Origin of the sequence: Hydrogenophaga electricum (assembly GCF_030160815.1) — a bacterium.
GTDB lineage: Bacteria > Pseudomonadota > Gammaproteobacteria > Burkholderiales > Burkholderiaceae_C > Hydrogenophaga > Hydrogenophaga electricum.
Genome location: NZ_BSPB01000030.1, coordinates 1 through 44,008, shown reverse-complemented (window position 1 = coordinate 44,008; position 44,008 = coordinate 1). Strand labels below are relative to the sequence as shown.

General features: G+C 68.5%; 39 protein-coding genes and 2 pseudogenes. 24 read left to right on the top strand and 17 right to left on the bottom strand.

Going from position 1 to position 44,008, the window contains the following annotated elements:
• The coding region (locus QQK43_RS15880; protein WP_348533542.1) for a PhaM family polyhydroxyalkanoate granule multifunctional regulatory protein at positions 1-512 on the bottom strand (512 nt) is incomplete at its 3' end.
• 99 nt (positions 513-611) lie between these two features.
• Entirely contained in the window at positions 612-1,442 is an 831-nt protein-coding gene (locus QQK43_RS15875; protein ID WP_234264527.1) for an enoyl-CoA hydratase/isomerase family protein, read from the bottom strand.
• Positions 1,443-1,651: 209 nt separating this feature from the next.
• Here QQK43_RS15875 and QQK43_RS15870 point away from each other — a divergent pair, with 209 nt between their 5' ends.
• Positions 1,652-2,038, top strand: a complete 387-nt coding sequence (locus tag QQK43_RS15870) for a TraR/DksA family transcriptional regulator (RefSeq protein ID WP_234264411.1) — start codon at positions 1,652-1,654, stop codon at positions 2,036-2,038.
• Positions 2,039-2,109: 71 nt separating this feature from the next.
• Positions 2,110-2,544 (top strand): VOC family protein, encoded by a 435-nt coding sequence (locus QQK43_RS15865; protein WP_234264410.1) that lies wholly within the window; start codon positions 2,110-2,112, stop codon positions 2,542-2,544.
• 80 nt (positions 2,545-2,624) lie between these two features.
• On the opposite strand, the gene QQK43_RS15860 is transcribed toward QQK43_RS15865, so the two are convergent.
• Complete coding sequence (locus tag QQK43_RS15860) at positions 2,625-3,635, bottom strand: fumarylacetoacetate hydrolase family protein (protein WP_234264409.1); 1,011 nt, start codon at positions 3,633-3,635, stop codon at positions 2,625-2,627.
• A gap of 151 nt (positions 3,636-3,786) precedes the next feature.
• Between QQK43_RS15860 and QQK43_RS15855 the strand changes: the two genes are divergently transcribed.
• The 3 genes from QQK43_RS15855 (at position 3,787) to QQK43_RS15845 (ending at position 6,440) form a co-directional block, all read left to right on the top strand.
• Positions 3,787-4,674 (top strand): IclR family transcriptional regulator, encoded by an 888-nt coding sequence (locus QQK43_RS15855; protein WP_234264408.1) that lies wholly within the window; start codon positions 3,787-3,789, stop codon positions 4,672-4,674.
• 536 nt (positions 4,675-5,210) lie between these two features.
• Entirely contained in the window at positions 5,211-5,966 is a 756-nt protein-coding gene (locus QQK43_RS15850) for a DUF3108 domain-containing protein (RefSeq protein ID WP_234264407.1), read from the top strand.
• A gap of 192 nt (positions 5,967-6,158) precedes the next feature.
• Positions 6,159-6,440: a BTH_I0359 family protein gene (locus tag QQK43_RS15845; protein WP_234264406.1), complete on the top strand. Its 282-nt coding sequence runs from the start codon at positions 6,159-6,161 to the stop codon at positions 6,438-6,440.
• A gap of 121 nt (positions 6,441-6,561) precedes the next feature.
• On the opposite strand, the gene QQK43_RS15840 is transcribed toward QQK43_RS15845, so the two are convergent.
• Positions 6,562-7,623 (bottom strand): AbrB family transcriptional regulator, encoded by a 1,062-nt coding sequence (locus tag QQK43_RS15840; RefSeq protein ID WP_284308510.1) that lies wholly within the window; start codon positions 7,621-7,623, stop codon positions 6,562-6,564.
• Between the two features lie 99 nt (positions 7,624-7,722).
• On the opposite strand from QQK43_RS15840, the gene QQK43_RS15835 reads away from it, so the two are divergent.
• Entirely contained in the window at positions 7,723-8,553 is an 831-nt protein-coding gene (locus QQK43_RS15835) for a ChaN family lipoprotein (RefSeq protein ID WP_284308508.1), read from the top strand.
• A 4-nt stretch (positions 8,554-8,557) separates the two neighbouring features.
• Here the strand turns inward: QQK43_RS15835 and QQK43_RS15830 are convergent, their stop codons facing one another.
• Together QQK43_RS15830 and QQK43_RS15825 are read right to left on the bottom strand one after the other, a co-directional pair.
• Positions 8,558-9,625 (bottom strand): zinc ribbon domain-containing protein, encoded by a 1,068-nt coding sequence (locus tag QQK43_RS15830; protein WP_234264404.1) that lies wholly within the window; start codon positions 9,623-9,625, stop codon positions 8,558-8,560.
• A gap of 55 nt (positions 9,626-9,680) precedes the next feature.
• Positions 9,681-10,754: an SPFH and helix-turn-helix domain-containing protein gene (locus tag QQK43_RS15825; RefSeq protein WP_234264403.1), complete on the bottom strand. Its 1,074-nt coding sequence runs from the start codon at positions 10,752-10,754 to the stop codon at positions 9,681-9,683.
• Positions 10,755-11,197: 443 nt separating this feature from the next.
• On the opposite strand from QQK43_RS15825, the pseudogene QQK43_RS23475 reads away from it, so the two are divergent.
• From QQK43_RS23475 to QQK43_RS15815, 3 genes and pseudogenes are all read left to right on the top strand, one after another.
• A pseudogene (locus tag QQK43_RS23475) lies at positions 11,198-11,416 on the top strand (sigma factor); the annotation flags it as partial.
• Between the two features lie 51 nt (positions 11,417-11,467).
• A complete protein-coding gene (gene purU / locus QQK43_RS15820; RefSeq protein WP_234264402.1) occupies positions 11,468-12,316 on the top strand; it encodes a formyltetrahydrofolate deformylase in 849 nt (282 codons plus the stop codon).
• A gap of 100 nt (positions 12,317-12,416) precedes the next feature.
• Positions 12,417-13,286 (top strand): LysR substrate-binding domain-containing protein, encoded by an 870-nt coding sequence (locus QQK43_RS15815; RefSeq protein ID WP_234264401.1) that lies wholly within the window; start codon positions 12,417-12,419, stop codon positions 13,284-13,286.
• Between the two features lie 18 nt (positions 13,287-13,304).
• On the opposite strand, the gene QQK43_RS15810 is transcribed toward QQK43_RS15815, so the two are convergent.
• Positions 13,305-13,733, bottom strand: coding sequence for an Hsp20/alpha crystallin family protein (locus tag QQK43_RS15810; protein WP_234264400.1), 429 nt, complete (start codon positions 13,731-13,733; stop codon positions 13,305-13,307).
• Between the two features lie 182 nt (positions 13,734-13,915).
• On the opposite strand from QQK43_RS15810, the gene QQK43_RS15805 reads away from it, so the two are divergent.
• From QQK43_RS15805 to QQK43_RS15795, 3 genes are read left to right on the top strand one after another with little or no spacing between them, the layout of a single operon-like run.
• Positions 13,916-15,418, top strand: coding sequence for an FAD-linked oxidase C-terminal domain-containing protein (locus tag QQK43_RS15805; protein ID WP_284308505.1), 1,503 nt, complete (start codon positions 13,916-13,918; stop codon positions 15,416-15,418).
• A gap of 49 nt (positions 15,419-15,467) precedes the next feature.
• Positions 15,468-19,274, top strand: a complete 3,807-nt coding sequence (locus tag QQK43_RS15800) for a PAS domain-containing sensor histidine kinase (RefSeq protein WP_284308504.1) — start codon at positions 15,468-15,470, stop codon at positions 19,272-19,274.
• A gap of 2 nt (positions 19,275-19,276) precedes the next feature.
• Positions 19,277-19,762 (top strand): response regulator, encoded by a 486-nt coding sequence (locus tag QQK43_RS15795; protein WP_234264397.1) that lies wholly within the window; start codon positions 19,277-19,279, stop codon positions 19,760-19,762.
• Between the two features lie 24 nt (positions 19,763-19,786).
• Here the strand turns inward: QQK43_RS15795 and QQK43_RS15790 are convergent, their stop codons facing one another.
• On the bottom strand, positions 19,787-22,909 hold the full coding sequence (locus tag QQK43_RS15790; protein WP_284308503.1) for an L-glutamate gamma-semialdehyde dehydrogenase: 3,123 nt from the start codon (positions 22,907-22,909) through the stop codon (positions 19,787-19,789).
• A gap of 105 nt (positions 22,910-23,014) precedes the next feature.
• Between QQK43_RS15790 and QQK43_RS15785 the strand changes: the two genes are divergently transcribed.
• Positions 23,015-23,488, top strand: a complete 474-nt coding sequence (locus QQK43_RS15785; RefSeq protein ID WP_284308502.1) for an Lrp/AsnC ligand binding domain-containing protein — start codon at positions 23,015-23,017, stop codon at positions 23,486-23,488.
• A gap of 81 nt (positions 23,489-23,569) precedes the next feature.
• On the top strand, positions 23,570-24,118 hold the full coding sequence (locus tag QQK43_RS15780) for a DUF3617 domain-containing protein (RefSeq protein ID WP_284308501.1): 549 nt from the start codon (positions 23,570-23,572) through the stop codon (positions 24,116-24,118).
• A gap of 23 nt (positions 24,119-24,141) precedes the next feature.
• On the opposite strand, the gene QQK43_RS15775 is transcribed toward QQK43_RS15780, so the two are convergent.
• Positions 24,142-24,852 (bottom strand): YggS family pyridoxal phosphate-dependent enzyme, encoded by a 711-nt coding sequence (locus tag QQK43_RS15775; protein WP_284308500.1) that lies wholly within the window; start codon positions 24,850-24,852, stop codon positions 24,142-24,144.
• 38 nt (positions 24,853-24,890) lie between these two features.
• On the opposite strand from QQK43_RS15775, the gene QQK43_RS15770 reads away from it, so the two are divergent.
• The 3 genes from QQK43_RS15770 (at position 24,891) to QQK43_RS15760 (ending at position 28,178) form a co-directional block, all read left to right on the top strand.
• Entirely contained in the window at positions 24,891-25,934 is a 1,044-nt protein-coding gene (locus QQK43_RS15770; protein WP_234264392.1) for a type IV pilus twitching motility protein PilT, read from the top strand.
• Between the two features lie 86 nt (positions 25,935-26,020).
• Entirely contained in the window at positions 26,021-27,157 is a 1,137-nt protein-coding gene (locus QQK43_RS15765; RefSeq protein WP_284308499.1) for a PilT/PilU family type 4a pilus ATPase, read from the top strand.
• A 118-nt stretch (positions 27,158-27,275) separates the two neighbouring features.
• Entirely contained in the window at positions 27,276-28,178 is a 903-nt protein-coding gene (locus tag QQK43_RS15760; protein ID WP_284308498.1) for an NAD(P)-dependent oxidoreductase, read from the top strand.
• Positions 28,179-28,214: 36 nt separating this feature from the next.
• Here the strand turns inward: QQK43_RS15760 and QQK43_RS15755 are convergent, their stop codons facing one another.
• From QQK43_RS15755 to QQK43_RS15745, 3 genes are read right to left on the bottom strand one after another with little or no spacing between them, the layout of a single operon-like run.
• Positions 28,215-28,856, bottom strand: coding sequence for a BON domain-containing protein (locus QQK43_RS15755; protein ID WP_284308497.1), 642 nt, complete (start codon positions 28,854-28,856; stop codon positions 28,215-28,217).
• Complete coding sequence (locus QQK43_RS15750; RefSeq protein WP_284308496.1) at positions 28,853-29,473, bottom strand: SIS domain-containing protein; 621 nt, start codon at positions 29,471-29,473, stop codon at positions 28,853-28,855. Before QQK43_RS15750 ends, QQK43_RS15755 begins: the two co-directional genes overlap by 4 nt.
• A 28-nt stretch (positions 29,474-29,501) precedes the next feature.
• A complete protein-coding gene (locus QQK43_RS15745) occupies positions 29,502-29,915 on the bottom strand; it encodes a YraN family protein (RefSeq protein WP_234264387.1) in 414 nt (137 codons plus the stop codon).
• Between QQK43_RS15745 and rsmI the strand changes: the two genes are divergently transcribed.
• Positions 29,915-30,832 carry a 16S rRNA (cytidine(1402)-2'-O)-methyltransferase gene (gene rsmI, locus QQK43_RS15740; RefSeq protein ID WP_370465292.1) on the top strand — a complete coding sequence of 306 codons (918 nt, stop codon included), beginning with the start codon at positions 29,915-29,917 and terminating at the stop codon, positions 30,830-30,832. The genes QQK43_RS15745 and rsmI overlap by 1 nt on opposite strands.
• A 12-nt stretch (positions 30,833-30,844) precedes the next feature.
• Here the strand turns inward: rsmI and QQK43_RS15735 are convergent, their stop codons facing one another.
• Entirely contained in the window at positions 30,845-31,165 is a 321-nt protein-coding gene (locus QQK43_RS15735; RefSeq protein WP_284308495.1) for a hypothetical protein, read from the bottom strand.
• Positions 31,166-31,304: 139 nt separating this feature from the next.
• On the opposite strand from QQK43_RS15735, the gene QQK43_RS15730 reads away from it, so the two are divergent.
• From QQK43_RS15730 to QQK43_RS15715, 4 genes are read left to right on the top strand one after another with little or no spacing between them, the layout of a single operon-like run.
• Positions 31,305-31,949: a DUF502 domain-containing protein gene (locus tag QQK43_RS15730; RefSeq protein WP_284308494.1), complete on the top strand. Its 645-nt coding sequence runs from the start codon at positions 31,305-31,307 to the stop codon at positions 31,947-31,949.
• Positions 31,946-34,603 carry a bifunctional acetate--CoA ligase family protein/GNAT family N-acetyltransferase gene (locus QQK43_RS15725; protein WP_284308493.1) on the top strand — a complete coding sequence of 886 codons (2,658 nt, stop codon included), beginning with the start codon at positions 31,946-31,948 and terminating at the stop codon, positions 34,601-34,603. The genes QQK43_RS15730 and QQK43_RS15725 overlap by 4 nt, the downstream gene beginning before the upstream one ends.
• A 54-nt stretch (positions 34,604-34,657) precedes the next feature.
• Positions 34,658-35,326, top strand: a complete 669-nt coding sequence (locus QQK43_RS15720) for a dioxygenase family protein (protein ID WP_284308492.1) — start codon at positions 34,658-34,660, stop codon at positions 35,324-35,326.
• Positions 35,327-35,373: 47 nt separating this feature from the next.
• On the top strand, positions 35,374-36,381 hold the full coding sequence (locus QQK43_RS15715; protein ID WP_284308491.1) for a metal-dependent hydrolase: 1,008 nt from the start codon (positions 35,374-35,376) through the stop codon (positions 36,379-36,381).
• Between the two features lie 27 nt (positions 36,382-36,408).
• Here the strand turns inward: QQK43_RS15715 and QQK43_RS15710 are convergent, their stop codons facing one another.
• Both QQK43_RS15710 and dinG read right to left on the bottom strand, forming a co-directional pair.
• A complete protein-coding gene (locus QQK43_RS15710) occupies positions 36,409-36,879 on the bottom strand; it encodes a CopD family protein (protein ID WP_284308490.1) in 471 nt (156 codons plus the stop codon).
• An 8-nt stretch (positions 36,880-36,887) separates the two neighbouring features.
• Positions 36,888-39,194: an ATP-dependent DNA helicase DinG gene (gene dinG / locus QQK43_RS15705; protein WP_284308489.1), complete on the bottom strand. Its 2,307-nt coding sequence runs from the start codon at positions 39,192-39,194 to the stop codon at positions 36,888-36,890.
• Positions 39,195-39,309: 115 nt separating this feature from the next.
• Here dinG and QQK43_RS15700 point away from each other — a divergent pair, with 115 nt between their 5' ends.
• Complete coding sequence (locus tag QQK43_RS15700) at positions 39,310-40,416, top strand: patatin-like phospholipase family protein (RefSeq protein ID WP_284308488.1); 1,107 nt, start codon at positions 39,310-39,312, stop codon at positions 40,414-40,416.
• Positions 40,417-40,421: 5 nt separating this feature from the next.
• Here QQK43_RS15700 and QQK43_RS15695 read toward each other — a convergent pair whose 3' ends face one another.
• Both QQK43_RS15695 and QQK43_RS15690 read right to left on the bottom strand, forming a co-directional pair.
• Positions 40,422-41,114 (bottom strand): MarC family protein, encoded by a 693-nt coding sequence (locus tag QQK43_RS15695; protein ID WP_234264377.1) that lies wholly within the window; start codon positions 41,112-41,114, stop codon positions 40,422-40,424.
• Positions 41,115-41,280: 166 nt separating this feature from the next.
• Complete coding sequence (locus QQK43_RS15690) at positions 41,281-43,422, bottom strand: ATP-binding protein (protein ID WP_284308487.1); 2,142 nt, start codon at positions 43,420-43,422, stop codon at positions 41,281-41,283.
• Between the two features lie 157 nt (positions 43,423-43,579).
• Here QQK43_RS15690 and QQK43_RS15685 point away from each other — a divergent pair.
• Positions 43,580-44,008 (top strand): annotated as a pseudogene (locus tag QQK43_RS15685) (bifunctional Delta(1)-pyrroline-2-carboxylate/Delta(1)-piperideine-2-carboxylate reductase); the annotation flags it as partial.

Here is a 44,008-nt window from a genome sequence, read left to right as displayed (position 1 = left end):
GGCTGGGCGGCCGCAGCAGCGCGCCGGTGCCGGGGCTCTGCAGGCGCTTCGGGTGCGGGTGCCGGCGGCATGGCCGGAGGTTCGACCGGCGCGGCGCCGTAGGTGCGTGGCGGCACTTCGAGGCCGGCAAACGGGGTGTACCCGGCGCTGCCGGAAGCCCCCGCCGAGGGCGACGCCGACGCGGCGGCCGGCATCTTGAGCGCATCCGCCACGTCGCCCAGGCTGAAATTCATGCTCTTGAGCGTGGCCAGCGTCATCTTCTGCACCTCCAGCGCCTGGATGGTGGCCGACAGCGCCTTGGTGTTCTGGTCGAGCCAGAAGTGCACCGCCTTGAGCTCCTCGATGCGCTTTTCCAGCTCTTCCACATTGAAGGTGGGCGCCACCCAGCTGGAGAGCTTGGGCATGCCGCCGCCCCCCAGCCCTTGTGCCACACCGCTGGCGGCCTGGCCAGCCAGGTTCTGGAGGAATTCGAAGCCCGGCACGAAGGCGCCAAAACCGCGGGTATCGCTCATGGTCGGCCTCCGTCACACCGCATCAGGAAGACCGGCATCCCCACAGGGTGCCGCGAACAGGAAGGAGCGTGGGGGGCCATGTCGTCTCCTGGAAGGGTGTCAGGTATCGGCACCATAACGCGGCGCACGACGCTCGCGCAAGGATGCCACACCTTCGCGCACATCCGGCCCGGCAAACCCCATGAATTCGAGCGCCAGCGAGGTGTCGAACGCCGGACCCGCCTGGCGCAACCAGTTGTTGAGCGAGTACTTGGTCCAGCGGATGGCGGTCTGGCTGCCTGCGGCCAGCCGGTCGGCCACGTCGTAGGCCTTGTCCAGCAGGGTGTCGTCATCGACAGCCAACGACACCAGGCCAATGCGCTCGGCCTCCTCGCCGCTGATCGGGTCGCACAGCATCAGGTAGTACTTGGCCTTGGCCATGCCGCACAGCAACGGCCAGACGATGGCGGCGTGGTCGCCCGCCGCCACGCCCAGGCGGGTGTGGCCGTCGACGATCTTCGCGCTTTTCGCCGCAATGGAAATGTCGGCCAGCAGGCCCGCCACCAGGCCCGCACCGACCGCGGGGCCGTGCATGGCGCTGACGATGGGCTTGTCGCAGTTGATGACGTTGTAGACCAGATCCCGCGCCTCCTTCCAGACGCGGGTGCGGACCTCGAAATCGGTCGCCATGTCCTGCACCAGCGCCAGATCGCCGCCGCCGGAAAAGCCCATCCCGCTGCCGCGCAGCACGGCGCAGCGCACGCTGTCGTCGCGCCCCACGTCGCGCCAGATCTCGCTCAGCTCCCAGTGGCCGTCGTGGCCGGCGGTGGGCAGCTTGCCGTTGCCACCGGGGCCGTCGGCTTTCATGCGGATGTCGAGCACCGAGGGCACACCGTCCACGGTCGGGCCGCGGCGGGTGATGTCGAGGGTCTGGTAGCGGCTGTAATCGATGGCGGGCACCGTTGTCTCTCCTTGTTTTTGCGGGACGAAAGCAACGATTCTGCGCCGAAACGCCCGCTTTTTCGCCGAGGGTTTTCTTCTCGCCAGGCGCATGGGCGTCACCCGCTTGACGCCGATCAATGCCCGGCCCAGGGTGCGGGCGCAAGATAAAACCCGTGCCCGCCTGCCGGCGGCACCCGATGCGAACCCGAGGAGAAACCATGAGCACCCCGATTTCCGACACCTACCGCCATCAACTGCAGGCCATGCGCACCGAAGTGCTGGCGCAGTTGCGTGCACAGCGCGGCGGCAAGATCGGCCGCGCCGAAGCGGCCGCGAATGCCCGCGAGACGGAAAGCGACGACTGGGCACAGGCCGACGCCGAACGCGACCTGGCCTTCGCCCTGGAGGAGCGCGAATCGGCCGAACTGATCGCCATCGACGCGGCCCTGCAACGCGTGGCCGATGGCAGCTACGGACTGTGCGTGGACTGCGGCACCTCGATCGCCACCGCGCGCCTGCACGCCAACCCGGTCGCCTTGCGTTGCGTGGCCTGCCAGGACAAGATCGAGCAGGCCAGCCGCAGCGCGCCCACGCCCGGCTACTGAGGCCCAGTGGCCGAGCCGGGCTTTTCCGCCAGGGACGAAAAACGCCCGCCCCGCGCTGATATCCTGCGCGCATGCCCGACACCCTGCTGACCACCCGAAGCCTGTTTCATTTCGCCTTCCACGTCACCGACCTGGACGAGGCCCGCCACTTTTACGGTGGCGTACTGGGCTGCACCGAAGGCCGCAGCACCGATACCTGGGTCGATTTCGACTTCTTCAGTCACCAGATCTCGCTGCACCTGGGCGAGCCTTTCAAGACCACCCGCACTGGCAAGGTCGGTGACCACATGGTGCCGATGCCGCACTTTGGCCTGGTGCTGCTGCTGACCGAGTGGCGCGCGCTGGCCGACCGCCTGACCGCCGCCGGTGTCGACTTCGTGCTGCCGCCGCAGGTGCGCTTCGAGGGCCAGCCGGGCGAGCAGTGGACCATGTTCTTCTGCGACCCTTTCGGCAACCCGATCGAGGTCAAGGGCTTCGCTTCGCTGGCGGACCTCTACGCCAGTTGAGGAGGACGGGGCGCTCGCGCCGGCAAAGAGCCGCCCCGCCGGATCGCCCCTCCTGGGAGGCAGCGGCGGAGCGTGGCGGCTTATGCCGCCAGCGGGGCGATCTTCTGGTCGATGGCGCCGAAGATGCTCTGCCCGTCCGGGCCCTTCATCTCGATGCGGATGGTGTCGCCGAACTTCATGAAGCCGGTGGACGGCTTGCCGTCGAGAATGGTTTCGATGGCGCGCTTCTCGGCGATGCACGAATAGCCCTTCGGCCAGTCCTTCTTGCCGTTGACCTCGACGCCCCGGTTGCTCACCGTGCCCGAACCCACGATGGAGCCCGCGCGCACGTTACGCGTCTTGCCAATGTGGGCGATCAGCTGGCCAAAGTGGAAGGTCATGTCGGGGCCGGCGTCGCACATGCCGACCTTGCGGCCGTTCCAGGTGCTCTGCAGCGTCAGGTTGACGCGGCCGCCCTGCCAGGCATCGCCCAGCTCATCGGGCGTGACCGCCACCGGGCTGAAGGCCGTGGCCGGTTTGCTCTGGAAGAAGCCGAAACCCTTGGCCAGCTCGGCCGGGATCAGGTTGCGCAGCGACACATCGTTGGCCAGCATCAGCAGACGCACACCGTCGATCGCCTGCTCAGGCGTGGCGCACATCGGCACGTCGCCGGTGATGACCGCAATCTCGGCCTCGAAATCGATGCCGTAGTCCTCGCTGGGCACCACCACGTCATCGTTCGGGCCGATGAAGTCGTCGCTGCCGCCCTGGTACATGAGCGGGTCTTCGTAGAAGCTGTGCGGCACTTCGCTGTTGCGCGCGGCGCGCACCAGCTCGACGTGGTTGATGTAGGCCGAGCCGTCGGCCCACTGGTAGGCACGGGGCAGCGGCGCCATGCATTGCTTCGGATCGAACGGAAACGCGTGGCGCGCCTTGCCGTTGTTCAGGGTGACGTACAGGTCTTGCAACTGGGGGGCGATGAAGTTCCAGTCGTCCAGGGCCTGCTGCAGCTTCTGGGCAATGCCCGTCGCATAATGTGCCGTGCTCAGATCGCGCGAGACCACCACCAGTTGTCCGTCGCGAGAGCCATCCTTGTAGGTGGCGAGTTTCATGCCTGTCTCCTGTTGCCGCTGAGGAAGAAACGAAAACGACGCCCGCGCATGTGACCGAGGCGCCCGTAGACCGAATCACGCATAAATGAAATTACGAATAGTGAAATCGGTTAACCTATCCGTAAGAATTGCATTCTAGTTCAAAGCCCTGATGCCTGCCAGCCCGTCTTCAACAACCCGCGCCCGCGCCAGGGCATCCGCGTCCGGTGAACAGGCTGACGACACCGAACACCTGCGGGCAGGCATCCAGTCGGTGGAGGTGGGCTTCGAGTTGCTGCGCGCCCTTTCGGACGCGCCGGGCGCCCTCATGCTGCGCGACCTGGCCGCCAGCGCCGGCATGAGTTCGGCCAAGGCCCACCGCTATCTGGTGAGTTTCCAGCGCATGGGCCTGGTGATGCAGGATCCGGTGAGCACGCGCTACGACCTCGGCCCGGCCGCGCTGCGCCTGGGCCTGGCCAGCCTGTCGCGCATCGATGCCGTCAAGCTGGCGCGCGAGCGCGTGCCGGCGTTGCTGGCCGAAACCGGCCACACGCTGGCCATCGCCGTCTGGGGCAACCAGGGGCCGACCATGGTGCATTGGGCCGAAGCCCCCCAAACCGTGCCCGTGACCCTGCGCCTGGGCGATGTGATGCCGCTGCTGACTTCGGCCACGGGGCGCTGTTTTGCCGCCTTCATGAAGCATGAGGGGCGCGATGGCGAGCGCATTCCGCCCATGATTCGCGACGAACTGGCGCGCCTCAAGAAGCTCCCGGTCAACGACTACCTGACCGATGTGCCCCGCTCCCAGGCCGATGTCCAGGCCCTGATGGACGAAACCCGCCAGCACGGCCTGTCGCGCGTGGTCAACAGCCTGCTCCAAGGCGTGGGCGGCTTCTGTGCCCCGGTGTTCGACGCACAGGGCCGTCTGGCGATGGGCATCGTGGTGCTTGGATCGGTGACCACGCTCGACACCCGCTGGGACGGTGGGCCGGCGCAGGCCTTGCTGCGCGCCACGGCCCAGTTGAGCGCCGACCTGGGGTACCGCGGCCCGGGGGCATGACCAGAGTCGGGCCATCCGCCGTGCCAGCGAGCCGCTCCCCGCTCCCGTCTCTGGCGCCCGGCCCGGGCGCTCGCACGCTGGCGCTGCTGGGCGGCGGTGTCCTGCTGGCCCATTTGTGGGGACTGGCCGGGGCACCGCTGTGGAGCTTTTCCAGCCGGAACAGCCCCAACGCCCAGGACGCCCTGCCTGCGCGCAGCGATCAGGCGAACACCCCCACCCCCGCCGCCGGCACGCCCACCACGGTGCCCACGCTCGCCCCCCTGCCTGTCGAGCGAAGCACGGTGCGCTGGATCGTGCTGCCAGAACCGCGGCCCGAACCACCGCCTCCCCCAGCGCCAGCGCCAGCGCCGCGCAAGGCCCCACCGCCACCACCGCCCGCGCCCGCCGTGGTCGAAGCCCCTGCAACCATCCCTGAACCGGAGCCGCTTCCAGAGCCCGCCGTGGCCGACGCGCCAGCGCCTCCCCCGCCCCCCGCTGTGGCCGAAGCACCGGCACCCACCCCTTCCCCGGAACCACAGACCGCCCCGCCGGCCCCCGTGGCAACGCCTTCACCCACGGCCAGCCTGCGCGCAGACAGCGCTCCCGACGCCCACAACCTGCTGCCCTCGGCGGGCAATCTGGCGAACCAGTTGGCCGGCAGCACCGAGCTGCGCTACACCGTCAGCGGCCAGAGCAAGGGCTTCCAATACCACGCTGGCAGCGTGCTGGCGTGGCAGCACGACGGCGGCAGCTACACCGCGCGCACGGAAATCAGCGCCTTTCTGGTGGGCAGCCGCCAGCAGGAAAGCACGGGCCGTATCGGCCCTGCGGGGCTGGAACCCGAACGCTTCGCCGACCGCCGCCGCAGCGAGACTGCGGCCCATTTCGACCGCACCGCAGGCCGCATCCGCTACAGCCGCAACACCCCGGACGCCCCCCTGCTGCCCGGCGCGCAGGACCGCGTGTCGGTCATTCTGCAGTTGGGCCTGCTTCTCAACGCGCGGCCCGACGCGCTGGGAACCGGGCAGATCGTGCGCCTGCCGGTGACCGACACCACATCGTCCGAAGTCTGGCAATTCGAAGTCGGGCCCGAAGAAGACCTGGCGCTGCCGGCCGGCACCGTTCGGGCCCGCAAGCTGTTGCGCAGCCCCCGCAAGGAATTCGATCAGCGCGTGGAAATCTGGCTGGCCCCGAGCCTGCGCCACCTGCCGGTGCGCATCCGGCTCACCAGCCGCAACGGCGATGTGGCGGACCAGCAGCTCACCGAACTGCCCCCGATCGCGGTCCAGCCCGAACCGCCGGCACAGCGTTGAGGCGCGGGCCACTGGTGATGGCGCAGCCCCCTGTTGGCACCGCCAAGCCCGGAAATGTGCCGAAAAACACACGCATCTTGAATCTTTGGGCGGTGGAACCATCTAAAACCCATCGGGCCTGCAGAAGGTGGGCCGTTTGCCGATATAAAAAGTACAGAGCCGCTCAGGCTCTCTTTGAAGGATTTTTCAGCCATGCACATGCTCTACGACTCAGAAGCCTTTGCCGTGGTCCATATCCTGGCCAATGCCCCGGCCGAAGGCGAGACCGCACCTGCAGGCCCGCAGATGCCACGCCACGGTTTTGAAATCGTGGACAAGCGCTCGGGCAAAGAGGTCTACCTCGATGGCTCGTGGGCCGAGCTGTTCCAGCAGCAGATCAATGCCTGGCAAAACGACATGCCGTCGCAGGAAGAGGTGGAAGACACACTCGAAGGTTATGCCACCCTGGCCCAGATGCCGGTGGTCATGCACTGAAGACGCTCCCGCGTTGCGAGCCCCTGTGCCGCCCGCAGGTGGTCAGCCACCGCCCTTTCGGCAACGGCCTCCATCGCCTTTCTTGAATGCCCGGCCCTGCCGGGCTTCGTTTTTGGGCCCCTCAGCCGGCCGATCTCGCGCACCACCACCGGTACACCGGTTCGACCAGCACCAGCACCGCCACCAGCCGGCACACCTGGAACGCCGTCACCACCGGCACGCCCAGTTGCAGCACCTTGGCGGTGATCGCCATTTCGGCAATACCACCGGGCGAGGTGCCCAGCACCAGCGTGGCCGGATGCAGGCCGGTCAGCCTCGCCAGCAGCAGCCCGAACCCCGCACACAGCAGCATCATGGCGACGGTGGCCAGCGCCACCGAGCCCAACCAGCGCGGCGCCGTGTGCACGAACGCCGGCGTGAACCGCACCCCCAGGCTCACACCGATGACCAGTTGCGCCCCCGCCGTGAGCCAGCCGGGCAGCGCCGAAAGCGTGACGCCCGTCAGCGTCACGCCCATGGTGACCACCAGCGCCCCCATGAACCAGGGGTTGGCCCGCCCGGCCCGCTGCATGGCCCAGCCCCCGACAAGCGCCAGGCCGCCCAGCCCCAGCAGGCCGGGCCAGAGCACGTCGCGCGCGGACGGCAGAGACAAGTCCAGACCGTGCACCCCCCAGGCCTGCATGGCGAAAGGCACGGCCAGCGTCACCAGCAGCACCCGCAGGCTGTGGGCCGAGGCCACCAGGTCGGTACGGGCGCCATGCCGCTCCGCCAGCAAGGTCATTTCGGAAGCCCCGCCGATCGCGCCCGCGAAATAGGTGGTGGAAAAACGCTGCGACGGACTGAGCGCGGCCATGCGCGGACCGTTCACACGCCGTAACCATGCGCCAAAACCCAGCCCCAGGGCCAGGGCCCAGACGATGCCCAGACCGATGGCCCACCACAGGCCGACCACCAGCGCCCCCACCGCCGGGGTGAAATACAGACCCAGTGCCGCGCCGATGACCCCTTGGCCGGCATTGCGCAGCGGCACCCAGCTCGTGGTCGGCAGGCCGATCACGGAGAGCACCGAGGTCGCGACCAGCGGCCCGATCATCCAGGGAATGGGGGTCTGCCACCAGACGCACAGGCGCGCCGCCGCGTACGCCAGAACCAGCGTCAGCAGCACGCGAACCAGAAAGGGCATGCCCCAGGGGCGGTGGGGCACAGGGGCGGAAGCGGTCAAGATCGGAAGGCGGCCCACGGCCTGTTCGGGCGCGGCGTGGTTGGCCGTAGTATTCCGCGCATGAATACGCGAAAAGTGCTGATGTTACTGGCCTGCGTGGCCGCGCTGGGCAGCGGCTGTGCCTCGGCACCCGATCCGTTGGCCGACGCCGGCCGCCTGGGCGGCCTGATGCCCACGCCGGTGCTGCTGCTGGGCGAACAGCACGACGCGCCCGAGCATCAGGCTCTGCAGCGCCAGACCGTCGAACGGCTGGCCCAACAGGGCGTGCTCGCGGCGGTGGTGCTGGAAATGCTGGAGCAGGGCCGGCAGACCACCGGCCTGCCCCGGGACGCCGACGAAGCCCGGGTACGCCAGGCGCTGGGCTGGGCCGACGAGGCCAACAGCGGCCACTGGCGTTGGGCGGTCTATGGCCCGGTGGTGATGGCGGCGGTGCGCGCCGACGTGCCGGTGCTGGGCGGCAACCTGCCCCGCGAACGCATGCGCCCGGCGATGAGCGACACCACGCTCGACAGCACCCTCGACCCTGCGGCCCTGCAGCAGCAGCGCGACGCCCTCCGCGAAGGCCATTGCGGCCTGTTGCCCGAGGCGCAGGTCGCGCCCATGGCCCGCATCCAGATCGCCCGCGACCGCACCATGGCCGACACGGCCCGGGGCGCCCAGCGCGCGGGAGCCACCGTGCTGCTGGTGGCGGGCAACGGCCATGTCCGGCGCGACCTGGGCGTGCCCCGGCACCTGCCGCCGGACAGCCCGTACCGGGTGATTGTTTCGCTGGCTCAGACCGACCAACCGCTCACCACTCCGGAAGCGCAGGCCGCAGACCGCGTCTGGCGCACGCCGCCGCAACCGCCCCGCGACCACTGCGCCGAGCTGCGCCAGCAAATGCGCCGCTGAGGCCTCAGCGCCCTTCGAGCGCGAAGACGATCCCCAGCACGATCAGGCCGGCCAGCACCGCGAGTGCGATCTTGACCCAGCTCTTGGGGTATTCACCGGCCACCTGGCCGGTGGCGCCGTTGACCACCACCTGGTAGTCCTTGCTGCCGTAGCGGTAGCCCACCAGCCACACCGGCAGCAACACGTGCTTGAAGGTTTGCCGGTCGAAGTGGGCGTTCACGCGCAGATTGCGGTGCGTATCAGCCCGGATGTCCTGCCCGCACAGGCGGCGGACTGCCTCCATCATGCGCTCGCGCCCCCGTTGCGCCGCAGCCACCAGGTCGAGTTGGTAGCGCTCCACCGTCCAGCCGCTGAGGTAGCCGGGGTCGTAGGCCTTGAGCCGCTCGGAAGCCGTGGGAAACGGCTCCACCGCCTGGATCAGCCGCGGATGCACCCCGCGCGAGGCGCAGACCAGTGTGTCGTCGAAAAAATGCTGCACCCGGCCCGCCACGGGAAACCAGCGCACCTGGCGCTTGCCTTCGCGGTCCTGGTAATAGGTGCCGCCTTCGGCGGTGTAGTCGGCGCTGACGTCGGCGTCGAAGGTCCAGTAAGGCAGGTAGACCCCGTGCAAGGTGTCGGTCAGCGCCTTGCTGCCCAGGTTGTTGGGGGCCCAGAACCGCGAACCGTACCACTGGCGCAGCCGGTCGCGTGCGCGCGGCTGGTCGATGTCGAACGGCAGCAGGCTCTCGGGCCGGATGACATCGTCCCCCTCCTCGAACGGCACCAGCGCCGTGGAGCCGCAGAAGTCGCACGCCTTGCCCTGCTGCGCCGACGAAAACACGCTGATGGCCTGGCAGTGCTGGCAGCGCACCGAGCGCCGCTCGTCCTGCCAACCCCGGGCGCTGGCCGGGATCGCCTGCAGCGCCGCCACCAGGTCGTGCTCGACGATCTCGCCGTCGGCGCGGATTTCGTAAGGCGACTCGGTGCCGCAATAGGCGCACACCAGAGCCTTCTTGGCCGGGCTCCACTGGGCTTCACCGCCACAGGCGGGACAGGCCAGCTTTTCCCGCGCCGAGATCTCACTCAACTGCATGCATCACCCATCACGGTCTGACGCGCCACCGCTGTGCCGAAACAGCGCCTGAGACTCACTGCAGAAACTGGTCCAGCGCGGCCTGGGTCACGCGCCACTGGGTGCCGATCTTGCGCCCCTTGAGGTTGCCGGCCTCCAGCTCCTGCAACACGTCGCTGGGCGCCACGCCCAGCACCTCGGCCACCTGCTCCGGCGTCAGCAGGGCCGGCGTGGCAGCGGCCACGGGCGCCGCCGCTGCCGCCCCCGGCACAAACCCGGGTTGGGACGGTGCCTGGGCCGCGCCCATGCCGCCCTGCAGCATGGCCTGCCCCATGGCCAGGCCGGCCGCCAGTTCGGCCCCCACACCCGCCGCCCCGGCCTTGCCTTCGGCCAGCGCGTTGCCCATGTTGTATTTGACGTAGTCGTTGAGGTCGCCGATGGCGGTCATGGCGCCCCGCTTGTCGATGGCCTGTTCCAGCTCCGGCGGCACCGAAACGTTCTCGACCACGAAAGCCGTCAGTTCCAGCCCGTACAGGTCGCGCATGGCCACGTTCAGCGGTTCCAGCAGCGCCGCGCCCAGTTCACCATAGCGGGTGGCCACGTCCAGCGCCGGCACCTTGGCCTTGGCCAGGGTTTCGCTGAAGATGCTGACGATGCGCGAACGCATCACGTCGTTGAATTCGTCCAGCCGGAAATGGTGGTCGGTGCCCGCCACTTCCTTGAGGAACTTGACCGGGTCGACGATCTTGAAGTCGTAGGTGCCGAAAGCCCGCACCCGCACCACGCCGAAATCGGCGTCGCGCATCATCACCGGGTTGGACGTGCCCCACTTGTTGCCCGTGAACACCCGGGTGATGACGTAGTAGACGTCGGCCTTGAACGGTGTCTGGAACTTGTACTTCCAGCCCAGCAGGTCGCTCAGGATCGGGATGTTCTCGGTCTTGAGCGTGTGGCGCCCGGGCCCCAGCGTGTCGGCGAACTGGCCCACATAGACAAACTGCGCCACCTGGCTCTCGCGCACGATGAGCTGGGCTTCGTTCTTGATCTGTTTGTCGTCATCCGGGAAGCGGTATGACAGGGTGTCGCGCGAGTCGTCGACCCACTCGATGACGTCGATGAACTGGCGGTTCAGAAAATCCATGAGGGCCATGTCAGGTCTCCAGAGCTGAGCACACACACACAAGACGGCGGGCGCGACCGTTCCGGTCCGTCGCCGGTAAGCAGGCCATGGTACCAACTTGCCGCCGCCCCCCGGGGGCCACAGCAGCCGTTGACGCCCTCCCGAAAAAATAGTCTCGCACGACTGCATCCAAAACGCCCAGGCCGATGACAAAGCGGGCGACGGCAGCGGCGGCGTCTGGCACATCATCCGCCCGGTCGCCCCCACAGCCTCGACCGCCCAGACCACCCACGCGTACTGAAGAAGCGCCGGTCTGGCTGCCCAAGCCGGCTTTTGCGGGCCACGAGCAATCTACGCCAAATTGCGCCCAGCGGTCTGCTGGCCCGCCCAGCCTCTGACAGGCCCGCCTGTCTCTCATCCATCCGGCATTTCATGGAAACACATCAAGAGGTCGAGGCCCTGGTCGCGCCCGCTTGGATCTGGGCAATCGCGCCGCCTTCAAAACGCTCCAAGGGCTCACGGCGGGCGTTCTGCTGGCCACCGTTGCGCAGGTACTGCAGGACCGCTCTGCCGCAGAAGATGTGGTGCAGGGCGTGTTTGCCCAGCTGTGGCAGACGGCCTCCGGAACCACCGCACCGCCGGCCAGAACGTTGGCGTGGCTGTGCGTGGTGACGCGCAACCGCGCGCCGGACCACTTGCATCGGGCGCCAGCCGCCGGGCGGTGCTGCGACAATTGCCCCACCATGAACCCATCCTACGTTCTCACCCTGTCCTGCCAGGACCGCACCGGCATCGTGCATGCGGTCTCGGGCTTCCTGCTGGAACGCGGCGGCAATATCGAGGAAGCTGCCCAGTACAACGACCACGCCACCGGGCTGTTCTTCATGCGCGTGCAGTTCACCTGCGCCCAGCTCACGCCCGACGATCTGCGCCTGCAGCTCCAGCTGTTCGCCGAGCCTTTCGGCATGCAGTGGGGCCTGCACCCGCTGGCCGCGCCGATGAAGACCGTGATCTTCGTCAGCAAGGAAGGCCACTGCCTCAACGACCTGCTGTTCCGCTGGAAGAGTGGTCTGCTGCGCCTGGACATCCGCGCCATCGTCAGCAACCACCGCGACTTCTACCAGCTCGCGGCCAGCTACAACGTGCCCTTCCACCACATCGCCGTGGGCAAGGACAGCAAGGCCCAGGCCGAAGAGCGGCAACTGGAGATCATCCGCAGCGAAGGCGCCGATCTGGTGGTGCTGGCGCGCTACATGCAGATCCTGAGCGACCGGCTGTGCCGCGAACTCTCGGGCAAGGCGATCAATATCCACCACAGCTTCCTGCCGAGCTTCAAGGGCGCCAAACCCTACTACCAGGCGCACGACCGCGGCGTGAAGCTGATCGGTGCCACCGCCCACTACGTGACGGCCGACCTGGACGAGGGCCCGATCATCGAGCAGGACGTGGCCCGCGTGGACCACACCGACACTGTGGAAGACCTGACCTCTGTGGGCCGCGACACCGAAAGCCAGGTGCTGGCCCGCGCCGTGAAGTGGCACAGCGAGCACCGCGTGCTGCTCAACGGCCACAAAACCGTGGTGTTCAAGTGAACCACACGCCCCCCGACGCGGCCCTGGCAGCGGCTTCCCGCCGAGCGGGAGGGCTGGCCGATTTCGGGGCGGGCCGGCACGCCGCACCTGAGGCGCTGCCGTGACGATCCGGATTCCGCCGATCCAGTGCCTGCTGACCTTCGAGGCGCTGGCGCGCCTGCGCAGCGTGACCCAGACCGCCGAAGAGCTGTGTGTCACCCCCAGCGCCGTCAGCCACCGCATCCGCCAGCTGGAACAGATCCTGGGCACCAAGCTCTTCGGCCGTGCGGACTTTTCCCTCACCACCGAGGGCATCGAGTACCTGGCCCATGTGCGCGAAGGCCTGGCCATCCTGCAGAAATTTCCCAGCGGAGCGGCCTCGCCGGGCCGGCGCAAGCTGCGCCTGGCGGTGACGCCGACCTTTGCCCGCTCGGTGCTGCTGCCGCGCCTGCGCCAATTCACCGATGCCTACCCGGAAATCGACCTCACGCTGCAGGTGAGCATCCCGCTGCTGGACGTGGTGGCCGAAGACGCCGACCTCACCGTGCGCTTTGGCACCGGGCGCTACGCCGACGTGGAACACCTGTGCCTGATGAAGGACGAGGTCACGCCCCTGGCATCACCGGTGTTCGCGCGCGAGCAGGGCCCGTTTGACGACGCCACCGACCTCGAAGGCCTGCCGCTGCTGCGCAGCCCGCTGGAGCCCTGGCGCACCTGGTTCGCCGCGCACGACCTGGACTGGCCAGAACCCGTCGACGGTTCGCAGTTCAACGACATCGGCCTGATGTGCGACGCCGCCGCCGCCGGGATGGGCGTGGCGCTGGTGCGCCTCAAGCTGGCCCAGCCCTGGCTGGAGAACGGCACGCTGGTGCCGCTCTATCCCCGGCACGTCCCCAGCCCGCATGCCCATTACCTGTGCTGGCGCGCCGGCACGATGGACCGCTGGGAGTGCGCCGCCTTTGCCGAGTGGCTCAAAAATTCTCTGAGCTGAAGCCTCGCGGCGCGGGGGTTATTCGATGCTGAGGCGCTGGCCGGCCAGTGCCACCTTCTTCGGCAGCGTCAGCGCCAGCACACCGTTCTCGTACTTCGCCTTTGCCCGCTCATTGTCGATGTCGGTCGCCAGCTGGAAGCTGCGGGCGACGGCGCCGTAATAGCGTTCGGTGCGCAGCACCTTCTCGTCCTGGGCCTGGCTGTCCTGCTGCTTGACTTCGGCACGCAGTGTCACCACGCTGCCTTCGACCGTGACATGGATGTCTTCCTTGGCCACGCCCGGCACCTCCGCCACCACGGTGTAGGCAGACGGGGTTTCCTTGACGTCGATCTTGATCTGCGACGGCGAGGGCAGCGAATCGCCATGCAGCGGGCGGACATAAAAGCCGGGGGCGACGTCCTTGAAGAAGTCGTCGAAGAGGCCGGAACGGGCAATCAGAGGGTTCATGTTGGACTCCTGAAAACGGTGGGTGGGTTTGGGGGCTGGTTCGGTCCCGCCCCGTGCTCTCCAGATAGCAACCGACAGCGGTTTTTCAAGACCCGGCAGGCACCCGCGCGCACAACCGCGTTCAAACGACGCTGCAAGTTTCTTCAATGCGCCCACCGGCTTCCGCCCGTACACTGCCGCGCATGAACGCTGCCGCCGCCCCTGCCGAAGTCACCCGCGCCGAGCGCGCCGCCCGCCAGGCCGAGGTGGTGCGCGCGCTCCAGGCCGTGCTGCCCGCCCACGCGCTGCTCTGGCAACCCGAGGACACCGTGCCCTACGAGTGCGACGGCCTGACCGCCTACCGCGAACGGCCGCTGGTGGTGGCCCTTCCGGAAACCGAAAACCAGGTCGCGGCCGTGCTCCGGACCTGCCACGCGCTGGCCGTGCCGGTGGTGGCCCGGGGCGCCGGTACCGGCCTGTCGGGCGGCGCCATGCCGCACGCGCTGGGCGTGACGATGTCGCTGGCCAAATTCAACCGGATCCTGTCGATCGATCCCCGTTCGCGCACCGCTGTCGTGCAAGCCGGCGTGCGCAATCTGGCCATCAGCGAGGCGGCCGCGCCGCACGGCCTGTACTACGCACCCGACCCCAGCAGCCAGATCGCCTGCACCATCGGCGGCAACGTGGCCGAAAACTCCGGTGGCGTGCACTGCCTGAAGTACGGCCTGACCGTGCACAACGTGCTGCAGGTGCGCGGCTTCACCGTGGAGGGCGAGCCCGTGACCTTCGGCGGCACCGCGCTCGACACGCCTGGCCTGGACCTGCTGTCGCTGGTGATCGGCAGCGAAGGCATGCTGGCGGTGACCACCGAAGTCACCGTCAAGCTGGTGCCCAAGCCCCTGCTGGCGCGCTGCATCATGGCCAGCTTCGACGACATCCAGAAGGCGGGCGACGCGGTGGCTTCGGTCATCGCGGCCGGCATCATCCCGGCAGGTCTGGAGATGATGGACAAGCCCATGACCGCCGCGGTCGAAGACTTCGTCAAGGCCGGCTACGACCTGAACGCGGAGGCCATCCTGCTGTGCGAAAGCGACGGCACGCCCGAAGAGGTGGAAGAGGAAATCGGCCGCATGAGCGCGGTGCTGCGCGGCTGCGGCGCCACCGCCATCGCGGTGAGCAAGGACGAGGCCGAGCGCCTGCGCTTCTGGAGCGGCCGCAAGAACGCCTTCCCGGCGTCGGGCCGCATCAGCCCCGACTACATGTGCATGGACTCGACCATTCCGCGCAAACGCCTGGCCGACATCCTGATCGCCATCGGCCAGATGGAACAGAAGTACGGCCTGCGCTGCGCCAACGTCTTCCACGCCGGCGACGGCAACCTGCACCCGCTGATCCTGTTCGATGCCAACGATCCCGACCAGCTCCACCGCTGCGAACTGTTCGGCGCCGACATCCTGGAAACCAGCGTCGCCATGGGCGGTACCGTCACGGGTGAACACGGCGTCGGCGTGGAAAAGCTCAACAGCATGTGCGTGCAGTTCAGCGCCGAAGAAAACCGGCTGATGTTCGCCGTCAAGCACGCCTTTGATACCAAAGAACTACTCAACCCTGGCAAGGTGATTCCGACCACGCACCGCTGCGCCGAATACGGCAAGATGCTCGTGCGCGGCGGGCAGTTGGCGTTTCCAGAACTGCCCCGTTTCTGACGGCTAAATCCGAGAGACCCCGTTCCGACGCTGGGGTACAGTTGGCGCGATGAGCGCGCTGTACCCTCTCTACGGTGGCCCTGCCGCCAAGGCCGGAGACGTTCCTGCGTCCGCCCGGGAGGCTGCGCTCCTGCAGGAAATCGAAGCCCTGCGGCACGAAAACCAGTTGCTGCGCCAGCAGTACGCCCGCCAGCTCGCCCCCGAAACACCCGATGCCGACCTGCCGGTCGTGGGCCTGGGCGTCAAGCCGGCCTCGCAGGCACAGCTGGAGTACGAAGCCCTGTTTTCGGCCCTGGCCAGCGTCTTTCCCATCGGGGTTTTCCGCACCGACGCGGTCGGCATGCTCACGCACGTGGACGAATCCCTGTGCCGCATCTTCGCGCTGGAGGCCACCGATTTCCCCAATTTCGGCTGGTTCGCCCGCCTGCACCCCGACGACGTGGACCAGGTGCGGGCGCACTGGGCCAAGGGCATTGGCCAGGGCGAAAGCCTGAATGTGGAGTTCCGGATCCAGCGGCCGGACAACGACATCGGCCACGTGCTGGTGCGCAACGTACCGCAGCGCGACGCCCGGGGACAGCTGTTTGGCCACCTGGGCTTCGTGCAGGACGTTTCGCGGCTGCGCACGCTGGAGGCCGACGCCCAGATCAAGGACCAGCTCAACCGGCAGATCATCGCCAGCAGCCCCGACTGCACCAAGGTGCTGGATCTGGATGCGCGCTTGCTCCAGATGACCCAGCAGGGCTGCAAACTGGTCGAGGTCGACGATTTTGAACAGGTCCGCGGATCCGACTGGACCACCTGGTGGCCCGACGATGGCCACGACGTCGCCCTGGATGCGGTGAAACGCGCCCGCCGCGGCGAACATGCGCGGTTCTTCGGCTTCGCGCCCACGTTCAAGGGGCGCGGCAAATGGTGGGACACGCTGATTTCCCCCATCCTCGATGCCAACGGTTCGCCGGTCATGCTGCTGGCCGTCTCGCGCGACGTGACCGAGCAGCACGAGCGCCAGGACGAGGTGCGCCGCCTCAATGCCGAACTGGAACAGCGCGTCAAGGAGCGGACCGAAGAGTTGGCCCTCGCCAACGAACGCCTGCAGACCACCCTGTCGGAAGCCCGCGCACTCTACGACCACGCACCCTGCGGCTACTACTCGCTGGACATGCACGGCGTGGTTCAGATGATGAACCAGACCGCACTGAACTGGCTCGGGCGCACCCGGGAAGAGGTGGAGGGCAAACTCTGTGCGCACGATCTGGTGCAGCCGGAATACCTGGCACAGCAAGAGGCGCGGCGCGAACAGCTGATGCGCACGGGCCGGCTCGACCCCGAAGAAGTCAGCCTCAAACTGCCGGATGGACGCCCGTTCGTGGCCCTGGCTTCCAGCACCGCCGTTTACGATGAGAACGGCCAGTTCCTGCGCACCAACAGCACCTTGCTGGACATCACCGCCCGCAAGGCAGCCGAAGCGGCCCTGCACGCCCAGCGCAGCTTTCTGCAAGCGGTGACCAACACGGTGCCGGTCCAGCTCGCCTTTTTCGATCGCGAACTGAGCTGCCGCTTTGCCAACGCGGCGTACGCGCGCTGGACCGGCGGTTCACCCGACGATCTGGTGGGCATGCACCTGAGCCAGATCGCTCCGGCGCGCGACTACGAGCCCGCACGGGAACGCCTGGCAGCCGCCCTGCGGGGCGAATCGCAGCGTTTCGAAGGCGAACGCACTTTCCCCGACGGCCACCGCTTCTACGCCAGCGTCGAATACACCCCGTACCGCCAGGACGGCGAGGTCCAGGGGCTGATCATCCAGATGCTGGACATCACCGAGCGCAAAGCCTCGGAAGACAGCGTGCAGCGCATCAACCGGCAGTTGCACGAGGCGCTGTCCCTGTCGCAGGCGCTCTATGACCACGCCCCCTGCGGCTACCACTCGCTGGACCGGAACGGGGTCTTCGTCTCGATCAACGACACCGAACTGGGCTGGCTGGGCTACACCCGCGAAGAAGTCATCGGCCGGCTGTCCTTCCGTGACATCGTGCTTCCGGAGCGTGCGACCCTGCTGGCAGACCGCCTGCAGCGGCTGATTGCCGGTGTCCCGGTGGAAAACGTCGAATACGCGGTCCGCCGCAAAGACGGCAGCATCTTTCACGCGCTGCTGTCCTCGTCGGCCGTTCGCGACCTGCAAGGCGAATTCCTGCGCAGCAACACCACGGTGGTCGACATCTCCGCACGCAAGGCCGCCGAGGCGGCGCTGCGTGACCAGCAGCGCTTCATGCAGACGATCACCGACCACGTCCCGGGGTTGATCGCCTACCTGGACGCATCCCTGCGCTTCCGTTTTGCCAACCTTGAGCACCACCGATTGCTGGGCCTGGATCCCGAAAAGATCACCGGCCTGCACATCAGCCAGTGCGTGTCGCCCACCGTCTGGCAGGAGGTCGAACCCCGGCTGAAAGCGGCGCTGCGGGGCGAGCCCCAGCATTTCGAGACCTGGCGCACCACGGTCGACGGCGCGCCGATGTTCATCCGTGCGTCCTACCTGCCCGACCTGCACAAGGACGCCGTGCAAGGGGTGTTCATCCAGCTGATCGACATCACCGCCCGCAAACAGGTCGAAGAGCGCGTCAAACACCTGAACATCGAACTCGAGACCCGCATCCGCGAGCGCTCGGCCGAGTTGCTGGAGAGCGAACAACGCTTCCGGCTGATGGTGGACAACCTGCGCGAGTACTGCATCTTTTTCCTCGATGCCCAGGGCCGCATCACCGACTGGACCGACAGCGCCCAGCGCATGGAAGGCTATTCCCCGACCGAAGTCGTCGGCCGCCACTATTCGGTGCTGTTTCGCGGCACCATCCCCGAGGCGTCCCACGCCAAGGCCGAACAGATGCTGCGCCTGGCGGCTTCGCGCGGACAGCACGAGCTCCAGAGCTGGCACGAGCGCAAGGACGGCACCCGCTACTTTTCGCACTCCCTGCTGATCGCCTTGCGGGACGACAGTGGCGAGTTGCAGGGCTTCGCCCGGATCAACCGCGACATGACGGACGCCAAGCGCCTGGACGACCTCATGCGCAACATCAACGACGAGCTGGAAAACCGCGTGGCCGAACGCACCGAGCAACTGCTGGCGGCCAACAAGGAGCTCGAATCGTTCTCCTACTCGGTCTCCCACGACCTGCGCTCGCCCCTGCGCCACATCTCCAGCTTCGTCAGCCTGCTGGAAGAGCATCTGCACGGGCGCACCGACGAGGCCACCCGCAAGTACCTGAACACCATCGCCAACTCGGCGCGCCACATGAGCCAGCTGATCGATGGTTTGCTGGCGTTCTCCCGGCTCGGCCGTGCGGCGGTGAACATGACCTCGGTCGACTTTGCCTTGCTGGTGGACGCCGTGGTGGCGCAGCTCGCCCACGACACGGAGGGTCGCACCATCGAATGGGTGATCGCCCCCGACCTGCCGGTCGTGCAGGGCGACGGCCTGCTGCTGCGCGAAGTCTGGGCCAATCTGTTGGGCAATGCCTACAAATACACCCGTCCCCGCGCCTGCGCCCGCATCGAAATCGGCTGGAGCGTTGATCCAGCCGTCGGCTACACCTTTTATGTCCGTGACAACGGCGTGGGCTTTGATACAAAATACTCACAGAAACTGTTTGGCGTGTTCCAGCGTCTGCATCGCGCGTCGGAATTCGAGGGAACGGGCATCGGATTGGCCCTGACCCGTCGCATCATCGAGCGTCACGGTGGCAGCATCTGGGCGGAGAGTCGTCTCGGGGAAGGCAGCGTGTTCCACTTTTCGTTGCCCTTCGAGAGCGCCCCTTCTTCGGACAGCGCACCAGACTCATTCCTTGCCTCCCTGTGACCATGAACCATCACGCAGAAGCCATCCTGCTCGTCGAAGACAACCCCGACGACGCCGAACTGACCAAGCTGGCCTTGGCGCGCTATGGTCTGGACCACCGGGTCACGCACGTGTCCGATGGCATGCAGGCGCTGGACTACCTGCACCGGCGCGACCACTTCAGCGGACGGCCCGTGGGCGACCCGATCCTGGTGCTGCTGGACCTGAAGATGCCGCTGCTTGATGGCATCGGCGTGCTCAAGGAAATCAAGGGTTCGGACACGCTGCACAACATTCCGGTGGTCGTGCTCACATCCTCCACCGAGCCCAGCGACCTGCAGCGCGCCTATGACGCCGGCACCAACGCCTACATCGCCAAGCCGACCGAATTCGCGCAGTTTCTCAACGCAATGAAACACGTCTGCGAGTTCTGGGTGAACGTCAACCAGACCGCCCCGCCCTCAGGGGGCACCGGGGTGCGCAACACCGGCTACGGCGATCTGGTCTGATAGCGCGCCCCGCGCGCAACCGGCTCAGCCTGCGGCCAGCAGCGTCACATTGCCCCCCGCCGCGGTGGTGTTGATGGTCAGCGTCTGTTCGGCGCAAAAGCGCAACAGATAATTGGGCCCGCCGGCCTTGGGTCCGGTGCCGCTGAGGCCTTCGCCGCCGAAGGGCTGAACGCCCACCACGGCGCCGATCATGTTGCGGTTGACATAAACGTTGCCCACCCGCGCCGCCGCGGCCAGCGCCTGCGCGCGGCTGTCGATGCGGGTCTGGATGCCCAGCGTCAGGCCATAGCCCAGCGCGTTGATCTGGCGGATCACGTCCATCGGCTCACCGCGCCAGCGCACCACCTGCAGCACCGGGCCGAAGATTTCAGCGGTCACGTCGGCAATGGCGTTCACTTCAAACATCTGGGGCGCAACCAAATTGGGCAGCACAGGCACCGCATCGGTACTGGGCAGCAGCGCCTGGGCGCTTCCGTGGAGACGGAGCAGGTGGCGCTGGATGTTGTCGAAGGCCTCGGCATCGATCACCGGCCCAAGGTCGGTCGCCAACTGCGACGGATCGCCGGCCACGAGTTCCTTCGCCGCGCCCTGGATCATCTCGATCACGCCGTCGGCGATCGCCTCGTGCACGCACAGCAGACGCAGCGCCGAGCAGCGTTGCCCGGCACTGCGGAAGGCGCTCTGCACCACCGCGTCGGCCACCTGCTCGGGCAAGGCCGTGCTGTCGACCAGCATGGCGTTGATGCCGCCGGTTTCGGCGATCAGCGGCACGATGGCCCCGTCCTTGGCCGCCAACGCGCGCTGGATGATCTTGGCGACCTGGGTGGAGCCCGTGAACACCACGCCGGCCACGCCGGGTGCGGCCACCAGCGCGGCGCCCACCGTCTCGCCCGGGCCATGCAACAGCTGCAGCGCGTCTGGCGGGATGCCGGCGGCGTGCAGCAGTTTGACGGCTTCGAGCGCCACCGCCGGCGTCTGCTCGGCCGGCTTGGCCAACACGGTGTTGCCGGTGGCCAGCGCCGCCGCAACTTGGCCCACGAAGATCGCCAGCGGGAAGTTCCAGGGGCTGATGCAGACCCAGGCGCCGCGGCCTTCGAGGCGCAGCGTGTTGCTCTCGCCCGTGGGGCCTGGCAAGGTCTGTGGCGGCATCACGCGCTCGGCCTCGTTGGCGTAGTAGCGCAGAAAGTCCACCGCCTCGCGCACCTCGGACACGGCGTCGCCCCAGGTCTTGTGCGCCTCTTTGACCAGCAGGGCGCCAAAGCGCGGCAGCGCAGCGTCCAGCGTGTCGGCGGCGAAGCGCAGCACGGCGGCACGCTGCGCCACCGGCGTGTGGTTCCAGGCCGCGAAGGCGCTGATGGCACGTGCCACCGCGTCGGTTGCCTGATCGGCCTTGGCCTCAGGCACCACAGGCACGGTGCAGGCCGCGTGCGCCGCCAGCAGTTCGTCGCGCTGGACGACCACGGCCAGGTCGCGGCCACTGCTGTTGGCCCGCGCCGCACCGTACAGCTCCGGCGGCAGCGGCAGTGAACCGTCCGGCTCCAGCCGCAGCGGCGAGATCAGCAATTCGTCCATGCCCACCGACTCGTCGGCCAACTGGTGCACGAAAGACGAATTGGCGCCGTTCTCCAGCAAGCGGCGCACCAGATAGGCCAGCAGGTCGCGGTGCGCGCCCACCGGGGCGTAGACGCGACAGCTCACCAGCGGGTTCTTGAGGACCTCGCGGTAGATGCCTTCGCCCATGCCGTGCAGGCGCTGCAGTTCGAACGGCACCCCTTTGCGCGAGGCCATTTGCAGGATGGCCGCGATGGTGCCGGCGTTGTGGGTGGCGAACTGCGGAAAAATCGCGTCGGGAGCCCCCAGCAGTGCCTGGGCGCACGCCAGGTAGCTCACGTCGGTATGGTGCTTGTGGGTGAACACCGGGTAGGCCGGCAAACCCTGTTCCTGCGCGCGCTTGATCTCGGCGTCCCAATAGGCTCCCTTGACCAGCCGGCACATGAAGCGGATCCGGTATTGCCGGGCCAGCGAAGCCACGTGATCAATCAGCTCCACCGCACGCGTCTGGTAAGCCTGCATCGCCAGGCCCAGGCCAGGCCACTGCGGGCAGTGTTGGGCCACACGCGCCGCCAGCGCCTCGAACACCTCCAGCGACAGTTCGAGCCGGTCGACCTCTTCGGCGTCGATGGTCAGGTTGAGGTTGGCCGCAGCCGCAGCCTGGCACAAGGACCACACGCGCGGCACCAATTCGGCCATCACGCGACCGTGTTGCGCGTCTTCATAGCGAGGGTGCAAGGCGCTGAGCTTGATCGAGATGCCGTCGTTCTGCGACGGATGGCGTGCGGGATCGGCCCCCTTCGCGATCGCCGCGATGGCGTCCGCGTAACTGGCCTGGTAGCGCAGCGCGTCGGCCGCGGTGCGCGCGCCTTCTCCCAGCATGTCGTAGCTGAACCAGAGCCCCCCTGCGCCACCGGTGCGTGGGTCGCTGCTCCCCGCAAACGCCTGTTCCGCCTTGGCACGGCCCGGCAGCACCCGCAGGTTTGCCTGATTCTTGCGCGCAGCCGCGGCCTCCTTCATGCCCTCGGCGATGGTCTGGCCCAGCACGAACTGCCGGCCCAGCAACTGCACGGCCCGCAGCGTGGCCGCCACCACGGTACGCGCGCCCAGCTTGGCCATCAGGCCGGGTTCGTGGCCGGACTCGGGCAGGAAGTGTTTGGACAAGGCGATGGCGCTGGACGAGAGCCGCGCCAGCGCCGAGACCTGCCCCCCTCCCCTGGTTTCGCCAGGCTGCCCAAGAAGGCCCGCGCCAACAGGGGCCGGCCCGGCGGTGGCGTGCGCCGCACCGTCGAAATCCGCCCGGCCCAGTTGATCTGCGGTCAGCGCGATGGCGGTTTCGACATCGGGTACCCGCAGCAGCGCCTCGGCCAGGCGCATCAGCGCCAGCCCTTCGGCGCTGGAGATCGGGTACTCCTTGAGCAGGCTTTCCATGGCCCAGAAAGGCGGCGGGTTCTCGCGCACCGCCCGCACCCAGGGCGCGGCCGCCTGGGCCACCGCCGCCCAGTCCAGCGCCCCCTGCAAGGCAGCCAGGCGCTGGGCCACGGTCTCGGCTTCGGGCCGGTAGGGAAAAGGCAGTCGGTCGATGCGGCGAGGCATGGGGGTTCTCCGGAGCGGGATGGAACAGCGAATACCGACAGTCTGATGACCCCATCAATGAATTTTTCGCTGTTTTTTTAGTTGGGACAGGATAATTCACCACCCATGATTGACCACACCCCAGAAATTGACCGCATCGACCTACGCATCCTGAAAGTTCTCCAGGCTGACGGGCGGATCTCGAACCTCAAGCTGGCCGAGGCCGTGGCGCTGTCGCCCACCGCCGTGCTGGCACGCACCCAACGCCTGCAGCGCGACGGCTACATCCTGGGTTACGAGGCGCGGCTGAACCCGCTCCAGCTCGGACGCGGCATGCTGGTCTTCGTCGAGGTGTTGCTCGACCGCACCACCCCCAACGTGTTCAACGAATTCAAAGCGGCGATTCAGGTCCGCGACGAAATCATGGAGTGCCACATGGTGGCCGGCGGCTTCGACTACCTGCTCAAGACCCGCATGGCCGACATGGCCGCCTACCGCGACTTCGCCGGCCGGGTGCTGTGGGAACTGCCGGGTGTGCGCGAGACGCGCACCTATGCGGTGATGGAAGAGGTGAAGAACAGCAGCCGGCTGCCGCTCTGAGCCCCCCAACCGGGGGGTAGGCACGCACCGGAGGGCAAGACACAATGCGGTCTTTCCTTTCGCCGATTCATGGAGAACCCGATGCGCCTTTCCCTGCTCCGCCGGAGCCTGCCCGTGCTGACCTTGCTGTCCGCCACCGCCATGGCCCAGACCACCAAACCCGGTCTGTGGGAAATCCAGTCCAAGGTCGGCGGCAACCCCGAAGTGGACCAGGCCATGGCCCAGATGCGCCAGCAACTGGCCAGCCTGCCCCCGGCGCAACGCAAGCAGATGGAAGACATGATGGCCTCGCAGGGGCTGAAGATCGGGCAAGGGGCCGGCGGCGCCATGGCCATGCAGATCTGCATCACACCCGAAATGGCCGCACGCAACGATCTGCCCACGCAGGCCGAAGGCGACTGCACCACCAAGATCCACTCCCGCACCGGCAACACGGTCAAGCTCAGCTTCGCCTGCAAGGACCCGCAGTCATCGGGCGAAGGCACCTACACCTTCCGTGGCGATACCGGCTACGACATGAAGATGCAGGTCAAGACCGCGCAAGCCGGCAAGACCATGAACACCACCGTGGAAGGCACGGGCCGCTGGCTCAACGCCCAGTGCGGCAACATCAAGCCGGTGGTGCGCTGAGCTGAAGGCCGATGCCCGCCGGCTCAGCCGGTGGTCTTGCGAGCGCGGAAGCCGAACACTCCGCGCCCCACTCGCACCAGGGTGGACCCGGCCGCAATCGCTGCGGGCAGGTTCTCGCTCATGCCCATGGACAGCGTGTCCAGCCCGTAGCCCCGCTCGTTGAGCCGGTCGAACAGCGCCCGCGCGCGCTGGAACACAGCCACCTGTGCTTCCCAGGTCTCGGCCGGTTCGGGAATGCACATCAGCCCACGCAGGCGCAACCGGGGCAGCGGTGCCACGGCCTCGGCCAGCGCCTCCAGCGCGTCTGGCGCCACGCCGGCCTTGTTCGCCCCCCCGTCGACATTGACCTGCAGGCAGACCTGCAAGGGCGGTGCCTCCGGTGGGCGCTGCTCACTCAGGCGCTGGGCGATCTTGAGCCGGTCCACCGACTGCACCCAGTCGAAATGCGTGGCCACGAGGCGGGTCTTGTTGCTCTGGATGGGGCCGATGCAGTGCCACTGCAGCAGCGCCTGCGGGCACTGCTCGCGCACGGCCAGCATTTTCTCCACCCCTTCCTGGATGTAGTTCTCGCCAAAGGCGTCCTGCCCGGCGCGCCAGGCCTGCACCACGGCATCGGGTCCGAAGGTTTTGGAGACCGCCAGGAGTCGGACGCTGTCCACAGTCCGGCCAACCTGTTCACAGGCTGTGGCGATCGCACCGCGAACTTGCTGGAGATTGCCCTCAATCGTCGTCATAATCGGTTGTCGCACCAACACGCCATACGGGAATCGGGATGGATATCACCCAACTGCTTGCCTTTGCCGCCAAGAACAAGGCTTCCGATCTGCACCTTTCCGCTGGCTTGCCGCCCATGATACGGGTGCACGGCGACGTGCGACGCATCAACGTCGAGCCGCTGGACCACAAGCAAGTCCACGCCATGGTGTACGACATCATGAACGACAGCCAGCGCAAGCACTACGAAGAATTCCTGGAGGTGGATTTCTCGTTCGAAATCGAAGGGCTTTCGCGCTTTCGCGTCAATGCGTTCAACCAGAACCGGGGCGCTGGCGCCGTGTTCCGGACCATTCCCAGCAAGGTGCTGACGCTGGAGCAGCTCAACACCCCCAAGATCTTTGCCGATCTGGCCTTGCGCCCGCGCGGCCTGGTGCTGGTGACCGGGCCCACCGGCTCGGGCAAGTCCACCACCCTGGCGGCCATGGTCAACCACCTCAACGAGTCCGAATACGGCCACATCCTGACCATCGAGGATCCGGTCGAATTCGTGCACGAATCCAAGAAGTGCCTGGTCAACCAGCGCGAGGTCGGTCCGCACACCCTGAGTTTTGCCAACGCCCTGCGCTCGGCCCTGCGGGAAGACCCGGATGCGGTCCTCGTCGGTGAATTGCGCGACCTGGAAACCATCCGCCTGGCCATGACGGCGGCCGAAACGGGCCACCTGGTGTTCGCCACGCTGCACACCAGCAGCGCGGCCAAGACCATCGACCGGATCATCGACGTGTTCCCCGCCGAAGAAAAGGACATGGTCCGCGCCATGTTGTCGGAATCGCTGGTGGCGGTGGTCGCGCAGACGCTGTGCAAGCTCAAGGATGGCAGCGGGCGCGTGGCCGCGCACGAAATCATGATCGGCACCAGCGCCATCCGCAACCTGATCCGCGAGAACAAGGTGGCCCAGATGTACTCGGCCATCCAGACCGGCAACTCGATGGGCATGCAGACGCTCGACCAGAACCTGGCCGACCTGGTGCGCCGCAACGTCATCAGCCCGGCCGAAGCCCGCGGCAAGGCCAAGATTCCCGAAAACTTCCCGGGTTGATCGTGCCCAGCCCCTGCCACTCGCCCGCCACCTGAGTCCCCGCAGCAGTCCTCCGTTTCCGCTTCAGTCCGCGCAAAGGCCCTCTCATGGAACGCGATCAGGCATCCAAGTTCATCAACGACCTGCTCAAGCTGATGCTCAGCCGCAGCGGCAGCGATCTGTTCATCACGGCCGAGTTTCCGCCCGCCATCAAAGTGGATGGCAAGGTCATCAAGGTCTCGCCGCAGCCCCTGAATGCCACCCACACCCTGGCGCTGGCGCGTTCGATCATGAATGACAAACAGGCGGCCGAGTTCGAACGCACCAACGAGTGCAACTTCGCGATTTCGCCGCCCGGCATCGGGCGCTTCCGGGTCAGCGCCTTCGTGCAGCAGGGCAAGATCGGCATGGTGCTGCGGACCATTCCGGCGGTGCTGCCGACCATCGACGTGCTGGGCCTGCCCCAGGTGCTCAAGGAAGTGGCCACTGGCAAGCGCGGGCTGTGCATCCTCGTGGGCGCCACCGGCTCGGGCAAGTCCACCTCGCTGGCCGCCATGGTCGACTGGCGCAACGAAAACACCCAGGACCACATCATCACGATCGAAGACCCGATCGAGTTCGTGCACCCGCACAAGAACTGCGTGGTCACGCAGCGCGAGGTGGGACTGGACACGGACAACTGGCAGATCGCGCTCAAGAACACGCTGCGGCAGGCACCCGACGTGATTCTGATGGGCGAAATCCGTGATCGCGACACCATGGAGTACGCGATCCAGTTCTCCGAAACCGGGCACCTGTGCCTGGCCACGCTGCACGCCAACAGCGCCAACCAGGCCCTGGACCGGATCATCAACTTCTTCCCTGAAGAGCGCCGCCCCCAGCTGCTGATGGACCTGTCGCTGAACCTGCGCGCCCTGATTTCGCAGCGGCTGGTGCCGCGCCAGGACGGCAAGGGCCGCTACGCAGCGGTCGAGATCATGCTCAACTCCCCATTGATCGCGGATCTGATCTTCAAGGGCGATGTCGCCGAGATCAAGGAGATCATGAAGAAGAGCACCAACATCGGCATGCAGACCTTCGATCAGGCGCTGTACGAAGCCTTCGAGGCCAACATCATCACGCTCGAAGACGCTCTGCGCAACGCCGACTCGCTCAACGACCTGCGGCTGCAGATCAAGCTCTACAGCCAGCGCGCCCGCACGCTGGACCTGGCCGCCGGCACCGAGCACCTCACCATCGTTTGATCCCCCGCGCCGCGCCTGCGGCGCGTCACCCCTCAAGGGGCCCCATGCCTGCGGCCCGGCGAAGCCGGTTGCGCAGCGTTTCTTGGTGAACGTCCCTTCTTTTTCGAAGACCCCATCCATGAGCAGCATCGCCGCCAAAACCTACGAATCCACAGCGCCGAAGAAAGTCGCTTTTCTCGGGCTCGGTGTCATGGGCTTCCCCATGGCCGGGCACCTGGCACGGGCCGGGCATGCGGTGACGGTCTACAACCGCTCGCCGGCCAAGGCCCAGGCCTGGGTGGCCGAGTTCGGCGGTTCGGCCCAAGGCACTCCGCGCGAGGCGTCCATGGGCGCCGACATCGTGTTCTGCTGCGTCGGCAACGACGACGACCTGCGCGCGGTCACGCTGGGCGCGGACGGCGCCTTCGCCGGCCTGCAACCCGGTGGCATCTTCGTGGACCACACGACCGCCTCGGCAGACGTGGCGCGCGAACTGCACGGTGCGGCAAAGCATCTGGGGCTGGCCTTCGTGGACGCCCCGGTTTCGGGCGGCCAGGCCGGTGCGCAGAACGGCGCACTGACCGTGATGTGTGGCGGCGATACCGCCGCCTTCGACGCGGCCCGCCCGGTGGCGATGGCTTTCTCCCGCGCCTTCACCCTCATGGGCGGCAGCGGTGCCGGGCAACTGACCAAGATGGTCAACCAGATCTGCATCGCCGGCCTGGTCCAGGGCCTCTCGGAGGCCATTGCATTCGGCCAGAAGGCAGGCCTGGACGTGAACCTCGTGCTGGACGTGATCGGCAAGGGGGCGGCCCAGAGCTGGCAGCTAGACAACCGCGGCAAGACCATGGTCGCCGACCAGTTCGACTTCGGCTTCGCCGTGGATTGGATGCGCAAGGACCTCGGTCTGGTGCTCGACGAGGCCAAACGCAACGGCGCCCGTCTGCCCGTGACCGCACTGGTCGACCAGTTCTATGCCGACGTGCAGGCCATGGGCGGTCACCGGCTGGACACGTCCAGCCTGATCAAGCGCCTGCGCTGATCCGTTGCGGGCCGGTGGACCCGGCCCACGCACGCATCAGTTGCTGGTGCCGGGGGACGACGACTGGATGCGCGCCAGCTCTTCGTCGCTGATGATTTCCAGCACCCGCACCACGCGCTGCGCCCCCTGGGTGGTGCGCGCGACCTCGGTGGCCTGATCGGCTTCGCGGGCCGTCACGCGGCCCATCAGGTACACCGTGCCCCGCTCGCTGACCACCTTGAAGGCCGAGGTCGACAGGCCCTTGGTGTCGACCAGCCCGGCCTTGACCCGACCCGTGAGCACGGTATCGGCCACCTGCTCCTTGAGCGAAGGGCTGTTGGTGATGCCCAGTTCGTTGAAGACACCGGCCACGTTGTCCACCCCTTTGACGACCTGCTCGGCCAGCGCCTTGTCGCGCTCATTGGCCACCTCACCCGTGAGCAGGGCGCGCCGGTTGTAGCTGGTCACATTGATGCGGGCCCGCGACCCCATCTGGTCGCGGATGCGGCTGGCAGCACGCAGTTCGATGGCCTGGTCGTCCAGTTGCGCCCCGGAGGAACGCCGGTCCACGGCCACCATCGCGCCCGTCGCCACGGCGCCGCCCACCACCAGCGGGGCACACGCCGAGAGCGCGGCCGACAGCGCCGCGACGCCCAGCAGGCCCAGGGTCCATCGGCTCGGGGAGAAAGAGGTTTTCATGAGGCAAGCTCCTGTTCGGTGGTCAAGGAATCGGGCACCCCCAGCAATTGCGCGTCCACGCCATCGCACAGGCAGTGCAGCACCAGGTGGTGCACTTCGAGAATCCGGGCCGGCTGCTCGTGGGGCACGCACACGTGCACGTCGGTGTCGCGCAGCGTCTGCACGAGGCCGCCGCCGCGGGCCCCGGTCAGCGCCACCACGGTCATGTCGCGCTCGTGCGCGGCTTCCACGGCCGCCAGCACATTGGCCGAATTGCCGCTGGTGGACAGCACCAGCAACACGTCGCCGGACTGGCCCAGCGCGCGCACTTGGCGCGCGAACACCGAGCGGCCATCGAAATCGGTGCTGATGCCGGTGATCAGGGCCGCGTCCGAAGCCAGCGACAAGGCGGCCAGTTCGGGGCGCTCGCGCTCATGGCGCCCGACAAAACTGACCGCAAAATGCTGCGCGGCGGCGGCCGAGGCCCCGTTGCCGCAGGCGAGCACCTTGCCGCCGCCGGTCACGCAGGCCAGCAGGGCGCCGGTGGCCGCTTCCACGGCCGGTGAAAGGGTTTGCGCACACTGGTACTTCAGGTCCGCGCTGTCGATGAACTGTTGCTGGATGCGTTGCAAAAGCATGGCATGGATGATAGCGAGCGTCGGTGTATCAAAAGCTTGCAGAAGCATCAAAGGCTGCGCGCAGCCATTCGATCGAAGGCGCCTGACCTTCGGCCGCAGGCCCGTCGAGCAGGATCACATCGAAACGGCATGGCGGTTCAGACCCCTGGCGGTGCAAAAAGTGCCGCGCCGCAAACACGATGCGCCGTTGCTTGAGCGCCGTGATGCTGCCGCCCGCACCGCCCCGGCTGGCACCTGAGCGCTGGCGCACCTCCACAAACACCAGCGTGCCGTCGGGCTCGCGCATAATCAGATCGACCTCACCCCCGCCCCGGCCGGGCGAGCGGAAGTTGCGCTGCACCAGCCGCAGACCCTGCCGCTGCAGGTGCGCCAGAGCGACCTCTTCGGCCGCGTCGCCCCGTTGCTTGGTCGTGGTGGCCGCCGTTTTCCGGAAATTCCACATTGCCCCCTACCTCCCCTTCCCTGCTGGCCGCTGCCCGTGAGCTGGCCGGATCGCAGCATTATCCGCAGGGCACGCTGTACATGGTGGCGACCCCCATCGGCAACCTGGCCGATATCGGCCTGCGGGCCTTGCACGTGCTGGACCTGGCCGACACGGTCGCCTGCGAGGACACCCGGCACACCGCCGCGCTGCTGCAGGCCTACGGCCTGCACAAACCGCTGCTGGCCCTGCACGAACACAACGAAGCCCAGGCGGCACAGACCGTGGTGCAGCGCCTGCAAGCGGGGGGAAGGGTGGCCTATGTGAGCGACGCCGGCACGCCAGGCGTGAGCGATCCGGGGGCACGCCTGTGTGCTGCCGTGGCGGCCGCCGGCCTGCGCTGCGTGCCGCTGCCCGGGGCCAGCAGCGTCACCGCCTTGCTGAGCGTGGCCGGGCTGGGAGGCGGTGACAGCCGGTTCGTCTTTGCCGGCTTCCTGCCCCCGAAATCGACCGAGCGGCGCCAGGCCGTTCAGGCGCTGGCCGCCGACCCCCGCACCACGGTGCTGCTGGAAGCGCCGCACCGCATCGTGGCCCTGGCGGCCGATCTGGCGGTGCTGGGAGAACGCGCCGTCACCGTGGGCCGGGAACTGACCAAACAGTTCGAGCAGGTCGCGCAGATGCCGGCTTCGGCGCTGCCGGCGTGGTTCGACGCCGACCCGAACCGGCAGCGCGGCGAGTTCGCCCTGATCCTCCACCCGGCGCCGACCCGCGCGGACGACGACACCCTGGATGCGGCCACGCTGAAGACGCTGGACCGGCTGCTGGCCGAACTGCCGGTCAAGACGGCCGTGAAGGTGTGCGCCGACATCACCGGCGCGCCGCGCAACCGGCTCTACGACCTGGCGTTGCAGCGCCGGGCGGCGCCGGCAGCGGACTGAGGAAGGGCTGGCTCAGGGCAGGCGCTGCAGCGGCCGATCGGGGCGCGCGCCACCGTCCTGCACTTCGGTGGCCTCCACGTCGAGCACGTCGCCCGACGCAGCCGCCCCCGGCCAGACGCCCTGCGCATAGCGCCGCGACTGCTCGCGCATGCGGGTGAACATCACCACCGGCGCCGGCTTGCGCCCCGTGATCAGCGACCACAGCGACATCCCCAGCACCACCACGACGGCGGCCAGCAGAAAGCTCAGCACAAAAACGCCCGCAGCCAGCACCAGAGCCAGGCGGACCAGACCGCGCAACACGCGGCCGAGGAAGTCGGAAACTGTGTTCATGTCATGTGGGAGCCTGGGCGCGGGCCCGGCGTTCCCGAAGAATGCAGGAAAGCACAACTGGGGGCGGCTGGGCGGAATGCAAGACCGGGTCTCGGCTTGCCTCGATTTCGCCGCCAGCGGCTGCTATGCTGATTGCACCATGACACCCCCGCCTTCGTCCACCCCGGCCGATCCACCGGCACACCGCCTGTCGCAGTATTTCCTGCGCGGCCTCATCACCCTGCTGCCGCTGGCGATCACGGTGTACGTGCTCTACCTGCTCGTTTCGTGGGCCGAGCACACCGCCATGCAGTTGCTGCGCCCGTTCACGGGCGAGTTCTACCTGCCGGGCCTGGGCATCGCCCTGGGCGCGCTGCTGATCCTGGCGCTGGGATTCCTGGTCTCGCAGCCCATCACCGGACGCCTGCTGTCCCTGATCGAGCTGCCCTTCACCAACCTGCCGCTGGTCAAGAGCATCTATTCCTCGCTCAAGAACTTCGCCGACTATTTCGCGCCGCACGAACAGGACGCCCAGCAGGTGGTGGTGCTCAACGTGCCCGGCGGCGAGATGGGCATCATCGGGTTGGTGACCCGGCAAAACATGAAGGGCCTGCCCGGGCAGCTGGGCGAGCGCGACCAGGTTGCCGTCTACCTGCCGATGGGCTACATGATCGGCGGCTACACGGTGTTCGTGCCTCGCAGCTGGACCACGCCCGTGGACATGTCGGTGGAAGAAGCCATGCGGCTGGCCCTGGTCGCCTTCATGTCGTCCAAAAAGGGGGAACCCGGAAAGACCGACTCATGAGCATCCGCCACCTTGACGCCCTGTTTTCCCCGGCCTCGGTGGCCGTGTTCGGCGCCTCCGAGCGCGCCGCCAGCGTGGGCGCCACGGTCTGGCGCAACCTTGCCCAGGGCGGTTTTGCCGGCCGGCTCTACCCGGTCAACCCCAAATACAGCCACCTGGGCCAGCACAAGGCCTACAAAAATACCGATGCGCTGCCCGAAGCGCCGGATCTGGCCGTCATCTGCACGCCGCCGGACACGGTGGCGCCGCTGATCCGCCAGCTTGGCGCACGCGGCACGCGGGCTGCCATCGTCGTCACCGCCGGCCTCGACAAGGCCGCCAAGCAGGCCATGCTCGACGCCGCGCGCCGGCACACGCTGCGCATCCTCGGGCCCAACTGCATCGGCATGCTGGTGCCACACCTGGGGCTGAACGCCAGCTTCGCGCACATCGGCGCCCAGCCGGGCGAGCTGGCCTTTGTCTCGCAGTCAGGCGCCCTGGTCACGGCCATGCTGGACTGGGCGGCCGCGCGCGGCATCGGGTTTTCGCACTTCGTCTCGCTCGGCGAGCGGGCCGACGTCGACTTCGGCGACCTGCTCGACTTCCTCGGCAGCGACCCGAAGACCCGCGCCATCCTGCTCTACATCGAGAGCATCGACGAAAGCCCCAAATTCATGTCGGCCGCGCGCGCGGCGGCGCGCAACAAGCCGGTGATCGTGGTCAAGGCCGGGCGCTCGGCCGCCGGGCAGGCCGCTGCGGCCTCGCACACTGGCGCCCTCGCCGGCTCCGACGCGGTGTTCGACGCCGCCATCGCGCGCGCCGGCATGCTGCGCGTGCTCACGCTGCACGACCTGTTCCTGGCCGCCGAAACGCTGGCGCGCTTCCGCGACGGCCCGTCGGAGCGACTGATCGTGCTGACCAACGGTGGCGGCGCGGGCGTGATGGCCGCCGACGAAGCGGCCGCGCTGAACGTGCCGCTGGCCCCGCTGGACGACGCCATGCTGCGGCGCCTGGACGCGGTGCTGCCGGGCAACTGGTCGCGCGCCAACCCGGTGGACATCATCGGCGACGCACCCGCCTCGCGCTACGTGGCGGCGATGGACGCGCTCGCGCAAGACACCGCCAGCGCCGTGCTGTTCATCCACGCCCCCACCGCCATCGTGCCCAGCACACAGATCGCCGAGGCCCTGCTGCCCCAGGTGGCCAAGGCGCCGCACCGCATGCTGGGCTGCTGGCTGGGCGACCGCGCCGTGGCCGAGGCGCGGCGCCGGTTCCGCGACGCCGGCGTGCCCGACTTCAACACGCCCGAAGAGGCCGTGCGCGCCTTCTCCTTTCTACGCACCTTCCGGCTGCACCAGGCCGAACTGCTGGAAACCCCGCCCGCCCGCGACGCGGCGCTGGCCCCCGACCTGCCGACCATCCGCGCCATCGTCGACGCCGTGCTGGCCGAAGGCCGCGAGATCCTCACCGAGCCGGAGGCCAAATCCCTGCTGGCTGCGGCCGGCCTGCCCGTGGTGCCCACGCGCGTGGTCGGCCCCAGTGCCGCCGAGGCGGTGGCGGTCGCCGATGCGCTGGGCTACCCGGTGGTGATCAAGATCCTCTCGCACGCCATCAGCCACAAGTCCGATGTGGGTGGCGTTCGGCTGAACATCGGCAACGCCGACGAGCTGCGCGAGGTCTGCACCAGCATGCTGGCGCGCGTGTGCCAGTTGCGCCCCGACGCCGACGTGCAGGGCTTCACCGTGCAGCCCATGGTGCGCAAGAAACACGCGCACGAACTCATCGTGGGCGCCAGTGTCGACCGCGTGTTCGGCCCGGTGATCCTGTTCGGCGCCGGCGGCACCGCCGTCGAGGTGCTGGCCGACCGCGCGCTCGCCCTGCCGCCCCTGAACACGCCGCTGGCCCGGGCGCAAATCGCCCGCACGCGCATCCACAAACTGCTGCAGGGCTACCGCGACGAACCCGCGGCCGACCTTGACGGCATCGCGCGCGTGCTGGTCGCGGTGTCGCAGCTGCTGGCCGAGGTGCCCGAAATCGCCGAGCTCGACATCAACCCGCTGCTGGCCAACCACGAAGGCGCGGTGGCGCTGGACGCGCGGGTGCGGGTGTCGGCCCAGCGCCCCGCGGGCGCGGCGAACTTCGCCATCCGGCCCTACCCGGTGGAGCTGGTCGAGACCCTTGACTGGCGCGGCGGGCCGCTCACGCTGCGGCCGATCCGCCCGGAGGACGAGGCCCAGCACCTGGCCTTCCTGGAGCGGCTCGACCCGGAAGACATCCGCCTGCGCGTCTTCCACAGCCGGCGCAGCATCGAACACAGCGAACTGGCGCGGCTGACGCAGATCGACTACGCGCGCGAGATGGCTTTCATCGCCACCCGGCCGCTGCCGGCAGGCGGCGAGGAAACCCTGGGTGCGGTGCGTGCCCACGTGGACCCGGACAACGACGTCGCCGAATTCGGGGTCATCGTGCGTTCGGACCTCAAGGGCAGCGGCCTGGGCCGCCGGCTCATGGGCAAATTGCTCGACCACCTGCGCCAGCGCGGCACGCGGCGCGTCGAAGGCACCGTGCTGCAGGAAAACAGCGCCATGCTGGAACTCGCCCGCTCGCTCGGTTTCCAAGCAGATGCCTGCGAGCGCGACGACCGCAGCGTCTGCCGCATCGCGCTGGACCTCTGAACGTCGGCCATCCGGCCGCCCGGAGCGCAGGCCCGACCTGAAAGGCCTGCCATGATGCCCCTGCGCCCCCCGCTCCCGGGTTCTGCCCCGGCCACACCCGCCCGGCGGCGCGTGCTGGCGGGCGCCGCCGGCCTGTGCGCCGGCCTCGCCGCCCCCGCTTGGCTGACACCGGCGCTGGCCCGCACCCCCAACGCACTGAACCCCACCCCGAGCCAGACCGAAGGCCCGTTCTACCCGGTGAGCCTGCCGGCAGACACCGACTTCGACCTGCTGCGCAACGGCACGGCCCCCGAAGCGCCCGGGCAGGTCACCTGGCTGACGGGCACGGTGACCGACACCCGGGGCCGGCCCCTGAGCGGTGGCGTGGTGGAAATCTGGCAGTGCGACCACCAGGGCCACTACCACCACCCTGGCGACGGCAACCGGGCCGATCCGGCCTTCCAGGGCTTCGGCCGCGTGACCCTGGGTCGCGACGGGCGCTACCGCTTCCGCACGCTGCGCCCCGTGCCCTACACCGGCCGCACGCCGCACATCCACGCCAAGGTGCGGCTGGACCGCCAGGAGTTGCTGACCACCCAGCTCTACGTGCAGGGCGACCCCGGCAATGCGCGTGACGTTCTCTGGCGCCGGCTGGGCCCGGAAGGCCAGGCGGCGCTGACCCGGCCGTTCACGCCGGGCCCCGACGGGCTGCAGGCCGACTTCCCGCTGGTGGTCCGCCCCTGAAGCCCCCACGCCAGCGCGGCCAGGGGGCCCGCCCTTAAGCTCGGGCCATGGATTCCCTGACCCAGATCGCGCTCGGCTCGGCCGTCACCGTGGCCGTCATGGGGCGGCGCACAGCCACCTGGAAGGCCGCGCTGTGGGGCGCCGTGGCCGGCACCCTGCCCGACCTGGACGCCCTGATCGACCACGGCGACGCCGTGCTCAACATGGTGCTGCACCGGGCCGAAAGCCACGCCCTGCTCTACCTGAGCGTGGGCGCGCCGCTGCTGGCCCTGCTGGTCAGCCGCATCCACCGCGAAACCGCGCTGTTCCCGCGCTGGTGGCTCGCGCTGTGGCTGGCCCTGATCACCCACCCGCTGCTGGACACGCTGACCATCTACGGTACCCAGTTGCTGCTGCCGTTCACCCACCACCCTTACGCGGTCGGCAGCCTGTTCATCATCGATCCGCTCTACACGGTGCCGCTGCTGGTTGGGGTGATCGCGGCCCTGGTGGCCCGCCACCCCGCCACCGGCCGGCGCTGGAACCTCGCCGGGCTGGCGCTGTCGACCCTCTACATCGGCTGGAGCCTGTGGGCGCAGCACGCGGTCACCCAGGCGGCGCAGACCTCGCTGCGGCAGCAGGGCGTGGCGGCCGAGCGCTTGCTGGTCACCCCCACGCCTTTCAACACCGTGCTCTGGCGGGTGGTGGCCGTCACGCCCACGCACTACCACGAGGGCTACCGTTCGCTGCTCGACGCAACCCCCACGATGCGCTGGACCGCGCACGAGCGCGGCGCCGACCTGATGGCCGAACACGCGGCGGTGGCGCCCGTGGCGCGCCTGGCCGCGTTCACCCAGGGCCTGTACCGGCTGCAGGTCACTCCGGCCGGGCGGTTGCGCATCACCGACCTGCGCATGGGCCAGGAGCCCGACTACGTGTTCAATTTCGACCTCGGACCGGCCCGGGCGCCGGGCAGCAACCCCAGCGTGCAGGTGAGCCAGCGGCCCGACCTGGGCAGCGCCCTGCCCTGGTTGTGGCAGCGCCTGCGGGGCAACGACCTGCCGGCACCGCGGTAACGGGCCGGCGGCGCGACCCCAGGCCGCTCACACCATCAGCAACGCGATCGCGATGGTGACCACGCCCAGCACCAGGTTCACCGCCACCCAGGTGCGGATGGCCGCCAGCGCGGCGCCGCCGGCCGGCCAGTCCTGCGCGGTCACGGCGCGCGCCAGGCGCTTGAACAGCGCGAAGCGAATGTGGCCGAAGATGGCCATCATGATCAGGCCCAGCGTGGCCATGAGGGTCCAGTTCAGCGGCATGTTGAAGCCCAGGCCGGCCTGCACCGTTTCCTTGGCCACGCGGCCGATCATCCACAGCCCGGTGCCGAGCACGACCACCACGGCCACGCTCACCGCGGTGAAGAACCGGCGCAGCACATCGTGCATCAGCGGCAGGCGCTGCGGCGGCGCCAGTTGCAGCACGGCGGGCCGCAGAAAACCGTGCGCGAACACCATGCCACCGACCCAGACGACGATGGCGAACACGTGCAACAGTTTGAGGATGGCGTACAGCATGGGGCCCCTTATCGCGAAATGTCGACGAGCATACCGCCGGCCTCGCGGCGCTGCAGCCGGTACGGCGGCAAGCCCTTGAGCATGCGGCGGCCATAACCCTGGCGCAGCAGGCGGGCGTCGTAGCAGACCACCACCGCCTCGTCGGTCTCGCTGCGCAGGGCGCGGCCGGTCCATTGCAGCAGGCGCGCCCCGGTGGCCGGCACCACCAGCTCGCTGAACGGATCGCGCCCCTGGGCCTTGAGCCAGTCGGCGCGTGCTTGCCCCACCGGGTCGCTGGGCGAAGCAAACGGCAGCTTGGTGATGAACACCCATTCGCAGAGTTCACCCGGCAGATCGAGCCCTTCGCCGAAAGACTGCAGGCCGAACAGCACCGACGCTTCGCCGTCGGCCACGCGCGTGGCGTGGCGCTTGAGCAACTGCGTGCGCGAAGCCTCGCCCTGCACCAGCACCCGTTCGCGCAGCTCGCGGTGCTGGCCTCGTTCGAGCAGTTCCTGCGCACGCTTCATCTGCGCCTTCGAGGTGAACAGCACCAGCGCGCCGCGCCGCACTTCGCGCAGATCGGCCAGCAGCAGGTCGAGCATTTCGCGCGTGTAGCCGTCCACGTCGCGCGGGTCGGCGTCGGTGGGGACCACCACCAGTCGCCCCTGGCGCGCGTGGTCGAAGGGGCTCTGCACCTCGCGCACGGCCACCGCGTCGTCCCAGGCCAAGCCACTTTCGTGCAGGAAGTGATCGAAACCGCCGCAGGTCACCAGCGAGGCGGAGGTCGCCACCGCCGCGCGCACCTGGCCCCAGAGGTGGCTGCGCAGCAGGCTGCCCGGCTGCAGCGGGCAGGCGTGGGCGGTCAGCGTGACCAGTCCGTTTTGGATGCCCGCCTCCAGCCACTTGGCCAGCGGCGGCTGGCCGGCCTCGGGCGCCTGCAGCCAGAGCTCGGCCGTGGCCGCCAGGTGCTGCAGGCGCGGAGCGAAGGTGCCGATGCGGCTGTAGAGCTGGGCGCAGCGTGCGGCGTCGGAAGGGTCGTCGCGCGCCAGCGCCTTGAGTTCGGTGGCCAGCGCCTCGAAGGTCTTGAGCAACGCCCCGGCGCGGCCGGCGATCAGGCCCACCGTGGCCAGCCAGGGTTCGGGAATGGCCCCGCCTTCAAAACGTTCGGTGGCCTTGGGCACGTTGAATTCGAAGCCGGCCTCAGCGTCGCGACCATTGCGCGGCCGCATGCCGGCCTGCCGCCCGGTGAGCGCCAGCCATTCGGGCGATTCGCTCAGGCGCGCCATGGCCAGCCGCGCCAGGTCGGCCTGCGCGGTCTTGAGTTCGCGCGCGGCCTCGGCCACATCGAGCGTGGGGTGGTGGCCGATGGCACCGGCCACGTCGCTCACCGCGCGCGGCAGCTTGTCGAGCCAGCCGTTGCGCATGAGGTCCATGCTTTCGGTGAACTGGCCCTGCGCGACCGCGCCCAGGTGGTGGGCCTCGTCGAACACGAGGTAACAGTCCGACGGCGACGGCAGCGCGTGCAGGCCCAGGGTGGACAGCAGCAGATCGTGGTTGACCACGATCACCTGCGCCTGCGCCAGGCGCGCGCGCGCCTGGTAGTAGCTGCAGCCGTTGTAGCTGGGGCAGTGGCGCGCGGTGCAGGTGTGGCGTTCGGCCGCCACGGGCGACCAGAGGCTGGCGTCGGGCGGTTCGGCCAGGCGGTCGCGGTCGCCGTCCCAGTCGCCCGCGTCGAGTTGCTGCGTCCATTCGGTGTAGGTGCGCGACTGCTCGGCCCAGGCCTGCTCCAGCGCGTCGCTGGGCACGGCCGGTGCCGCGTCGTCGCCGAACAGGTCGGCGGTGCTGGCGTCGCCGCCGACCATCTGGTCGAGCTTGAGGCGGCAGACGTAGCGCCCCCGGCCCTTGGCCAGGGCAAAGGCGAACGGTTGCGGCAGGGCCTGCGCCAGCGCGGGCAGGTCCTTGGCGATGAGCTGCTCCTGCAGGGCCACGGTGGCGGTGGAGATCATCACCCGCCGGCTCTGGGCCAGCGCCAGCGGGATCACGGTGGCCGCGTAGGCTGCCGACTTGCCCACCCCCGTGCCGGCCTGCACCACGGCCACGGCGCGGATACCCATGGGAGGCGGCTCTTCGCCTTTTTCGGGTTTGGGCGGCCAGTCGACCACGCTCAGGGTTTCGGCGATGTGGGCCGCCATCTCGCGCTGGCCCTCACGCACCCGGAAGCCCGGCATGCGCGCCACCACATGGTCGAACGCGCCCAGCGCCAGCGCTTCGCGCGCCAGCGGACCGCTGGGCGGCGTGGCGTTCACGGAAGGGCGGTCGGCGGCGGCGTCGGACATGCGGAAAAAAGGCCGCCAAGGCGGCAGGGGACGGCGAAAGGCCTGCATTGTCCCAGACACTCTGGCCAAGACCCGCGCGCCGCCCGGGATTCATGTTGCAGTGCACAATTTCGCCATGACTTCCACCGCCTCCTCTGCGTCACACACCGCCGGCCGGTCTGCCCGGCCGGCCCGCCAGCTCATCGATCTGGCCTTGCAGGGCGGCGGCTCGCACGGCGCCTTCACCTGGGGCGTGCTCGACCGGCTGTTGCAGGACGACACGCTGGAGATCGCCAGCATCAGCGGCACCAGCGCGGGCGCCATGAACGCGGTGGTCATGGCCGACGGCCTGATGAAAGGCGGCCGGGAAGCCGCGCGCGAAGCCCTGGGCCACTTCTGGCGCCGCATCGCCCAGACCTCGCCCTTCCACGCCATCGAAATGGGCCCGCTGGCGGCCCTGATGAGGCCCGACAACCCCTGGATCGCGGCCTGGTCCGAACCGGTCCGCCAGGCCGCCACCCTGGTCGGCAGCCAGTTTTCGCCCTACCAGCTCAACCCGCTGAACCTGAACCCGCTGCGCGACGTGCTGCAGGACACGGTGAATTTCGAGCAGGTGCGCGCCTGCGACAAGACCCGGCTGTTCATCGCCGCCACCCAGGTGCGCACCGGCGCGCTGCGGGTCTTCGACCAGCACGAGCTGAGCGTCGACGCGGTGCTGGCCTCGGCCTGCCTGCCGCTGCTGTTCCAGGCGGTGGAAATCGACGGCGAGGCCTACTGGGACGGGGGCTACGCGGGCAACCCCTCACTGCTGCCGCTGATCCGCGAAAGCCCCGCGGAAGACCTGCTGCTGGTGCAGATCAACCCCAGCCTGCGCCAGGAGCTGCCAGTGAAGGTCGACGACATCCTCGATCGCATCAACGAAGTGACCTTCAACGCCTCGCTGCTCAAGGAAATGCGCTTCATCGTGCTGCTCAAGCAGATGCTGGCGAGCGAGAACGGCCCCGGCCACACCTACCGCAACCCGCTGTTCCAGCGGCTGGACCGGCTGCGCATCCACCGCATCGAAGGCGGCGAGGCGCTGGCCGCCCTGGGCGCGAGCAGCAAGACCCAGACCCAGTGGCCGTTTCTCTCGGGCCTGTTCGACCGCGGCCTGGAAGCCGCCGACCGCTGGCTGCACGCGCACCGCCGCGACGTCGGCCAGCGCAGCAGCCTGTCGCTCGACGACGCCTTCGGCAGCGCCTGAGCGCCTCAGCCCGCCCGGGCCTGCGCCATCAGGCCCAGGGCCAGTTCGCTGACGCCGTCCCAGACGATCTGCACGCCCAGGCACAGCAGGATGAAGGCCGTCAGGCGCAGGAAGATCACGGTGCCGGCCTCGCCCAGCGGGCGCAGCAGGCGCTCCGCGTAGCGGAACGCCAGGTACACCAGCGCGCCGATGGCCACCAGGGCCAATGCGCCGCCGCCCATGCGGGCGAGCGACAGCGTGAGGCGGGGGTCGTGCAGCGACACGCCCACGGTGATGGCCGCCGCGATGGAACCCGGACCGCAGCTGACCGGGAAGGTCAGCGGGTAGAACGCCTGGCGGCGGGCCTGTTCGGGCGTGAACGCCTCGGCCAGTTCGGTGCGGCTGTCCTGCGTGGCGTGGGTGGTGTTGAGCAACCGCCACGCCATGGCCGCCACGATGAGCCCCCCGCCGACCCGCACGATGGGCAGGGCGATGCCGAAGAAGTCGAGCACGTAGCTGCCCACCAGCATGGAGCCGAGCAGCAGGCTCACCAGGTTGCGGGCAATGCGGCGGGCCAGCAGCGCGCGTGTACGGCCCGAAGCCCCCTCAGTCAACCCGAGGAAGATCGGGGCCGTTGCGGCCGGGTTCAGGATCGGCAGCAAGGCGGCGAACACAAACAGGAAACTCTTGCCGAAGGCACCCAGCAATTCAAGGGTCATGGATCGGGGCTCCTCCGCGGGAGCGAAACGGCAGCGCCCTGCATGCAGGCCCGCACCGGCAGACAACACCACGCCCGGCAGGCGCTGGCCCCCGCACGCACGGCACACCAGATCGGTGTCACCGGTCGATTGTCCCGAAAATCGCCCACCCCGATTGCCACGGCCCTCAATACCCGAGCGGCTGTCCGGCGTTGGGCGCCGCGGACACCGTCTGTGCGTGTGGCAGGCTGAAGCAGAACTGCGCGCCGACACCGACCTGCCCCTCGCCCCGGACTCGGCCCCCGTGACGCTGAATCACACGCTGCACCGTGGCCAGCCCCACGCCTGTGCCTTCAAACTCGTGGTGCGCATGCAACCGCTTGAAGGGTTGAAAGAGCTGGTCCACATAGGCCATGTCAAAACCGGCGCCGTTGTCGCGCACGCAGAAGCACAGTTGCCCACCGACCTCGGCGCCGCGGAAGAACTCGATGCGGGCCTGCGGTCGCAGACCGGTGTATTTCCAGGCGTTGCCCAGCAGGTTCTGCAACACCGCACGCATGAGCACCGGGTCGGCATTGACCACCATGCCCGCTTCGATCACCCAATGCACCTCGCGGCCGGGATCGGTGCGCGCCAGCTCGGCCGCGATCAAACGGGCCAGTTCGCTGAGGTCCACCCGGTCGTGGCACAGCACGGCCCGGCTGTGCTGGGCCATCGACAGCAGATCGGTGATGAGCAGGCCCATGCGGCGCGCACTCTCCTGGATGCGGCGCAGAAAGTCGCGCCCCTCGGGCGTGAGTCGATCGGCCTCGCCCTCCTGCAACAGGGACGCAAACCCGTGGATGCTGCGCAGCGGCGTGCGCAGGTCGTGCGAAACGCTGTAGGTGAAAGCTTCGAGTTCGCGGTTGAGATCCTGCAGATCCTGCGTGCGCGACTGCACACGGGCCTCCAGCTCGGTGTTCAGGCGTTGCAAGGCCAGTTGCGCTTCGCGCAACTCGCTGATGTCCTGCACGGTACCCCGGTACCGCAACGGCCCTGACCCCAGGTCATCCGTGGCGCACTGGAACCGGATGTGCCGCACAGCGCCATCGGCGGACACGATGCGCAGCACCGCATCCAGCGGCAGACGCTCGCGCTGCGTACGTTGCCACGCCTGCGTCAGCCAGTCGCGGTCGTCCGGATGCAGGCAGGCCATGCAGGCATCCAGGCGGGGCTCGAAACTGGCTGCCGTCCGCCCGAAGATGCGATAGACCTCCTCCGACCAGGTCAGGCGTTGCGACGCCAGATCAAAGGTCCAGTAACCGATGCGGGCCATGCGCTGGGCCGCCTGCAGTTGCTGCTGGCTCTGGTGGATGGCGGCCTGGCCCCGCTCAAGGCGCCACAGCAGCCAGGCGATGGCCCCTCCGCCTGCCAGCAGCGCCAGCGACAGGGCCACAGTGAGCCAGAACGACTGCCGCCGCCCAGGCGCCAGCGGCGCCAGTACCGTCGCTTCCGAAAGACCCACAACCGCCACCACCCCGGTTCCGGAAAGGCGATGCCAGCCAAACAGGCGCGGCGCCTGGTCCACGACATCCAGCGCCCGGAACGTGCCCTGCGTGGCCTGTGGGTTCGCAAAGAACGGCCGATCGGGCGGCAAACGGCGCCCCTGGATCGCTTCGGGCGCCAGCGTGCGGGCAATCAGCGGGCCGTCCGCGTGCACCAGCCCGACCAGGTCGCTGCCGGCCAGTGCCGCGCGGCCGAGTTTGTGCGACAGGTGGTCGGTGAGCACCAGCAGGTGCAGCGAACCGTCGAAGCGGCCGTCGCGGTACAGCGGCCGCCCCACGGTGATCACCCACCGATGGCCCAGCCGCGCCAGCACCGGCTCACCGACCACCAGTTGGTCGCCGCCATCGCGCAAGGCCTGGAAGTGCGGGCGATCACCGACGAACGTCCCCGACTCCTGGCCCAGGGTGTTGTAGCGGACCGAACCGTCGGCATCGACCCGGGTCAGGTGCGACACCAGGCCCGGGGGCAACACCGACAGCGCCTGGCGCGCCAACGCGTCGAAGTGGGCTGGGTCGTTCTGCCACTGGGTGCGCAGGGACAGCAGGGTGAGGTCGAGCATGGCCAGAATCGCCTCGGTCTGTCCGGCCACGGCGTCGGCCAGCTGGAGGCTGCGCTGACTGGCGCCGTCGAGCAGTTGCGCCCGCAGTTGCGCCTGCTGTCGCAGATTCAGCCCCCACAGCAGCAGCACCGCCGCCACGGTGAACCCCAACACCGCCCAGACCATGGACCGCCGCAGCGCCGCACGCTCCAGGCGCGCGCGCCACCCCACTTTCACCTCGTTCACCCGTGCACCCACAAAAATCGTCCCGGGGTTGTAACCGAAATACAGGGATCGCCTGCCCCCGGTGAACCGGGAAGACTTGATGTGCATCAGCCCGGCCCCAATCCGTGTCTTTGCCAACACGGCCTGAACAGGCCGGCCGCCCCGATACCATCGGGGGATGCAGTTTTTTGATGCCCCGGCCACCCGCGCCGCCCTGCCTTTCGACCGCCTCGTCAACGCCCTGCGCGAGCGTTTCGCCAACGGCGGCGAGGTGCCGCCACGCCATGTGCACGAGATCGTGAACCCGCTGGCCGAAGCCGGCACCGAAGCCGCGCACCGCCGACTGACGTCGCTGATCATGCCGGCCTGGCTGCCGGGCCGTTACTACGGCGTGAAGATCGTCAACATCGCGCCCGGCAACGCGGCCCGGCAGTTGCCGGGCCTGCACGCGAGCTACCTGCTGTTCGACGCCCGCACGGGCGTGCCGCTGGCGCAGATCGACGGCGACGAGATCACCGCGCGGCGCACGGCGGCCGCCTCGGCGCTGGCCGGCTCCTACCTGGCCCGCGCCGACGCCCGGCACCTGCTGGTGGTCGGCGGCGGCCGG

Excerpts from the sequence above, each read along its gene's own strand:
- QQK43_RS15870 (WP_234264411.1), top strand. The coding sequence starts at position 1,652 with ATGAGCACCCCGATTTCCGACACCTACCGCCATCAACTGCAGGCCATG.
- QQK43_RS15865 (WP_234264410.1), top strand. The coding sequence starts at position 2,110 with ATGCCCGACACCCTGCTGACCACCCGAAGCCTGTTTCATTTCGCCTTC.
- QQK43_RS15860 (WP_234264409.1), bottom strand. The coding sequence starts at position 3,635 with ATGAAACTCGCCACCTACAAGGATGGCTCTCGCGACGGACAACTGGTG.
- QQK43_RS15855 (WP_234264408.1), top strand. The coding sequence starts at position 3,787 with ATGCCTGCCAGCCCGTCTTCAACAACCCGCGCCCGCGCCAGGGCATCC.
- QQK43_RS15845 (WP_234264406.1), top strand. The coding sequence starts at position 6,159 with ATGCACATGCTCTACGACTCAGAAGCCTTTGCCGTGGTCCATATCCTG.
- QQK43_RS15840 (WP_284308510.1), bottom strand. The coding sequence starts at position 7,623 with ATGCCCTTTCTGGTTCGCGTGCTGCTGACGCTGGTTCTGGCGTACGCG.
- QQK43_RS15835 (WP_284308508.1), top strand. The coding sequence starts at position 7,723 with ATGAATACGCGAAAAGTGCTGATGTTACTGGCCTGCGTGGCCGCGCTG.
- QQK43_RS15830 (WP_234264404.1), bottom strand. The coding sequence starts at position 9,625 with ATGCAGTTGAGTGAGATCTCGGCGCGGGAAAAGCTGGCCTGTCCCGCC.
- QQK43_RS15825 (WP_234264403.1), bottom strand. The coding sequence starts at position 10,754 with ATGGCCCTCATGGATTTTCTGAACCGCCAGTTCATCGACGTCATCGAG.
- purU (WP_234264402.1), top strand. The coding sequence starts at position 11,468 with ATGAACCCATCCTACGTTCTCACCCTGTCCTGCCAGGACCGCACCGGC.
- QQK43_RS15810 (WP_234264400.1), bottom strand. The coding sequence starts at position 13,733 with ATGAACCCTCTGATTGCCCGTTCCGGCCTCTTCGACGACTTCTTCAAG.
- QQK43_RS15805 (WP_284308505.1), top strand. The coding sequence starts at position 13,916 with ATGAACGCTGCCGCCGCCCCTGCCGAAGTCACCCGCGCCGAGCGCGCC.
- QQK43_RS15800 (WP_284308504.1), top strand. The coding sequence starts at position 15,468 with ATGAGCGCGCTGTACCCTCTCTACGGTGGCCCTGCCGCCAAGGCCGGA.
- QQK43_RS15795 (WP_234264397.1), top strand. The coding sequence starts at position 19,277 with ATGAACCATCACGCAGAAGCCATCCTGCTCGTCGAAGACAACCCCGAC.
- QQK43_RS15790 (WP_284308503.1), bottom strand. The coding sequence starts at position 22,909 with ATGCCTCGCCGCATCGACCGACTGCCTTTTCCCTACCGGCCCGAAGCC.
- QQK43_RS15785 (WP_284308502.1), top strand. The coding sequence starts at position 23,015 with ATGATTGACCACACCCCAGAAATTGACCGCATCGACCTACGCATCCTG.
- QQK43_RS15780 (WP_284308501.1), top strand. The coding sequence starts at position 23,570 with ATGCGCCTTTCCCTGCTCCGCCGGAGCCTGCCCGTGCTGACCTTGCTG.
- QQK43_RS15775 (WP_284308500.1), bottom strand. The coding sequence starts at position 24,852 with ATGACGACGATTGAGGGCAATCTCCAGCAAGTTCGCGGTGCGATCGCC.
- QQK43_RS15770 (WP_234264392.1), top strand. The coding sequence starts at position 24,891 with ATGGATATCACCCAACTGCTTGCCTTTGCCGCCAAGAACAAGGCTTCC.
- QQK43_RS15765 (WP_284308499.1), top strand. The coding sequence starts at position 26,021 with ATGGAACGCGATCAGGCATCCAAGTTCATCAACGACCTGCTCAAGCTG.
- QQK43_RS15760 (WP_284308498.1), top strand. The coding sequence starts at position 27,276 with ATGAGCAGCATCGCCGCCAAAACCTACGAATCCACAGCGCCGAAGAAA.
- QQK43_RS15755 (WP_284308497.1), bottom strand. The coding sequence starts at position 28,856 with ATGAAAACCTCTTTCTCCCCGAGCCGATGGACCCTGGGCCTGCTGGGC.
- QQK43_RS15750 (WP_284308496.1), bottom strand. The coding sequence starts at position 29,473 with ATGCTTTTGCAACGCATCCAGCAACAGTTCATCGACAGCGCGGACCTG.
- QQK43_RS15745 (WP_234264387.1), bottom strand. The coding sequence starts at position 29,915 with ATGTGGAATTTCCGGAAAACGGCGGCCACCACGACCAAGCAACGGGGC.
- QQK43_RS15735 (WP_284308495.1), bottom strand. The coding sequence starts at position 31,165 with ATGAACACAGTTTCCGACTTCCTCGGCCGCGTGTTGCGCGGTCTGGTC.
- QQK43_RS15730 (WP_284308494.1), top strand. The coding sequence starts at position 31,305 with ATGACACCCCCGCCTTCGTCCACCCCGGCCGATCCACCGGCACACCGC.
- QQK43_RS15725 (WP_284308493.1), top strand. The coding sequence starts at position 31,946 with ATGAGCATCCGCCACCTTGACGCCCTGTTTTCCCCGGCCTCGGTGGCC.
- QQK43_RS15720 (WP_284308492.1), top strand. The coding sequence starts at position 34,658 with ATGCCCCTGCGCCCCCCGCTCCCGGGTTCTGCCCCGGCCACACCCGCC.
- QQK43_RS15715 (WP_284308491.1), top strand. The coding sequence starts at position 35,374 with ATGGATTCCCTGACCCAGATCGCGCTCGGCTCGGCCGTCACCGTGGCC.
- QQK43_RS15710 (WP_284308490.1), bottom strand. The coding sequence starts at position 36,879 with ATGCTGTACGCCATCCTCAAACTGTTGCACGTGTTCGCCATCGTCGTC.
- dinG (WP_284308489.1), bottom strand. The coding sequence starts at position 39,194 with ATGTCCGACGCCGCCGCCGACCGCCCTTCCGTGAACGCCACGCCGCCC.
- QQK43_RS15700 (WP_284308488.1), top strand. The coding sequence starts at position 39,310 with ATGACTTCCACCGCCTCCTCTGCGTCACACACCGCCGGCCGGTCTGCC.
- QQK43_RS15695 (WP_234264377.1), bottom strand. The coding sequence starts at position 41,114 with ATGACCCTTGAATTGCTGGGTGCCTTCGGCAAGAGTTTCCTGTTTGTG.